This window comes from Phaeobacter sp. G2 (genome assembly GCA_025163595.1).
In the GTDB taxonomy this organism is placed as follows: domain Bacteria; phylum Pseudomonadota; class Alphaproteobacteria; order Rhodobacterales; family Rhodobacteraceae; genus Pseudophaeobacter.
In genome coordinates this window covers 2,924,516-2,980,342 of the sequence record CP104100.1, presented here as the reverse complement: position 1 = coordinate 2,980,342, position 55,827 = coordinate 2,924,516, and the positions used below count along the sequence as shown (strand labels likewise).

The 55,827-nt window shown below is 58.9% G+C and carries 56 protein-coding genes, 1 tRNA gene and 2 pseudogenes (1 of these 59 running past the window's edge); 34 read left to right on the top strand and 25 right to left on the bottom strand.

Features of this window, described 5'->3' with window-relative positions; all coding sequences use genetic code 11:
* Nucleotides 1–467 precede the first annotated feature (467 nt).
* Nucleotides 468–848, bottom strand: a complete 381-nt coding sequence (locus N1037_14110; GenBank protein ID UWS78401.1) for a hypothetical protein — start codon at nt 846–848, stop codon at nt 468–470.
* Nucleotides 849–1,338: 490 nt separating this feature from the next.
* Here N1037_14110 and N1037_14105 point away from each other — a divergent pair, with 490 nt between their 5' ends.
* The 10 genes and pseudogenes from N1037_14105 to N1037_14060 all read left to right on the top strand — a co-directional run bounded on the left by N1037_14105 (nt 1,339) and on the right by N1037_14060 (nt 10,006).
* Complete coding sequence (locus N1037_14105) at nt 1,339–2,499, top strand: ABC transporter substrate-binding protein (GenBank protein ID UWS78400.1); 1,161 nt, start codon at nt 1,339–1,341, stop codon at nt 2,497–2,499.
* Between the two features lie 113 nt (nt 2,500–2,612).
* Nucleotides 2,613–5,282 (top strand): methyl-accepting chemotaxis protein, encoded by a 2,670-nt coding sequence (locus tag N1037_14100; protein UWS78399.1) that lies wholly within the window; start codon nt 2,613–2,615, stop codon nt 5,280–5,282.
* 355 nt (nt 5,283–5,637) lie between these two features.
* A complete protein-coding gene (locus tag N1037_14095; GenBank protein ID UWS78398.1) occupies nt 5,638–5,931 on the top strand; it encodes a DUF1330 domain-containing protein in 294 nt (97 codons plus the stop codon).
* Between the two features lie 11 nt (nt 5,932–5,942).
* Nucleotides 5,943–6,743 (top strand): GNAT family N-acetyltransferase, encoded by an 801-nt coding sequence (locus N1037_14090; protein ID UWS78397.1) that lies wholly within the window; start codon nt 5,943–5,945, stop codon nt 6,741–6,743.
* A 181-nt stretch (nt 6,744–6,924) separates the two neighbouring features.
* A pseudogene (locus N1037_14085) lies at nt 6,925–7,137 on the top strand (DDE-type integrase/transposase/recombinase).
* Nucleotides 7,138–7,341: 204 nt separating this feature from the next.
* Nucleotides 7,342–7,593, top strand: a complete 252-nt coding sequence (locus N1037_14080; GenBank protein UWS78396.1) for a PepSY domain-containing protein — start codon at nt 7,342–7,344, stop codon at nt 7,591–7,593.
* Nucleotides 7,594–7,600: 7 nt separating this feature from the next.
* Nucleotides 7,601–8,194 (top strand): cytochrome b/b6 domain-containing protein, encoded by a 594-nt coding sequence (locus N1037_14075; protein ID UWS78395.1) that lies wholly within the window; start codon nt 7,601–7,603, stop codon nt 8,192–8,194.
* Complete coding sequence (locus tag N1037_14070; GenBank protein ID UWS78394.1) at nt 8,191–8,802, top strand: LuxR C-terminal-related transcriptional regulator; 612 nt, start codon at nt 8,191–8,193, stop codon at nt 8,800–8,802. Before N1037_14075 ends, N1037_14070 begins: the two co-directional genes overlap by 4 nt.
* On the top strand, nt 8,799–9,503 hold the full coding sequence (locus tag N1037_14065) for a VIT family protein (protein ID UWS78393.1): 705 nt from the start codon (nt 8,799–8,801) through the stop codon (nt 9,501–9,503). Before N1037_14070 ends, N1037_14065 begins: the two co-directional genes overlap by 4 nt.
* A 63-nt stretch (nt 9,504–9,566) precedes the next feature.
* A pseudogene (locus N1037_14060) lies at nt 9,567–10,006 on the top strand (IS5 family transposase).
* Between the two features lie 231 nt (nt 10,007–10,237).
* Here the strand turns inward: N1037_14060 and N1037_14055 are convergent.
* The 4 genes from N1037_14055 to N1037_14040 form a co-directional block, all read right to left on the bottom strand.
* Nucleotides 10,238–11,041: a class I SAM-dependent methyltransferase gene (locus N1037_14055; GenBank protein ID UWS78392.1), complete on the bottom strand. Its 804-nt coding sequence runs from the start codon at nt 11,039–11,041 to the stop codon at nt 10,238–10,240.
* A gap of 286 nt (nt 11,042–11,327) precedes the next feature.
* Nucleotides 11,328–12,005: a nitroreductase gene (locus N1037_14050; GenBank protein ID UWS78391.1), complete on the bottom strand. Its 678-nt coding sequence runs from the start codon at nt 12,003–12,005 to the stop codon at nt 11,328–11,330.
* Nucleotides 12,006–12,250: 245 nt separating this feature from the next.
* Nucleotides 12,251–12,397, bottom strand: a complete 147-nt coding sequence (locus N1037_14045; protein UWS78390.1) for a hypothetical protein — start codon at nt 12,395–12,397, stop codon at nt 12,251–12,253.
* Nucleotides 12,397–13,065: a cupin domain-containing protein gene (locus tag N1037_14040; protein ID UWS78389.1), complete on the bottom strand. Its 669-nt coding sequence runs from the start codon at nt 13,063–13,065 to the stop codon at nt 12,397–12,399. Before N1037_14040 ends, N1037_14045 begins: the two co-directional genes overlap by 1 nt.
* 631 nt (nt 13,066–13,696) lie before the next feature.
* Between N1037_14040 and N1037_14035 the strand changes: the two genes are divergently transcribed.
* From N1037_14035 to N1037_14015, 5 genes are all read left to right on the top strand, one after another.
* Entirely contained in the window at nt 13,697–16,507 is a 2,811-nt protein-coding gene (locus N1037_14035) for a glutamine-synthetase adenylyltransferase (GenBank protein UWS78388.1), read from the top strand.
* Complete coding sequence (locus N1037_14030; protein UWS78387.1) at nt 16,479–16,751, top strand: hypothetical protein; 273 nt, start codon at nt 16,479–16,481, stop codon at nt 16,749–16,751. The genes N1037_14035 and N1037_14030 overlap by 29 nt, the downstream gene beginning before the upstream one ends.
* Before the next feature lie 230 nt (nt 16,752–16,981).
* Entirely contained in the window at nt 16,982–17,209 is a 228-nt protein-coding gene (locus N1037_14025) for a hypothetical protein (GenBank protein UWS78386.1), read from the top strand.
* A 246-nt stretch (nt 17,210–17,455) separates the two neighbouring features.
* Nucleotides 17,456–18,670 (top strand): class I SAM-dependent rRNA methyltransferase, encoded by a 1,215-nt coding sequence (locus N1037_14020; GenBank protein UWS78385.1) that lies wholly within the window; start codon nt 17,456–17,458, stop codon nt 18,668–18,670.
* A gap of 9 nt (nt 18,671–18,679) precedes the next feature.
* Complete coding sequence (locus N1037_14015; protein ID UWS78384.1) at nt 18,680–19,225, top strand: PIN domain-containing protein; 546 nt, start codon at nt 18,680–18,682, stop codon at nt 19,223–19,225.
* An 8-nt stretch (nt 19,226–19,233) separates the two neighbouring features.
* Here N1037_14015 and N1037_14010 read toward each other — a convergent pair whose 3' ends face one another.
* Both N1037_14010 and N1037_14005 read right to left on the bottom strand, forming a co-directional pair.
* Entirely contained in the window at nt 19,234–20,223 is a 990-nt protein-coding gene (locus tag N1037_14010) for an LLM class flavin-dependent oxidoreductase (GenBank protein ID UWS78383.1), read from the bottom strand.
* Nucleotides 20,224–20,314: 91 nt separating this feature from the next.
* Entirely contained in the window at nt 20,315–21,001 is a 687-nt protein-coding gene (locus N1037_14005; GenBank protein UWS78382.1) for a M48 family metallopeptidase, read from the bottom strand.
* Between the two features lie 179 nt (nt 21,002–21,180).
* Between N1037_14005 and N1037_14000 the strand changes: the two genes are divergently transcribed.
* Complete coding sequence (locus N1037_14000) at nt 21,181–21,480, top strand: DUF4389 domain-containing protein (protein UWS78381.1); 300 nt, start codon at nt 21,181–21,183, stop codon at nt 21,478–21,480.
* A 162-nt stretch (nt 21,481–21,642) separates the two neighbouring features.
* Here the strand turns inward: N1037_14000 and N1037_13995 are convergent, their stop codons facing one another.
* From N1037_13995 to N1037_13980, 4 genes are all read right to left on the bottom strand, one after another.
* On the bottom strand, nt 21,643–22,827 hold the full coding sequence (locus tag N1037_13995; protein UWS78380.1) for a VWA domain-containing protein: 1,185 nt from the start codon (nt 22,825–22,827) through the stop codon (nt 21,643–21,645).
* A gap of 21 nt (nt 22,828–22,848) precedes the next feature.
* On the bottom strand, nt 22,849–23,016 hold the full coding sequence (locus tag N1037_13990; GenBank protein ID UWS78379.1) for a hypothetical protein: 168 nt from the start codon (nt 23,014–23,016) through the stop codon (nt 22,849–22,851).
* Nucleotides 23,017–23,068: 52 nt separating this feature from the next.
* Nucleotides 23,069–24,409, bottom strand: a complete 1,341-nt coding sequence (locus N1037_13985; GenBank protein ID UWS81368.1) for a DUF2927 domain-containing protein — start codon at nt 24,407–24,409, stop codon at nt 23,069–23,071.
* A 310-nt stretch (nt 24,410–24,719) separates the two neighbouring features.
* Entirely contained in the window at nt 24,720–25,559 is an 840-nt protein-coding gene (locus N1037_13980; protein ID UWS78378.1) for a MoxR family ATPase, read from the bottom strand.
* Nucleotides 25,560–25,745: 186 nt separating this feature from the next.
* Between N1037_13980 and dksA the strand changes: the two genes are divergently transcribed.
* Both dksA and N1037_13970 read left to right on the top strand, forming a co-directional pair.
* Complete coding sequence (gene dksA, locus N1037_13975; protein ID UWS81367.1) at nt 25,746–26,168, top strand: RNA polymerase-binding protein DksA; 423 nt, start codon at nt 25,746–25,748, stop codon at nt 26,166–26,168.
* Nucleotides 26,169–26,240: 72 nt separating this feature from the next.
* Nucleotides 26,241–27,440 (top strand): FAD-dependent monooxygenase, encoded by a 1,200-nt coding sequence (locus N1037_13970; GenBank protein ID UWS78377.1) that lies wholly within the window; start codon nt 26,241–26,243, stop codon nt 27,438–27,440.
* Between the two features lie 212 nt (nt 27,441–27,652).
* On the opposite strand, the gene xth is transcribed toward N1037_13970, so the two are convergent.
* Complete coding sequence (gene xth / locus N1037_13965; protein ID UWS78376.1) at nt 27,653–28,459, bottom strand: exodeoxyribonuclease III; 807 nt, start codon at nt 28,457–28,459, stop codon at nt 27,653–27,655.
* Between the two features lie 366 nt (nt 28,460–28,825).
* On the opposite strand from xth, the gene N1037_13960 reads away from it, so the two are divergent.
* The 3 genes from N1037_13960 to N1037_13950 all read left to right on the top strand — a co-directional run bounded on the left by N1037_13960 (nt 28,826) and on the right by N1037_13950 (nt 31,463).
* Nucleotides 28,826–29,137: a hypothetical protein gene (locus N1037_13960; GenBank protein UWS78375.1), complete on the top strand. Its 312-nt coding sequence runs from the start codon at nt 28,826–28,828 to the stop codon at nt 29,135–29,137.
* A gap of 104 nt (nt 29,138–29,241) precedes the next feature.
* Complete coding sequence (locus tag N1037_13955) at nt 29,242–30,459, top strand: hypothetical protein (protein UWS78374.1); 1,218 nt, start codon at nt 29,242–29,244, stop codon at nt 30,457–30,459.
* On the top strand, nt 30,456–31,463 hold the full coding sequence (locus tag N1037_13950; GenBank protein ID UWS78373.1) for a DMT family transporter: 1,008 nt from the start codon (nt 30,456–30,458) through the stop codon (nt 31,461–31,463). Before N1037_13955 ends, N1037_13950 begins: the two co-directional genes overlap by 4 nt.
* 71 nt (nt 31,464–31,534) lie before the next feature.
* Here the strand turns inward: N1037_13950 and N1037_13945 are convergent, their stop codons facing one another.
* Nucleotides 31,535–31,858 (bottom strand): iron-sulfur cluster assembly accessory protein, encoded by a 324-nt coding sequence (locus N1037_13945; protein ID UWS78372.1) that lies wholly within the window; start codon nt 31,856–31,858, stop codon nt 31,535–31,537.
* Between the two features lie 90 nt (nt 31,859–31,948).
* Here N1037_13945 and N1037_13940 point away from each other — a divergent pair, with 90 nt between their 5' ends.
* The 8 genes from N1037_13940 to N1037_13905 all read left to right on the top strand — a co-directional run bounded on the left by N1037_13940 (nt 31,949) and on the right by N1037_13905 (nt 40,012).
* A complete protein-coding gene (locus N1037_13940) occupies nt 31,949–33,100 on the top strand; it encodes a deoxyguanosinetriphosphate triphosphohydrolase (GenBank protein ID UWS78371.1) in 1,152 nt (383 codons plus the stop codon).
* A gap of 133 nt (nt 33,101–33,233) precedes the next feature.
* Complete coding sequence (locus N1037_13935; protein UWS78370.1) at nt 33,234–33,530, top strand: hypothetical protein; 297 nt, start codon at nt 33,234–33,236, stop codon at nt 33,528–33,530.
* A gap of 164 nt (nt 33,531–33,694) precedes the next feature.
* Nucleotides 33,695–35,440 (top strand): arginine--tRNA ligase, encoded by a 1,746-nt coding sequence (argS, locus tag N1037_13930; GenBank protein ID UWS78369.1) that lies wholly within the window; start codon nt 33,695–33,697, stop codon nt 35,438–35,440.
* Between the two features lie 98 nt (nt 35,441–35,538).
* On the top strand, nt 35,539–37,164 hold the full coding sequence (locus tag N1037_13925; GenBank protein UWS78368.1) for an SPOR domain-containing protein: 1,626 nt from the start codon (nt 35,539–35,541) through the stop codon (nt 37,162–37,164).
* Entirely contained in the window at nt 37,140–38,168 is a 1,029-nt protein-coding gene (nagZ, locus tag N1037_13920; GenBank protein UWS78367.1) for a beta-N-acetylhexosaminidase, read from the top strand. The genes N1037_13925 and nagZ overlap by 25 nt, the downstream gene beginning before the upstream one ends.
* On the top strand, nt 38,161–38,958 hold the full coding sequence (locus N1037_13915) for a segregation/condensation protein A (GenBank protein UWS78366.1): 798 nt from the start codon (nt 38,161–38,163) through the stop codon (nt 38,956–38,958). Before nagZ ends, N1037_13915 begins: the two co-directional genes overlap by 8 nt.
* Entirely contained in the window at nt 38,958–39,635 is a 678-nt protein-coding gene (gene scpB / locus N1037_13910) for an SMC-Scp complex subunit ScpB (GenBank protein UWS78365.1), read from the top strand. Before N1037_13915 ends, scpB begins: the two co-directional genes overlap by 1 nt.
* 155 nt (nt 39,636–39,790) lie before the next feature.
* Entirely contained in the window at nt 39,791–40,012 is a 222-nt protein-coding gene (locus N1037_13905; protein ID UWS78364.1) for a hypothetical protein, read from the top strand.
* On the opposite strand, the gene N1037_13900 is transcribed toward N1037_13905, so the two are convergent.
* The 9 genes from N1037_13900 to N1037_13860 form a co-directional block, all read right to left on the bottom strand.
* Entirely contained in the window at nt 39,978–41,189 is a 1,212-nt protein-coding gene (locus tag N1037_13900) for an MFS transporter (protein ID UWS78363.1), read from the bottom strand. The genes N1037_13905 and N1037_13900 overlap by 35 nt on opposite strands.
* Nucleotides 41,190–41,364: 175 nt before the next feature.
* Nucleotides 41,365–42,444 carry a 2'-deoxycytidine 5'-triphosphate deaminase gene (locus N1037_13895; protein ID UWS78362.1) on the bottom strand — a complete coding sequence of 360 codons (1,080 nt, stop codon included), beginning with the start codon at nt 42,442–42,444 and terminating at the stop codon, nt 41,365–41,367.
* Between the two features lie 132 nt (nt 42,445–42,576).
* Nucleotides 42,577–42,653, bottom strand: a tRNA-Pro gene (locus N1037_13890).
* A gap of 76 nt (nt 42,654–42,729) precedes the next feature.
* Nucleotides 42,730–44,025, bottom strand: a complete 1,296-nt coding sequence (locus tag N1037_13885) for a MerR family transcriptional regulator (protein ID UWS78361.1) — start codon at nt 44,023–44,025, stop codon at nt 42,730–42,732.
* Between the two features lie 132 nt (nt 44,026–44,157).
* Complete coding sequence (ihfA, locus tag N1037_13880; protein UWS78360.1) at nt 44,158–44,460, bottom strand: integration host factor subunit alpha; 303 nt, start codon at nt 44,458–44,460, stop codon at nt 44,158–44,160.
* Between the two features lie 93 nt (nt 44,461–44,553).
* Nucleotides 44,554–45,525 (bottom strand): ketoacyl-ACP synthase III, encoded by a 972-nt coding sequence (locus N1037_13875; GenBank protein ID UWS78359.1) that lies wholly within the window; start codon nt 45,523–45,525, stop codon nt 44,554–44,556.
* A gap of 20 nt (nt 45,526–45,545) precedes the next feature.
* Nucleotides 45,546–46,652: a phosphate acyltransferase PlsX gene (gene plsX, locus N1037_13870; protein ID UWS78358.1), complete on the bottom strand. Its 1,107-nt coding sequence runs from the start codon at nt 46,650–46,652 to the stop codon at nt 45,546–45,548.
* Nucleotides 46,653–46,691: 39 nt separating this feature from the next.
* Nucleotides 46,692–46,898 (bottom strand): 50S ribosomal protein L32, encoded by a 207-nt coding sequence (gene rpmF, locus N1037_13865; GenBank protein ID UWS78357.1) that lies wholly within the window; start codon nt 46,896–46,898, stop codon nt 46,692–46,694.
* A gap of 221 nt (nt 46,899–47,119) precedes the next feature.
* Nucleotides 47,120–47,662, bottom strand: coding sequence for a DUF177 domain-containing protein (locus N1037_13860; GenBank protein ID UWS78356.1), 543 nt, complete (start codon nt 47,660–47,662; stop codon nt 47,120–47,122).
* 98 nt (nt 47,663–47,760) lie between these two features.
* Here N1037_13860 and bamE point away from each other — a divergent pair, with 98 nt between their 5' ends.
* The 3 genes from bamE (at nt 47,761) to N1037_13845 (ending at nt 51,001) form a co-directional block, all read left to right on the top strand.
* Complete coding sequence (gene bamE / locus N1037_13855) at nt 47,761–48,231, top strand: outer membrane protein assembly factor BamE (protein ID UWS78355.1); 471 nt, start codon at nt 47,761–47,763, stop codon at nt 48,229–48,231.
* A gap of 107 nt (nt 48,232–48,338) precedes the next feature.
* Complete coding sequence (locus tag N1037_13850) at nt 48,339–49,136, top strand: GNAT family N-acetyltransferase (protein UWS78354.1); 798 nt, start codon at nt 48,339–48,341, stop codon at nt 49,134–49,136.
* A 62-nt stretch (nt 49,137–49,198) separates the two neighbouring features.
* Nucleotides 49,199–51,001, top strand: coding sequence for an ATP-binding cassette domain-containing protein (locus tag N1037_13845; protein ID UWS81366.1), 1,803 nt, complete (start codon nt 49,199–49,201; stop codon nt 50,999–51,001).
* Between the two features lie 139 nt (nt 51,002–51,140).
* Here the strand turns inward: N1037_13845 and N1037_13840 are convergent, their stop codons facing one another.
* Both N1037_13840 and N1037_13835 read right to left on the bottom strand, forming a co-directional pair.
* Nucleotides 51,141–51,896 carry a 3-hydroxyacyl-CoA dehydrogenase gene (locus tag N1037_13840; GenBank protein ID UWS78353.1) on the bottom strand — a complete coding sequence of 252 codons (756 nt, stop codon included), beginning with the start codon at nt 51,894–51,896 and terminating at the stop codon, nt 51,141–51,143.
* Nucleotides 51,897–51,958: 62 nt separating this feature from the next.
* Nucleotides 51,959–52,906 carry a GNAT family N-acetyltransferase gene (locus N1037_13835; protein UWS78352.1) on the bottom strand — a complete coding sequence of 316 codons (948 nt, stop codon included), beginning with the start codon at nt 52,904–52,906 and terminating at the stop codon, nt 51,959–51,961.
* Between the two features lie 27 nt (nt 52,907–52,933).
* Here N1037_13835 and N1037_13830 point away from each other — a divergent pair, with 27 nt between their 5' ends.
* The gene (locus tag N1037_13830) at nt 52,934–53,089 is read left to right on the top strand and encodes a hypothetical protein (protein ID UWS78351.1); all 156 of its coding nucleotides are present in this window, start codon (nt 52,934–52,936) and stop codon (nt 53,087–53,089) included.
* A gap of 235 nt (nt 53,090–53,324) precedes the next feature.
* Here N1037_13830 and tyrS read toward each other — a convergent pair whose 3' ends face one another.
* A complete protein-coding gene (gene tyrS / locus N1037_13825; GenBank protein ID UWS78350.1) occupies nt 53,325–54,581 on the bottom strand; it encodes a tyrosine--tRNA ligase in 1,257 nt (418 codons plus the stop codon).
* 197 nt (nt 54,582–54,778) lie between these two features.
* On the opposite strand from tyrS, the gene N1037_13820 reads away from it, so the two are divergent.
* Nucleotides 54,779–55,827, top strand: the 5' portion of a protein-coding gene (locus N1037_13820) for an anhydro-N-acetylmuramic acid kinase (protein ID UWS78349.1). Its footprint extends 64 nt past the window's final position; only the first 1,049 of its 1,113 coding nucleotides appear in the window; the start codon lies at nt 54,779–54,781; the stop codon falls past the right edge of the window.

Below are 55,827 nucleotides of genomic sequence, written 5' to 3'. Positions count from 1 at the left end.
GAAAAAGCCATACGCAACACCGTTCTCTTGAGTTCATAGGACCCCTTTTCCCAAATGTTCCAAGGGCTTGCCAAAAATTTCATGGAAAGTTCGAACATTTCGCCGAATTTACCCTCTGGGACGGCTTGCTTGGCAAGCTTTTCCTCCAAAGTGGCGGTTTCAGAGCGTAACTCCGCGATCCTCGTTTCGTAGGCGTGTGCAGTCTCCTCATATTGAGTTCGAGCAGCTCTACCTCTGAAACCTTCACCACAGACACGCCATTCTTCTTATAGATCTGAAAACAGCTTTCATTGGCGCGGCGATAAACGGTCGCGCGACTTAGGCCAAAAAGCTCTTTGCACTCTTTGATTCGCGCATAGATTTTCAGTGAAGGCGACGGTTGAAATGAACCTGCGGTCATGGCGGGGCTCCGTTTATTGGATGAGGTTGAGTGCGGTTTCGGGTGCGGGTCGGGCTTAGTTGGAATTCTAGGCAGCTGTGTCGAAGCGAATGTGCTTGCCGTCAGGGCAGACCAGCGAGAGGATATGAGGAACGCGGCGAGCCTCTGCCTCTTCCTTGGTGAAGCGCCCTGCGCGAAGGCCATCAGAGCAATTTCCGCAGCAGTTGGTGGCATAGAAGCTTTCGTTCTTGCGCGACCAGATTCGATAGACTTCCTGATCGCCAAACAGCGCGTTTTGCAACAACTCAGCGCGGCGAAAGTTTGATGCAGTCACTGCCTGGGAAAACAGTCGCTCAAGCCTTTCACGGCGCTTGCGCTCGTTTCTCTTGGTGCGCAAGTCTGCTGGCGCGTGGGCCCGGACCATCAAGGCCAGCCAAGCCGGTGAGTGCATCACAGCGGGTTTGGTCACCTTCGCGCAGTGCCCGCAGCGGGGATCAACGTATGACCAGCCCGCACCTGGATCCAGAAAAGCACGGGGTCAGCTTTGGCCAAGCCGTGGTCACTGTGGACCTCGAGCTTGGTGATTGCATGGTGAGAGCACCCCAGCGCGGCCCCATCGGCCCAAGCGCCTTAATTAGGCGTTTGAAATTTGGCTGACAGGGAGTCTGCTAAGCGCAGGAAGTGACCTGTGCAAAGTTAAGCTCAAATCGAAAAGCCGACATTCAGACTTCCCTGCAAAAGGTGCATCGGCTCAAAATTCATGCAGCCTTGTTTGCACACTTAGGTCCATTTGCCCCGGATGCCCCCTAAATCACGTGACCACATGGTTGCAGAAGGTTCTAGATCTTCGCAGTTTCTCAAGATCACTAAAATCGTACCTAAAAACACAGACCAAATTTCGCACAAGTTAACATTCCACCAGCAAGTTGGCTCACCATCATCTATGTGGAGTCTGATTGATGTCTTTCAACAAGTCTATCTTGGCTGCTGCGGCTTTAGCAGCGCTACCTATGTTAACGAGTGCAGAAGAAGGCGTGACCAGTACTTCTGTTGCTTTTGCCCAAGTCGCGGCCCTTGAAGGTCCTGCGGCGGCACTGGGCCAGGGCATGCGTCTTGGCATGCAGGCGGCGTTCGAAGAAGCCAATGCTGCTGGCGGTGTTCATGGCCGTACAATTACTCTGGACAGCATGAATGACAACTACGAGCCCGATCGCTCGGTTGCGCTGGTGAAGTCGGTTGTTGCAGACAACAATCACCTGGGCCTGATCGGCGCAGTTGGAACGCCAACAGCCTCAGCGACCCAGCCAATCGCGACCGAAGCGAATATGCCTTTTGTTGGTCCCTTTACTGGCGCTGGCTTTCTGCGGGATGCGAGCCTTGGCAACGTCTTCAATGTGCGCGCGACCTATTTTGCTGAAACCGAGGCTTGGATTGAGTATCTGGTTGACCAACAGGGCATGAAATCCATTGCCTTGCTGTACCAAGACGACGGGTTTGGTCGTGTTGGCCTGGCCGGGGTTACCGCTGCGCTGGAACGCCGTGGCATGACTTTGGTTGCCGAGGGCACCTATACGCGTAACACCACTGCGGTGAAAAAGGCGCTCCTGACCATCAAAAAGGCCAAGCCGGATGCGGTGGTCATGGTTGGCGCCTACAAACCGGTTGCCGAGTTCATCAAATTGTCTCGCCGTCTCAAGTTCAACCCAACCTTTGTAAATATCTCATTTGTTGGCTCCGATGCGCTGGCGCAAGAGCTGGGTGACGCCGGTGAAGATGTGATCATCAGCCAGGTTGTGCCTTTCCCATGGGATACAGACGTACCAGCCGTTGCACAGTACCAAGCGGCCTTGAAAACCGTCGCCCCTGACGCCAACCCTGGTTTTGTTACGCTTGAGGGCTATCTGACCGGTCGCCTCGCATTGGCCGCCCTGGACGCCGCGGGTGCGGATCTGACGCGGCAATCCTATCTGGAGGCTCTTGGCGGACTGCAAACGCTCGATTTTGGCGGCGTGACCATGACCTTTGGCCCGGACGACAACCAGGGCATGGACAGTGTCTTTTTAACCAGAATCACCAAAGATGGCGGTTTTGAGCAAGTCACTTCCGGCGGAGCGTCCTGATCCAGGATCTCTGGCTCGGCGCTGAGGCGTCTTAAAGAAAAATCTGCCCGGTGGACGGGCAGATCCCACGGGGCCCTGCGACACCACTCGGGATCGCGAAAATAGGTACGAACATGACGAAGCAGCCAAAACAAACAGCCAAACGTCGCCGCCATCCCCTGTCCAGCATCAGGGCAAAGATCATCCTGATTCTTCTGTCTATGGCCGCAACGTCAGCAGCATGCGGGTTTGCCGTTTTCTTTGCTTTTGAACGCATTGCCGGAGATATGGACAGTCTCGCCCAGAACAAGCTCCCGCAAATGGAACAAAGCAGCCAGCTCATGGGGGCTGCCAGCACCACAAAAGATGCGATGGTCGCGGTGATGCTTGCAGAAACCCCTGATTCCCTGGATGTGGCGGCAGGCTCGGTGCGCGAGGCGGTTGCACAGTTGAAAACCGCAGTTGGCCAGCTCCCTGAGGCGCTAGGTTCTGAATTTGCGGAAGATGTTGTCGCCGTTGAAACCGCTCTGGCAGCTTCGATTTCGGCCCGTTCGACCGCTTTTAAAAACTCGGCATGGGTTGTGACCCAAACCAGCGAACTCCAAGAGAACAGCAGTATCCTGCAGGGAACTTTGGTGCAGATCGCGGATGATGCTTATTTCAATCTGACACTTGGCGGCGAAGATACCATGTCGTCAATCGAGGCCACCTTGATGGATCTGGTCGAAACAAAATTCGCAACCCTGCAAACACTTCTAGAAGCCCGTGCCGAGGTCAACCTTTTGTCCGGTGTCGCACTGGCCATTGGTCGCGCCCAGGACAGCGGCCTGGTTTCTATCCTGGCGGATTTGGCAAAGGCGTCCGATGCTCGTTTGTCGGATGCTTTGGACAGTCTTGAAACCAACGCAGCCGATATAATCGCGGTTGCCGAGTTGCGCAGTGCGAAGGATGCGCTGCAGCAGGCGATTGCGCAGGGCAACTCTCAAAGCTCTGCAATGCGGCAAGACGTTCTCTCGGCCCGCCAGTCCAGCGATGCGATCCTTGCGTCAGCTGTGGATGACATGGTTTTTGAGCTTACTCTTTCAGCCGATGACGTCAGTACCGGAAACCGAGATGCAATCCAAAGCCTGCTCGACAATGAGGTCGGGTTTTTGAACACGCTGTTGGAAATCAACACTTGGATCAGCAGCTTTCAGGTCGCGGCTTTGGATGTGGTGACATCCCCGGGAGTTGATGAAACGCGCCTGGCTGCAAAAGCTTTGGAACGGGCTGCCGAAGCTCTTGGGGGGTATATGGATTTCAATGATGGAATTCTGTCGGAATCCTTGACGGCGATGACAGCATTGGCAGATCCGGATCAGGGGCTTGCCGCCTTTCGGATTGCTTCTATTTCTGCAGATGCGACGGCCACAGTTGAAGCGAAGTCCACTGCAAAGGCTGTGCTGCAAATTGCAGGACGCGCCTCATTGCTTGGGTCGGAAAGTCAGGGCGAAATCGAGGTCATGGCCGGGGAAATTTCCTCCGAAGTCGGGACTGCAAAAGCAAACCTTGAATATCTCTTGATGTTCTCTGGTGGACTTCTGGTCGCAGCGCTTCTGCTGACACAATGGCTGGTTCAGCGCCCTCTGAATGCCATCAGCCAAACAACGGAACGTTTGGCCGATGGCGATCTCAGCCCGATTGCGGGTTTCGACAAGGCCAGTGATGAGATCTACAGAATTGCTCAAGCTTTGACGATCTTTCGCAACGGCCTGGTTGAAAAACAAGAACTGGCCAAGACTGCCGAAGCAGAAAGGGCGGCCCATCAGGCGCATCAAGCCGCAGCGGTCACTGCTATCGGTGACGGGCTGTCGCATCTGGCAAAGGGCGATTTGACCTACCGGATAAAAGAGGAACTGACAGATGGCTATGCCCAGCTGAGGGCCGATTTCAACAGCACCGCCGAAACACTTTGCAACACAGTTGTCGAAGTGGTCGCTGTATCCACCTCAATTCGCAACGGAGCCTCTGAAATCAGTCAGGCGTCGGATGATCTGTCACGCCGAACAGAAAGCCAGGCCGCGACCCTGGAGGAAACTGCGGCTGCCCTGGACGAGCTGACAGCCAGTGTGCGCTCGGCCGCCGAAGGTGCCCGTTCGGCAGAAGCAACAACACAGGAAGCGAAATCAGAAGCAACAGATAGCGGTGCCATCGTGGAGCGGGCTATGGTTGCCATGCAGGACATCGAGACGAGCTCGACTCAGATTGCTCAGATCATCGGGGTGATTGATGATATTGCATTCCAGACCAATCTATTGGCTCTGAATGCGGGTGTTGAAGCTGCTCGTGCAGGTGACGCCGGCCGTGGCTTCGCTGTGGTAGCCTCCGAGGTCCGCGGCCTTTCTCAACGTACAGCGACAGCGGCCCGGGAAATCACCGGTCTGATTGGCAAAAGCTCTCAACAGGTGAACTCCGGTGTTGAGTTGGTCGGCGGAGCAGGGGAGGCCCTGCAATCCATCGTCGACCGGGTAAGCAATATTTCTCGCCTGGTTTCGGAAATCGCTGACGGCGCCACAGAGCAGGCAACTGGACTGAATGAAACAAATATTGGCATTACTGAACTGGACAAGGTCACACAGCAGAATGCAGCCATGGTAGAAGAATCCACAGCAGCGAGCCATTTGCTAAGAAGTGATGCGGGGAAATTGTCAGAGCTGGTGGCACATTTTAACGTTTCAATCGACTTGGCTGGCGAAGACGAAGGCGCTGCCCAGGACTGGGACGTGGCAAACGATCATGAGGGCGCAGCAGTCCTTTATGGCTGATAGAAGCCATGAGTCATTGGCAGCCTGTAGTGCGTTTGTTTCACGGTGTAATTCTCTTTCATAGGAGGCTGGTTTGAATGTCAGCTTAGAAACCTGCAGTGTTCAAACAGTACGTTTCCTTTGGGCTGACTGCGGTCGCCGTCGACGTAAACGGAAACCGCTTAGGACGATGATCAGCTCTCTACACCGCCGCAGGTCGGCTTTGCGCGCCAGATTGCCTTTGTATACGGTTTGCCAAATGTGCGGTTCCCAAGCCGTTTGAGGGACGCACGGAATCAAGTTAAATTTGACATTGTTCCGGACGGGATGGCATCCTTGCCTCGGTTAGTCCCTTGAGCGAAAAAGGCCTGGTACGATGAGAGCATTCGTAATCGGACAGATGCAGATCAACAGTCGCGACTGGATGGATGAGTATTTTTCGAAGATCCCCGATGTTGTCGCGCTACATCAAGGGCAGTTTCTGGTGCGGGGCGGCGATCCCGAGTGCCTTGAAGGCGACAACGCGCTTCCTGACGCTGCCTTCATAATCGAGTTTCCGGACCGCAGTTTCGCGAAGGACTTCTGGGGATCGAAGGAGTTCCAGGCGCTTGCGGTCTTGCGCCGAACCGGATCGACGCTCAACGCGATTTTGGTCGACAAACTAGCGTAGAGGATTTTGGAATGGTTGCTCCCCTCAATCCATATCATGGCGAACCCAAGATCCAGGCACTTCAAAAAGCCAGAGACAAGCAGGTCGCCGAACTCTTCGACCTGCCTGGCGCAGTGGTTCACGCCCGCACCTTTTCGACCGACGATCCCGCTGCGTTGGGCTGGGATTACCTGCGAAGGATCATGTCCGAAGAAGGCCTAGTGACATTGCGAGGTGCCGACGCGGTGACCATTGAAACTGCTAAATCGGAACTGATCAACTTTGACCCCAAACTGCATTATTGGGACCTTTTCGTGGCGAACGCCCAGACCATTAAGGACATCTGCGGAAAAATCTTTGACGTAGCGCTCCCCGAAGGTGTGACACGTTTGGGTGACGAAGAGTTGACGCCGCAAAAGGCCCGCGAAATCCAAACATTCCTTGCGGATCAAGGTGTCTCCCCGTTCTCGACGGATGCCCTTCTAGGCAAGCTCTTTCCAGCGAGGTTGATTGCCTTGCAAAACGCCGAAGAGAAAATTGTCGCGGCCGGTTTCGCGGCCATGACGCACAACCGACACAGCCCGTTTCATAAATCAGCGTGGGTAGGCCTCATCGCAGTCGACCTTGCTCTGCGCGGTCTGGGACTTGGCAAATACATGGACGCGCTCTGCAACCTCGTTGCCATTGATGAACTAGGTGCGATATCCACAATGGAGTTTGTCGCACAAGACAATGCTCCGTCGCGCGCAATGCTGGAAAGTTGCGGCTTGAGGCAGGCAGAAGGAATGTGGGTTGTGATGTTTTCAACATCCACTGACCGCATCACTAAATAGCGGTCATTCCGACAATGCCATGCGAGCCAATGGCTCTTTCGCTTCCCTGTCATTCGACCAAGGCACAGCATTGTCCACGGTAGTTGACCCAAGATGAATGTCCGGATCGGGGAATTTGGCCACGAGCCTTTGCGCCTGCAGCAGGTTCCTCGCTGCGCCTGGTGCGACTGTCGCGAAAGGGCTGGGTGCAGTCATGGACTGGTACACCCGCAAGGTGCTGGCATGGCGTATCTCGAACACGCTTGAGGCCGACTTTTGCGTTGAGGCGCTGAGCGAGGCCATCCACCGCTTCGGACCGCCCGAGGTTATGAACACCGACCAGGGCAGTCAGTTCACGTCCTTTGCCTGGACGGATCGGTTGCGTCGATCCGGCGAACGCATCTCGATGGACGGCAGTCGACGTTTGGCTGGCTGCTCAGTAATGCCCGTACGCCGATGTAGTCGCTGACCTGACCCGCCGTAAGCAGCCGCTTATACGGGCATCCGTAAACTTAATGCCACTAGATGCAACCGCCTCAAACGCTGAAATGGTTGAGAGCGACAACATAGGTTGCCGCCTTGTCATGCCGGGTGACCGGCAAAAATAAGGAATACTCAAATGCGTAAACTTACTCTGCTCGCCCTGCTTGCCATCGCCTCTCCCGCCCTCGCGGAGAGCATCACCAAAGACAGTCTGCTTGGGACCACCATGCAAGAGGTACAGGCCTCGCTGACGGCAATGGGCTATGAGGTCCGCAAAGCTGAGATGGAAGACGGGCAAATCGAAGTCTACTTCGTGCGCGACGGCAAAATGGGCGAGGTATATGTGAACCCCCAGACCGGCGCGGTTACCACGCTAAAGATGAAGTGATCGCACTATGGCTTTCACTTCCAAACCGAACAGCGGGCGCACAGGCGCCCGCAACATACCCGGCGCCCGTGACATCCAGGTCTGGGACCCGCTGGTCCGGCTCATACACTGGTCCCTTGCCCTGACTATTCTTCTGAACGGTGCAGTGGTCGAGGACGAAAGCCAGGTTCACGAGTGGATCGGTTACATCGCGCTAGGCTTGGTTGCTATTCGCCTGGTCTGGGCTTTGATCGGGCCGAAACACGCCCGCTTTGCAGCCTTTCCACCGAGCCCAGGCCGGGCGGTCCAGCACCTGCGAGATCTCCTTGCAGGTGACCGCAGGGTGCACCTGTCGCACAATCCTCTCGGAGCTCTTATGGTCTATAACCTCTGGATCTCTGTCATCCTTATAGGCATTACTGGCTACATGATGACGACGATCACCTTTTTTGGCATCGACTGGGTCGAAGAAGCCCATGAGGTCGTCTTTGGCTGGCTGTTGTTTTCGGTTGCACTGCATGTTGCCGGTGTGGCCGTCGACAGCTGGCGCTCCGGTGTCAATCTGGTTCGCTCCATGGTAAGCGGACGCAAAACCATCCCGCAAGGACGCGAGGTAGAATGAGCCAATCGTTGAGGCCGACAAGAACCAGGGAAAGGCGTGCAACAGTTCTTGCGGGCCTTATCCTGCTGCAGGCCCTGTGCGCGCTGTTCTTCATCGGAGATGTGATTGAAGATTTTCGAATAGACGGGCAGTTTGACAATCCACATCTCATTCTGGAATCCGTGGCGGCGGCAACCCTTATCGCTGGCGTGATCTTTTTGATGGTTGAGCTGCGCAGCCTGCTGTTGCGCATGTCGGAAATGCAGCTTGGGCTCGATATTGCCCGCGGTCATGTTGCCGAAATCATTGACGCCTTCTTTGCGGAATGGGGGCTAACAGAGGCTGAGCGGGATGTGGCCATCATGATGCTGAAAGGGGTGGACAACGACACCATCGCCCGCATCAGAAAAACCGCCCCCGGGACGGTACGGGCACAGGCAACACGCATCTATTCAAAATCAGCGACAGACGGGCGCGCGCAGTTCATCAGCCTTTTCATGGAAGAGCTGATGTCAGGTGACATTGCGCCTGAGGAAACCCCCGAGGAAAAGTCGGATCAAGAGTCTGCAGTCCTCCCTGAAAAGAAGACGCAAGCGCCAAAGCAATCTTCGACAAAGGAACTCACATGAATGACATAAGCGCCCACTCAGATGACCCCCATTACGTCAACCGAAGCGGCTGGCTGCGGGCTGCGGTCCTTGGTGCCAACGACGGCATCGTTTCCGTGTCATCGCTTGTGGTCGGCGTGGCAGCCGCTAACCCGGACCCGTCAGCGGTAATGATCGCCGGTGTCGCAGGGCTCGTCGCCGGAGCCATGTCAATGGCGGCAGGTGAATATGTTTCTGTTTCCTCGCAATCTGATACAGAACGAGCCGACATTGAACGGGAACGAATAGCACTGGCCGAGATGCCCGAGGAAGAGCTGGCAGAGCTGACCGAAATCTACAAAGAACGCGGGTTGAGTACAAAAACCGCAGAAGCCGTCGCAAGAGAGCTTTCAGAAAAGGATGCGCTGGGGGCCCATATTCGCGACGAGCTGGGGCTGACGGAAGTCCACACTGCGAACCCGCTTCAGGCGGCGCTGACCTCCGGAGCGACCTTCAGTGTCGCTGCTGCCATACCCGTCCTTGCCGCGTTTCTGGCCGCGCCCTCAGCGATTATCTCTACTGTCCTCGTCGTCACGGTCATTGCGCTTGCTGTGCTGGGCATGTTGGGCGCCAGTGCCGGCGCGGCCCCGATGTTGCCCGCCACAACCCGGGTGGTTGTCTGGGGTGTCTTCGCCATGGCGGTGACCGCGTTTGTTGGCTGGTTGTTCGGGGTGAGTCTTTAGGGTCAGGACCCATTGATGTCCACTTAGCGGCATGATTCACGGTTCGAAAACGAGCGGTGAATCATGTCTGATCTTTTCTGGCTTACGGACGCGCAGATGGCGGGCCCTGGGCCCTTCATTGCGAAGTCCCCCGGCAAACCTCGCGTTGATAATCGACGAGTGTTGAGCGGCATTATCTTCATCAACCGCAATGGGTTAAGGTGGCGTGATGCCCCAGATTCCTATGGGTCACACAAGACGTTGTACAACCGTTGGAAACGGTGGAGTGACAAGGGTGTCTTCGCCCGGATGATGGCCGGTCTGGCCGCCGAGCACGGCGAAAAGAAGGCAGAGATGATAGACCCCACTTACCTAAAAGCCCACCGAACAGCGACCAGTAAGGGCGTAAAAAAGGGGGGCGTGGACGCCTGATCGGCCGCACCAAGGGTGGCATGAACACCAAACTGCACGCCATTTGCGACAGCGAAGGCCGGCCCCTGAACCTGTTCGTCACTGCGGGTCAGCGCCGAAAAACCCCTATTATACGGGGGCGAACTGAAAATCCTCGACCTACCCCCCTTTACAAAGGGGCAGCTTGATTGGCCGCGTCATCCCTCCTACCTGGAGGCTCCTGACCGGGCGGCATCCGGGGCAGCGCCCTTGGGGGCTAAGCCATTAGGAAGTGTGCGGACAAAAAACAGCGGCTCCCGTGGCGGGGGCCGCTGTTTATGTGAGTGTTGGATAACCGGGCTAGCTCAGTATCCGAATATTGCCCTGGCGCTGTCTTCGGCAGCTCTGTCGAGACGGCGGCGTGACGGATCAAGACCGGCACGGATTTGGGCGTCACTTGACAATTCTTCATAGTCCAGCGGGGTTCTGGACAACAGGATCGCCCGAGCGCCGGTTGATCCATCAAACCGGTAAATATGGGTTTCGTCCCAAGCCAGATGGCCACCATCCCGCAGACCAATAATGTCCTGCACAAAATTGTGGCACTGGTAGTTTTCCATCAGCAACACGTATTCATTGGCCATATTCACCATGTTGCAGAGGGCGACAAAATGGCTGACGGCCGTATGGATATGCATCAGCACAGCCTGGCTGTAGATCAGGTCCGATTTCGGCCAATGGCGCGAAAAGGGCATGGTGAGATCTTGCAGTTTCAGGCGGTCTGTTAGGTCCGGGTGACGGTTGCGGGCCAGATCAAGTTGCGTGGCACCACGGTCGCTGCCAGAGAACTGGATCTCGGGAAAAAGCGCGGTTGCATTGCCGAGATGATCACCGGCACCGCAGCCCACCTCGTGCACCGAAGCAGGTTGCAGTTGGCCGATGACTTCGTAAATCAAATGCTGGTTGGGATGCAGCGAGCGGCCCTGTTTGGTCACATGGCCTGTTTCAGGATCGAAACTCAGCTCGGCGGACTTGGCAATGGCGTCGTGATCTTTTTCGACGTCGCCAGTCAAACGGCGTTGATATGAATCCGCTGTATAGCTTTCCCAGTCAAAATCGTCGTCATAGAATTTTCTTTTCTTATAGAACAACCTGTTCAAAATATTCATGTCACTACTCCTTGCCGCGGGTATTCCCTTTTTGAGCTAAAAAAGAAAGAAAAAAGTCGCAAATTTGCAGCGGGGCAGGCGTTTGGTGCAGGAGTGCTGCGCAGGGCCGGCTGCTGACAGCGGGGCAGGGAGTAGCTGTAAAAACCGGCCCCTCATAACCGGACCCTGCCGGCTGGTCTTGTCCAAATCAGGCAGTCAAGACTGGCCAGGGGCAATGCTGGGGATCCGGGATGCCCTCCTCGCCAGACACGAGGAGAGATCTGCGGCTTGCGAAGCAGGGCTTGGATCAGTCTTCAAAGCCAAGAAAACGGGTGGTGTTTTCCAGCGCACGGCGCCGCGAAACCACAGAGTTTGCGACAAAATCCTCGTCGGGCCAGCCCAAAGCCACGCAGGTCAGAATGATCTGGTCCTCGGGAATGTTGGCGATTTCACGCACCACCGGGCTTTGCATGATGCCCTGCCCATTGATCACCGCGCCGAGGCCCTTGCTCCAGGCGGCAAGCACCAACCCGTAGGTCATGGCGCCTGTATCAAAATGGGCAATGGTGTTGTCCAAAAGCGAGCGGTCAAAGCAGACAACAATAGAAACCGGTGCATCAAACTGTCGGAACCCCCGCATCACCCAGTCCTGGCGGCGCTCCTTGTCGTGACGCTCGATGCCCATGGCTTCAAACAACTGGACGGCAATTTCGATCTGCCGTGCCCGGTGTTCGCCCTCATAGGCGGCGTAGTCTTCAATATCGCGGCTGGGCGGCGTTCCATCCAGCATCCGTTCTGTATTGCCGCGGCGCACCTGTTCCAGCGGCGCGCCGGTCAGCACATGCAGGTGCCAGGGCTGGGTGTTCATCGACGAGGGTGCCCGGTTGGCCAGGCTAATGATCTCTTGCAGGGTTTCCTGTGACACCGGGTCCTTGGTAAAGCCCCGGATTGAGCGCCGCTCATTGATTGCCTGTTCGAGTTCCATCACATGTCCCTTTGTTCGACCAATCGCGCCCACTTGGCCCGCAGAATGCTGGCTTTGTATTGGGGCGCCTGGTGGCTTTGGCGCTTTTGGCCAAGCACGTTCGACCATGACCTTAGGACGGGTGATCAGGGCTTTGTAGGGGGTTTTGCGGATGTGCCGCAGCGGCACAAATGACCCAACCCAAAAGTCAAAAGAGCAAGGGGGGGCCTCTTGCGATGTTGCGGGTGCTGAGAGGCAAATGCGGCTCAGTTGGATCTGAGCCGGTCAATCAGGCTTTGGGTTGCGGTGTCAAAGAGTGTGATATTGGCGCTGCTTCGGGCTGCCAGCTGTGCCGCCTGAAACATTGCCATCGAGACTGCATCCGTCAGCTGTGTCTTGGTGTCTGTTTCCATCACACCGCTGGGGGGCTGGCAAAGGGCAGGTGGCCGGTTTTCATCCAGACCCTGGCGCCGCTGTTGCCAGTAAAAGCCTGCAGTGGCTGCCCTTGGGGGAGGCGCAGCCAGGCACCAGCTTCAAGCTGATCGCCCCCTTCGCGCAGACATCCATCAAGGACTAGGACTTCAATGCCGCCCGGATCGGTTATCTCAAAAGCGGTATTCGCTGCGATGTGATGATAGGTGACCTTTTCGCGGGCGTCGCGGTGCAATTCAAGGCTGGCAATACCCCCTTGCGCCGGGCCGGGATCCACTGTCATTGTTTTGCAAAACTGGGTCCGGTCCGCCGGGTCAAACTGCCAGAGTTTGACAAAGATCGTGCAGCCCGCTTGGGACCCTGGTGTGTGGCTGCTGGTGGGCGGGTTGCGCACGTAGCTGCCTGCAGGATAGTCGCCATGTTCATCCTGAAAGACGCCTTCCAGAACAATGAACTCTTCGCCGCCGGTATGGGTATGGGCGGAAAAATGGCTGCCGGGCGCATATCTTACAATTGTGGTGGCGCGGGCCACCTCTGCGCCAATCCGGTCCAGCATGCGCCGATCAACACCAGCCATAGGGGAGGCAACCCAGGGTTCATCGGCGGAATGAACCAAGACGCGTTTTGTGAAGTCTGCATTGATTTCCATTAACCTGTCTCCGTCTTCTCGTGTCTGCCGACCCGGAACAGCGGCCCTGTGGCGTTGCGCTCCACAGGGCAATAGCTGGTGCATTAGGCCTTAGGTCTGGCGCAAAGACTTACCTGCAAAATCCAGTGGTCAGAGTTGCGTTTGCCTATCAACAGGTAGGCGAAAGGCGAGAGGGCGTAAAGACAGACTGGTTCAGGTCTTTGTCGGGAAAGCCTGCAACCCGGATGATCGGTCTATCTCCCCAGGAAACGGCATTGATTGGGCGGCGCTGCGTGTGACGCCGGGTTGGTCAATCCAGCGGGGCAGGGCAAGGAGCCAGTTCTAAAACGGTGAAAGGCGGCTGCTATGATCTACCGGCCGGTAACATAAACAAAAAACAAGCTCTTCCCAAAAACACCAGGGATTTTATCCCGCGCAGGAAAAGCCATAACACTCGCACATTGTGGTCATCAAAAAACAAACAAATGGAAGAGCATAGCAGCACGGCTTTCTTAAAGGGTACGGTAAGGTTTGAGGAGGCTGGTATTCCGTACCTTGGCGTTGGATTTTTTGGCGGCCAAATTTGCGCTTTATTGCCAGCTGTAGGTGGTTCGCGGATTGACGCCGCTGTTCAGGCGGAACAGTGTTCGGCATGTCTGAACATCTGCAAATAACCCGCCTTCCCATTGCCTATGATCCCGATCTTGGCGCTGAATCTCGCGCACTGGTGGCGGGGCTCACTCAGGACACCGGGCAGCTCATTGCTGGGGCGGCGGGGTCCAGTCCCTATCTGCGCAGATTGATCGAACAGGAAGCCCCATGGATTGGCGATGCCCTGACCGCTCCCAAGCAGGCATTGGCAGTTGTTTTTGACGATTGCCGTGCTCTGGCGCCCGATCAGCTGAAACCGGGCCTGCGACAGGCCAAACGCCGGGTGGCGCTGCTGACAGCGCTGTGTGACTTATCTGGCGGCTGGTCGTTGGAAGAGGTGACCACGGCGCTGACAAACTTTGGCGCGCTGAGCGCTGATGTCGCGATAAAGGCGGAAATTGCCGCGCTTATCCGGCGCAAGAAACTGCCGGGACTGACGGAGGCGGATGTTGAAACCGCAGGCGGGCTTTCGATTCTCGCGATGGGTAAAATGGGCGCTTATGAGCTGAACTACAGTTCGGATATTGATCTGATCTGCCTGTTTGACGAGACCCGTTTTGACCCGGCCGATTTTTTTGAGGCGCGGCAGGGCATGGCGCGGGCAACCCGTAATATGTGCACCACCTTGAGCGACCGCACCGCCGACGGCTATGTCTTTCGCACCGACCTGCGGCTGCGCCCGGATCCCTCTGTTACTCCTGCCTGTCTCTCAATGGAGGCGGCGGAACGGTATTATGAAAGCCTGGGCCGCACCTGGGAACGGGCCGCCTATATCAAGGCACGGCCCTGCGCCGGGGATCTGGCTGCGGGGGAGGCATTTTTGAAAACCCTGCGTCCCTTTGTTTGGCGCCGCCATTTGGATTTTGCCGCCATTCAGGACGCCCATGACATGCGGCTGCGCATCCGTGAAAACAAGGGCACCGGTGGCCCGATCACCGTGCCGGGCCATGATATGAAACTGGGACGCGGCGGTATTCGTGAGATCGAGTTTTTCACGCAAACCCGGCAGTTGATTGCCGGTGGGCGGGACGAGGGACTGCGGCTGCGGGGCACTGTTGAGGGGCTCGCGGCGCTTGCCGAAAAGGACTGGATCCCACCAGAGGTCGCCACCCGGCTGAGCGCCCATTATCGCAGCCACCGCGAGGTAGAGCACCGCATTCAGATGGTGCATGACGCCCAGACTCACCAGATGCCAAACTCTGCCGAAGGCATCGCCCGTGTGGCCTGTTTGATGGGGGAGGATCCGGCTGAAGTGCAGGCACAGATTCACCACCGCCTGGTTGAGGTGCATGAGCTGACCGAAGACTTCTTTGCCCCGGATGCCGGGGTGGGGCCGCAACCTGTGATTCCCGATGGCTTTGACGAAAACGTCATTGCCCGTTGGCGCAGCTATCCAGCGCTGCGCTCAGAACGGGGAGCACAGATTTTTGACCGGCTCAAGCCCGAGCTGTTGAACCGCCTGGCGCGCACTGCCAAACCCGCTGAATCTCTTTTGGCGCTGGATGGGTTTTTGGCGGGTCTGCCTGCGGGTGTGCAGTTGTTTTCCCTGTTTGAGGCAAATCCGCATCTGCTGGATCTGTTGGTTGATATTGTGGGGACCTCGCACGAGCTGGCCGGATTCCTGTCGCGCAACTCTGGCGTTTTTGATGCGGTGATCGGCGGCAGTTTCTTTGAGGACTGGCCTGGTGGGGCGGTGTTGCGGCAAGAGCTGGAGGCGGTGCTGGCGCTGGAAGCGGATTACGAGACCCAGCTGGACGCAGCGCGCCGCTGGTGCAAGGAATGGCACTTTCGCATTGGGGTCCATCATCTGCGCGGGCTGTTGGACGCCAAAGCTGCCGGAACGCAATACAGCGAATTGGCAGAGGCGGTGATCCAGGCGCTGTTTCCACGGGTGGTTCGCCAGTTTTCCATCAAGCACGGGCCGCCTCCGGGGAGTGGCCCGATTGTCATCGCCATGGGCTCCTTAGGCGCGGGGCAGATCAATGCCCGGTCAGATCTGGATATCATCGTGGTCTATGACCCAAAGGATGTGGAGATGTCTCAGGGGCGCAAGGCATTGGCCACGCGCGCCTATTATGCCCGCTTGACCCAGGCGCTGATCACCGCTCTGTCGGCGCCAATGTCGCAGGGACGCCTGTATGAGGTGGACATGCGGCTGCGCCCCTCGGGCAACAAGGGGCCGGTGGCCACCAGCTGGTCGGCCTTTACCCATTACCAAGAAAACGAGGCCTGGGTCTGGGAGCATCTGGCGCTGACACGGGCGCGCGGCGTTGCCGGTGAGCCGCAGTTGATGCAGGATTTTGAAAGCTTTCGGCGCAGTGTAATCGCGCGGCATCGGTCGCAGGACACCGTGTTGGCCGAGGTGGTCCATATGCGGGATCGCTTGGCAGCCGCAAAATCCCCAACGGGGGTCTGGGACGCCAAAACAGGTGCCGGGCGGATGATGGATATTGAACTGGTCGCGCAGGCTGGGGCGCTCTTGGCTCAGTCTCCCTATCGTGATGTGGCCGGAGGGCTGGAGCAAGCTGTCGCTGGCGGCTGGCTGGATGCCGCAGACGCGTTGGTTCTGCAGCAGGCCTATGCGCTATACTGGTCGGTGCAGACCGCTGCCCGGCTGCTGTCTGGCGATGTTCTTGACCAAAACGCAATCGGTGAGGGCGGCGCACTGTTCCTGAGCCGCAGTGCTGGTTATGATGGCTTGGATCACTTGGAACAGGCCCTGCAAGAGGCCTATAAGACCTGTGCCGCGATAATCTCGCGGAGCTTACAGAAGGAAACGGGGCATGCAGACGCTGGCGGAACTGGATCATAAACGGCTGATCCGCGAGGCTTATCGGATCGACGGCATCACCGTGAGCCAATGCCGTAGCATCTTTCTGGACTGGGCGCTGAGCCTGCCTACCCAGCTGGACAACCGCACTGCGATCACCCAGATCCTGGAACATTATAGCGATGAGCCTTCTGATCACCCGATGACAGGGGTGTTGCAACAGGGGCTAGAGGAAATGGCAAATCCGCGCCGTCGCGGCGGCTGGCGTTCACGCACCCGCGATTGATGGTTAATCCATGCGATTGCAACGGGCGTCTTGGTACAGCGCAGGCCATTTGCAGCTTGAGCCTGGTTTGGAGAGGTTGAGCTTTAGGGCAACCGCGCTGGGCCCAATCTGCAAATAGATTTAGATTTCGTAAAATTGGACTAAATTTGTCTCAATCCTGCCTTTTTTGCGGATCAGGTTGGCTTCGAACCAGCAAGCCGGGGGACCGGCAATTGGTAAGGAGCTGAGCAATGATGACCCTTCGCAGACTTTTCCTCACCGCACTGGGCTGTAGCCTTTCCGCCTGCGCTACGATGGATACCCCCTCTCGGAATGCCCCGTTTGAGCCCTTGCGTGACCACTACGGCCTCATTGCCCACGGTGACCAGACGATAGGGGGGGCGGATTTTAGCCAGCTGAGCTCAATCACCCCACTGATTGCCGTCGATGTCCTTGGCAAGGATGCCTATAACGACTAGGGCCGCAGGTCACTGTGGCGCATTACAGCCTGTGACATGACCATGCCCAAGATTACCGTGCGGCTCACCGGGGGCTGGCCAAAGTGATCGAGCAAGCGATCCTGGCACCTGCACGTCGCTCGGGGGAGCGCTTATCCAGGCGCTGATTAAATTCTAGGGCGGATCAACAGCCGGTGAAAACCTTTTGGGGCCGCATGCCTGTGTAGGCCCCTTTCCCTGTTGCCACGATAGGGCTATGAGAGCCCCATGACAGCCACATCCCCCGCGCCAGAGCGCCCCCGTGTAAAACTCCTGCCCAAAGCAAATGCCCGCGCCCTGCGCCACGGCTTTCCCTGGGTCTATTCCAACGAGCTGGTTACCGATCGGCGCACCCGCAAGCTGGAGCCGGGCAGCCTGGCCGTGTTGCTGGACGAGGCGCAGACGCCCATGGGGACCGTTGCGGTCAACCCAACCAGCAAGATCATCTGCCGGATGCTGGACCGCGATCCGCAGGCGGTGATTGATCAGGCCTGGTTTCAGGCGCGGATTGCCCAGGCCTTTGCCCTGCGCGAGCAACTCTATGATGCGCCGTTCTATCGCTTGGTCCATGCTGAGGCCGATGGCCTGCCCGGTGTGGTGATCGACCGTTTTGGCGAAGCCTGCGTTGTGCAGCCCAATGCCGCCTGGGCCGAGGCCCATCTGGAACCGCTGACGGCGGCGCTGGCCGAGGTCACGGGCTGTACGGTCATTCTGAAAAACGCCTCCGGGCGGACCCGCGGGCTGGAGGGGCTGGACGACGAGAGCCTCACCCTGATGGGCGAGACTCCCACCGCGCCAGTGCCGGTACAGATGAATGGTGCCACCTATATGGCGGATCTGACAGGCGGCCAGAAGACCGGTCTGTTTTATGACCAGCGCGAAAACCACGCCTTTGCGGCCCGGCTGGTGCCGTCGGGCGGCGATGTGCTGGATGTGTTTTCCCATGTCGGTGGCTTTGGTCTGGCGATGCGCGCGGCCGGGGCTGGAACTGTGACCTGTGTTGATGGCTCTGCGGCGGCGCTGGATCTGGCCGGGCAGGGGGCTCAGGCCTCTGGATTTGGTGAGAGTTTCACCGCCCGTCAGGGCGATGCCTTTGATCAATTGGCAGCTCTTGTGGAAGAGGGACGCAGCTTTGACGTGGTGATCTGTGATCCGCCTGCCTTTGCCCCCTCAAAACAGGCGCTTGAGGCTGGCCTGCGCGCCTATGAGCGGATTGCAAAACTAGCGGCCCCCCTGGTGAAACCCGGTGGCTATCTTGGCCTGTGCTCCTGTTCCCACGCCGCCGATCTGGCGCGGTTCCGCAATGCCTCGGCGCGCGGTATTGGCCGGGCCGGGCGTCGCGGACAGCTGATCCACACCGGCTATGCAGGCGCGGACCATCCGCAATTGCCGCAGCTGGCAGAAAGCGGCTATCTGAAATCCGTCTTCTTCCGGCTGGATTGATCCTGAGCGATGAAACTGCTTCTGGATACCTGCGTGCTATATCCCACGGTGATGCGCGAAATGCTGGTCGGTGCCGCGGCCCAGGGGGCGTTCACCCCGTTGTGGTCGGCGCGTATCCTGGAAGAGTGGAGCCGGGCCGCGTTGAAACTGGGGCCAGAGGGCGCGGCGCAGGCCCGCGCTGAAGTGGCGCTGCTCAAAGCCAGTTGGCCGCAGGCCGTGGTCGCCCCGGCCCCGGGGGTAGAGGCGCGGCTCTGGCTGCCGGATGCGGCGGATGTGCATGTGCTCGCCGCCGCCATCACCGGCCATGCGGATGCCATTGTCACGGTCAACAACAAGGACTTCCCCCGCCAGACCCTGGCCGAGGAAGGGCTGGAACGGATTGGTCCCGATCAGCTGCTGTATGATCTCTGGCTCAAAGATCCCGCCCTGATGGAGGCGCTAGGGGCCGAGGTTTTGGCCGAAGCCAACCGTTTGTCCGGCGGTGCCTGGGAAATCCGGCCACTGTTGAAAAAGGCGCGGCTGCCGCGATTGGCCAAAGCCCTCGCAGCGGGCTAGGCACGGTTCTAGAGCGGCTTTAACGCCTCAGCGGCGATCTCAAACGAGCGCAGCCGGGCGGCGTGATCATGGATCTGCCCGGTAATGATGACCTCATCCGGGGCATAGCGCGTCAGGATCTCAGACAATTCACGCGATACCGTCTCCGGGCTGCCGGTGGCGGAAACCGTCAGCGCCTCGTTCACCCCGGCGAGCACAGGCGGCGGCAAGTGGTCCTCAATGTTATCGACCGGGCGCGGCAGTTTGCCGGGTTGGCCCAGTCGCAAACGGGCAAAGGCCTGTTGCATGGTGGTGCGCAGGCGGATGCCTTCGGCGTCGGTATCGGCGCCAAACACATTGACGGCGATCATCGCATGGGGTTTCTCCAGGTAGGTCGAGGGGCGAAAGGCACGGCGGTACACCTCAAGCGCCTGGTCCAGGGCTTGCGGTGCAAAATGCGATGCAAAGGCATAGGGCAGGCCCAGCTGTGCCGCCAGTTGCGCACCATAGAGACTGGAGCCGAGGATCCAGACCGGGACATTGCTGCCTTGTCCGGGAAAGGCGCGGACCTTTGCCTGTGGATCCAGCGGACCAAGAAAACCCATGAGTTCAATCACATCCTGCGGGAAGCTATCCGCAGCCCCCGCTGCCATGCCACGGCGCAGGGCGCGGGCGGTCTGCATGTCGGTGCCGGGTGCGCGCCCCAGCCCTAAGTCAATGCGATCACCATAGAGCGCCGCAAGGGTGCCAAAGGCCTCTGCCACCATATAGGGCGCGTGATTGGGCAACATGATGCCGCCAGCGCCCACACGAATGGATTTGGTCTGGCTGGCGATATGGCCAATCAGCACTGCGGTGGCGGCACTGGCGATGCCGGGCATGTTGTGATGCTCCGCCAGCCAGTAGCGGTGATAGCCCCAGGCCTCGGCCTGACGCGCCAGATCGGTGCTGTTCTGCAACGACTGCGGGATTTCACTGCCCTCGGGCACCGGAGCAAGGTCAAGAAGAGAATAGCGCATCAGGGGTCCAATCAGGCTTCCAGTCACGGGAACTTGTGATTTGGGCATTCTGCGCAGAAATGGCAAGGGGCGGCGGCAAAATGACGTGATGTCAGGCGCGTTGCCAGTCCGCCTCCAGCCGTTCCAGCGCGGCAATGCGCTCTTCTGTCTTGGGATGTGACATCAACCAGGCCGGGGCCATGCCCGCCCGCGCCTGGGTCAGCGCTTCGAGTTTGCGAAACAGGGCCTTTTGTGGCTCCAGGCCGATGCCGGATTTGGTCAGCAAGGCAGCCGCATATTCATCGGCCTCATATTCGTCACTGCGCGACAGGCGCGCTGCCAGCAGATTGGCCAGCATCCCGGCAATCCAGGGGCCGACAAAAGGGATATAGCGCCCCAGGATCATCATCAGCGCGGTACGCAGGGCATTTTGCCCAGAGAAATCAATGACCCGTTTCTTGGCGTGTCCCAGCGCCACATGGCCCAGCTCATGGGCGATAACCGAGGCAAGCTCGGCTTCGGTGACTTCGCCATTTTGGTACTTCTGGTAAAATCCACGGGTGATGAAAATCCGGCCATCCGGGGCGGCAAGGCCATTTACCGGCTCGACCTCGTAGATGAACACCGGAATGCGGTCTATCTCCAGCGCTGCTGCCATACGATCGGTCAAACGACGCAGTTTGGCATCAGCCAACTCGGTCGAGCGGGCGTCCAGCTCGCGGTGGGTGCGCCAGACAGAAATCCGGTACGAGACGAGGCCATAGATCACAGCCAGCAGGATGGGGGTAAAACGCAGCATCCCTCAGATATGGGGGCGAATCCTCTGCAGAGCAAGGGAGCCTTTGCAATCCCGCCACAGACCGGGGCAGGCGATGGGTTTTTGGTAGCTGAGCGGCAGCTGCAGATATTTCTGTGGTTGCGGTATGGGGCTTAGTGGCTAAGGATGGGGGAATTCTGTGACCAAACAGCGAGGGTGTCGTGGCTGAACCAGAAGATATCAATGGCCGTTTGCATGGCGAACAGTTCGAACCAGAAGAGAAGGAAAGCCTTCTTACGCGTTTGATCTATATGATCCTGATCGCCGTGATGATCTCGGTAGCGCAGACTGTGCTGGCAACAGCCACGGTGCTGCAATTCATCATCCTGGCCGTCACAAAGGAGCCCAATCCGCGCCTGGCAGATTTTGGCACCGATCTGGGCATCTGGATCGCCAAGGCGGCGCGCTATCAAATGGTGGCGAGCAGTGTGAAGCCGTGGCCCTGGACGGAACTGGACTAAAGGTTTCACTCAGCGCGGTAAGCCTGCGTCTAGGCAAGGTGCGTGGGGAACAGCCCGGCGCCGGTTTCATCTTAATATAAGTACTCAGGCCACAGGCCTTGCCCAAAGGGCACTCTGTTTGGAACCTAACTACAGCTATGCAGATGGGTGGATTAACAGGCGCTAGCGCGTCAACTCTTTCATGCCGCTTTCCAGCCCATCCAGGGTCATTGGCACCATGCGATCCTCAAAGATTTCACGCACCATGCCAATGGAATGGGTGTAATCCCAATGGGTCTTTGGCACCGGATTGATCCAGAGATGGCTCTTCCACTGCTCCCGCGCGCGCTGCAACCAGACCTGACCGGCCTCTTGGTTCCAATGCTCATTGGCCCCACCGGGATAAGCGATCTCATAGGGGGACATCGAGGCGTCCCCGACAAAGATGCATTTATAGTCTGGGCCATAGGTCCGCAGCACCTCATGAGTGGGCATCTGCGCATCCCAGCGGCGCCGGTTGTCACGCCAGACCCCTTCATAAAGGCAGTTGTGGAAGTAGAAATACTCCAGATGTTTGAACTCTGTACGCGCGGCAGAGAACAGCTCTTCCACCACCTTGATATGGGGGTCCATTGATCCCCCAACATCCAGAAACAGCAGCACCTTCACAGCATTGTGGCGTTCGGGGCGGGTTTTGACATCCAGATAGCCATGCTCTGCGGTGGCACGGATGGTGTTGTCGAGATCCAGCTCCTCATGGGAGCCCTCGCGGACCCAGCGGCGCAGGCGTTTCAGCGCCACTTTGATATTGCGTGTGCCAAGTTCAACATCCCCGTCGAGGTTCTTAAACTCACGTTTGTCCCAGACCTTGACCGCGCGCTGATGGCGGCTTTCTTTCTGGCCAATCCGTACCCCCTCGGGGTTGTAGCCATAGGCACCAAAGGGCGAGGTGCCGGCGGTGCCGACCCATTTACTGCCCCCCTGATGGCGGCCTTTTTGCTCTTCCAGCCGCCGTTTCAGGGTTTCCATCAGCTTGTCAAAGCCACCCATGGCTTCGATCTCGGCTTTTTCTTCCGCGCTCATGTGCTTTTCAGCCATCTTGCGCAGCCAGTCTTCGGGAATGTCTACCGCATCCATCACTGCTGAATTCGGGATGGCTTCCAGGCCTTTGAAGGTGGCCGAAAACGCGCGGTCAAATTTGTCGATGTTGCGCTCATCCTTGACCATGGCTGAGCGGGCGAGAAAGTAGAAGGCTTCGATGTCATAGGTCACAAGACCCTTTTTCATCCCCTCCAGAAAGGTGAGGTATTCGCGCAAAGACACCGGGATAGCGGCCTTGCGCAGATTTTCAAAAAAGGGCTGAAACATGAAGGAGCCTTTCGCGACGGGTTAGGCCAGCATGCGATGGATCACGATGGTGGCGATGACCCCCACAATACCAAAGGCGATGGCATAGACAGCGCCATATTGCAGCAAATCGGCAGTATTGCCGCCACGTTTTCGTGCGTTGTAGACCCCCAGCAGAATGCCCAGCAGGACTGCACCAATTACGATCATGTTCTTTCCGCCTGTTTTTGCGCAGCAGTTTGCGCCGATGTCTGTAGCTGTCTCAGTTGGGCGAGGGACGCAGATCCGCGACTTCGCGGATCTTGGCTTTCACCGCCCAATCCGGGCCAAACCCGTACCGCGCCCATCCAAGGCTGTCCAGTCTGACCGTGTTGGCAGTGGCAAATTGGCCCAATAGATCCAGGGCTTCGGCCTTGATCAGCAGGGATGTCGCCAGCAGGGCCGCGTTTTCAAAGCGGCTGGCGACAGGCAATGCAGGGTTGATCTGTTGCAGGGCGGCTTCGCCGTCGCCGCGGGCAATCAAATAGGCTGCCATACGCGGGCGGATCACTGCTTGGTGCAGGTCGCTGCCTGGGGTCTGTCTCAGGAAATCAAGCGCGGTTTGAAAATGGCGTTGCGCCAGCTCCGGCTCGTTTGCCTGGATCATGCGCCCCAGAACATAGTGGCTATAGGCGCGGCGGTGATCGGACCAACCCAGTTCCTGCGCCAGAACTACGGCCTGGTTTGCGGCTCGTTTGCGGCTGCTGAAACCACTGCCGGGGCCAAGCGCGGTTTCTATCGCGTTGATCCAGCTGCGCGGCGTGGCGGGCAGCGCCCGAGAGGCAATGGAATTGCCTGCGGGGTTCAGCCGCGACAATAGCCCCGGCAAAATGGCGGCGACCTCACTGCGGCTCATGCCGGTGCGCAGCTCTGGCGCATAGGTGGCGCGCAGCACCAGCATGTCAAACCCGGTGAGCACGGTATGCACATTGTCGTCGTTAAAGACGGAATCTGAAAGGCGATAGAGATCATTCAGCGGCCCGATGGCCTGGGCCAGCTCCTCGTGCAGGCAATCGCGGGTTTCCTGTGGGCTGATGTCATTGGGCACAAACACCGCCAGCCGTTCACGGCTGCGCAGGCGTGACCAATCGGTATCGGGGCTGCGTCGTTTGCGGCGCAATTCGGCCAGTGAATCCACATTTGGCACTACAAAACAGGCGGCTTTGGGCAGGGCACGGTGGATCGCGCGGCTGGAGACCGCCTGTACGGTGATCTCCACCGGGCCGCTGTTGACTCGCTGGATATCGATCCCTGCCTCGCGCTTGAAACGCTGTAGCAGTTGGCTGAGATCTCTTTGGAAGCCGGCGCTGGGATTGCCAACCACCCGCAAACGGATGGGGCGCTCAAACCGGGTGAAGACCGGCAAATTGGTTCCGCCTTCGAGCCGGAAATGTAGATCTAGAAAATCGCGGGCAATATCGCGGTTAGAGCGCTGCGGCGCCCGCGGGCGCGGCGCTGAAAAGGCCTTGGCGGCAGGCAGATTGCTGGTGGCCAAAGCTGCGCGACTGGGAGTCTTATGCGCCGCTGGAAGGGTGCAGGCAGCAATAAGGGTGGCTAAGCCCAGCGGCAATAAAAGCCGCACGAGCCGGGCCAGAACAACAGGCCGCACCGCACCGCGAGGTGGCTTGGCAGGGGCAGTGGGAGCAAATTGAAATCTCAGGGGAATCACTCGGGGCTCCAGCAAGGGTCATAAAAGCGGCGCAAAGGGCACCCGGTCATTAGATCCGTGCCAAAGTGATAGGGCAATGGGGCGCAAATTTGAAGAGACAGAGGCAGCTGAAAGAAACCTGGCGGTTTTGTCTCAGCCAGGGCCTGATCCTCAAAACAGTGCAGGGCGGTGATCCCAGGCCGGCGTTTTGAGGATCAAGGCGCCTTTACTTGCGGCCGCGCGCCATGAAGGCCAGGCGTTCAAACAGATGCACATCCTGTTCGTTCTTGAGCAACGCACCATGTAGTTTTGGCAACGCATCGGCGCCGTTGCGGGCTAGGTCTTCCGGGCTCAGATCTTCGGCCAATAGCAGCTTCAACCAGTCCAGCACCTCTGAGGTGGAGGGCTTTTTCTTCAGACCGGCGGTGTCGCGGATCTCGTAGAACTGGGTCAGCGCAGCGGTTAGCAACGATTCCTTGATGTCCGGATGGTGCACCGCAACGATCTTTTTCATGGTCGCGGCGTCAGGGAACTGAATGTAGTGGAAGAAACAGCGGCGCAAAAAGGCGTCGGGCAGCTCTTTTTCGTTGTTGGAGGTGATGATCATGATCGGGCGGTTGGTTGCGCGGATGGTTTCACCGGTCTCATAGACGTGAAACTCCATCTTATCGAGTTCCTGCAGCAGGTCGTTTGGAAACTCGATATCTGCTTTGTCGATCTCATCAATCAACAACACGACCTTTTCGTCCGCTTCAAAGGCTTCCCAGAGCTTGCCTTTTTTGATGTAGTTTTTGACGTCATGCACGCGCTCTTCGCCAAGCTGGCTGTCGCGCAAGCGGCTGACCGCATCGTATTCATACAGGCCCTGCTGGGCGCGGGTGGTGGATTTGACGTTCCACTCGATCATTTTCAGCCCCAGGGACTCGGCCACTTGCCGGGCCAATTCGGTCTTGCCGGTGCCCGGTTCGCCCTTGACCAGAAGCGGGCGCTCCAGTGTGACAGCTGCATTAACTGCTATTTTCAGGTCGTCGGTGGCGACGTAGTCTTTAGTGCCTTGAAACTGCATGATTTATATACATCCCCTGCTTGCTTTCTCGCGATCTGGCGCATTTAGGAGGGTTTTAACCCGGTCTGTTTACTATTGTGTAGTGACAATCGGCTTGTCAGGGGATAAACGCAGCGGCATGGGGAGCCAGGATGTATGGCGAAGACTGAAGAGACCTACAGAATGGGCGAGACCGAAGGAGCCGAAATGAAACAAGAAATGTTTCTGCCGGAAGATTACCGTCCGGCCGAAGATGAGCCTTTCATGAATGATCGGCAGCTTGAGTATTTCCGTCGTAAACTTCTGAACTGGAAGCAGGATCTGCTCGCTGAAAGCCGCGATACAATCGAAGGGCTGCAAGACAATACCCGCAATATTCCAGATGTTGCAGACCGGGCCAGTGAAGAAACGGACCGGGCACTGGAATTGCGGACCAGAGATCGCCAGCGTAAACTGGTTTCCAAAATCGACGCGGCAATTCGCCGGATTGAAGAGGGCGAATACGGCTACTGCGAAGTGACCGGGGAGCCAATTTCTCTGAAACGTCTGGACGCGCGTCCCAACGCAACGATGAGCCTTGAAGCGCAGGAACGTCACGAACGCCGCGAGAAAGTCCATCGCGACGATTGATTTCTGAACGAATGTAGAAAAACCATCACGCCGGGGCCTGTTGCTCCGGCGATTTTCGTTTATGGACATGGCATGAGCGAAACACAGCAGACAGCAACGACACTGAGACATCTCAATGTGACCATTATTGGTGCAGGGATCGGCGGCCTGGCAGCCGCGTTGATCCTGCAGCGCAAAGGTGCGCAGGTCACTGTGCTGGAACAATCCGAGGCGGTCTCGGAAGTGGGGGCCGGCCTGCAGATCACGCCCAATGGTCTGGCGGTTCTGACGGCTCTGAAGCTGAATGATGCCGTGGCGTGGTCTTCGCAACGCGCCAAGGCGGTGGTGCTGCGCGCTCACCGTGACGGCGCTGAGGTGCTGCGGCTGGATCTGGATCAGTATGCCGCCGATCTGCGCTACTATTTTGTCCATCGTGCGGACCTGATCAAAATTCTGGTCGTTGCTGCCCGCGAGGCCGGGGTTCAGGTGCGCCTGCTGCAAAAGGTCGAGCGGGTTGACTGCGGGCCAAAGCCCATCGTGCATCTTGCCAATGGTGCCCAGTGCGGTGGAGACTTGGTGATCGGCGCGGATGGGCTGCATTCGCAGGCCCGCCGCGCGCTGAACGTGGCAAGCCAGCCGTTTTTTACCGGGCAGGTGGCCTGGCGCGCGATTGTGCCCAATCACAGCAAATTGCCTGCTGAGGCTCAGGTGTTTATGGGTCCGGGCTGCCATCTGGTGGCCTATCCCTTGCGCGATGGCGCGATGGTCAACCTGGTGGCGGTACAGGAACGCCGGGCCTGGGCGGAAGAGGGCTGGCATTTGCCGGATGACCCGGAAAACATGCGCGGCGCCTTTGCCGGGTTTGGCGGCGAAGCCCATCAGCTGTTGTCGCAGGTGCAGGACTGCGCGCTTTGGGGATTGTTCCGCCACCCGGTTGCCCCCCATTGGCACCGCGGGGCGGTTGCCCTGCTGGGTGACGCAGCGCATCCAACCCTGCCCTTTATGGCCCAGGGCGGCAATCTGGCCCTGGAAGACGCCTGGGTGCTCGGCGAGGCGTTGGTAGCGCAGTCTGGCGATATTCCGGCTGCCTTGGAAACCTATCAAATACACCGGCAAGACCGGACAACCAAGGTGGTGGGGGCTGCCAGTCGGAATGCCTGGAAGTATCATCTGCGCCCGCCATTCAGCTGGCCTGCGCATCAGATCCTGAAACTGGGAGGCCGTTTTGCGCCCCAGAAAATGGTGTCTCAGTTTGACTGGATCTACCGTCACGACGTGACCAAACAGGGCTGACCTGCAGTTACTGCCCGGGGAAGCACTTGCAAACAGGCTAATGCGCCTCGCCTAGAGCGAGCTATATCATAGAGCAAAGTGGGGCTCCCGCCCGGAGTTGGGCCGACAGGCGGCCCGGCCTCCCGTTGGGCCCGGCGCCGCGCTGGCGCGCGGCGCAAAATGATCCAGTTTGGTTGCTCAATCCCCGCGACCGGAGCGGGGATTGGGAGCGCTCAAAGGTCCAGCTCTACCCAGATCGGCACATGGTCGGAGGGTTTTTCGCGACCGCGGATTTCTTTGTCGATCTGACAATCCTGCAGCAGGTCTGCCGCCTGTGGGCTGAGCAGGAAATGGTCGATACGAATACCGTCGTCCCGGTTCCAGGCACCAGCCTGGTAATCCCAGAAGGAATAATGCCCCGGCCCCTGGTGCCGTGCCCGGAAGGCCTCGGTAAAGCCCAGGTTGACGATCCGCTGGTAGGCAGCGCGGCTTTCGGGGCGGTGCAATGCATCCTCCCGCCAGGCCTCGGGACGTTTGGCATCTTCAGCCTGAGGGATGATGTTGTAATCTCCTGCCATCAGAGCCGGCATTTCACTGTCCAGCAAATCCCGCGCACGGGCGTGCAGCCGCTCCATCCAGTCCAGCTTATAGGCGTATTTGCCCCCGGGCACAGGGCGGCCTTCGGGGGTGAGTTCAACTGGATTGCCATTGGGCAGGTAAAGGCCGCAAATGCGCAGGGCTTGCTTGCCGACAACGGTCGCTTCGATCCAGCGGGCCTGCAGGTCGGACTCATCGCCGGGCAAGCCCCGGCTTACGTCCTCCAGGGGCAGCTTTGACAGGATAGCGACCCCGTTAAAGCCTTTTTGACCGTGTGTTTCCACGGCATAGCCGCGATCTTCAAACAGCTCACGGGGGAAGGCCTCGTCGATGGATTTGATTTCCTGCAGCAGGACAACATCGGGATTGGCCTCATCCAGCCACTGGGGCAGAGCGGCGGCGCGGGCCTTGATGCCGTTGATATTGAAACTGGCGATCTTCATCTGCGTCTCCTGCCACTGCGGTTTGGGTGCTTTGGCTGATCTATCGCCCAATAGAGAGCCTGGAGCAAGAGGGGGAGAAAGGGCGAATCAGACTGTGGCTTTTTGGGAGATCTTAATAGCTGCTTTGCAGGGCTGCGGATTGCAATCCTGGCGGGAGGTGTATGTCTTGCATCTACATGGGTGTGGATAAAATGCCTGCCCGCATGGGGATTGATTTAGTTAACTGAAAAAGAACAGTTAAATCTGAATGAAAGTTAAGGTGAGTATCCTTTGACTGGCAACTTAAAATTGAAATACTCTGTTTTCAGACCGGAAATACCGTGCCAGCGTTTTGGGGTGACTACTCACAATTTAACGGAGGTTCCAATGACTGCTTTGCACAAAACTCACACGGCGACGTTCTCCTCGGCTTTGGCTGAGGTTGAGGCGGATACAAAAGGCGGCAGCCTGTTCTGCGGCGACGGGGCAGAGCTTTTCTCCTCTGGCTCGGCACCAAAAATACACAGCTGCTGGAGTGGCGAGAGCACCGCTCTGTTCTCCTCCGGTTCTGCACCTCAGGCGCGTGGGGATCTGGCCTCTGGGACGCTGGTGGAGCTGTTCTCTTCCGGGTCTGCGCCCACTGCAGAGGCAACTGTGGTGCGTGGTGATCTGTCAGGGTTGTTCTCTTCGGGCAGCTAACGGCAAAAACACGGCGCGCCTGAAGTGCGGGCGCGCCAGTCCCAGGACCGGCCCACATATGCGGCTGGATCTAGCCGAGGCAAAGACAGAAGGAAGAAACGACGATGGCGCAGATCCTGAGGTTTCCAAAAAGCAATTGGCCGCTGCGTCGCGCCGACTCCCTGTCTCACTTGATCGCGGCGGTATCCTGTCATCGCCACGCCCAGGAAGATGTCTATTGGTTGAAAGAAAACGCTGAACTGCTGAATGTGCTGGAGTGTACTGCGCAGGCCGCTGGTACGGGGGGCGCGGCAGGGCGACGCGACCTGGCTGGGATTGACCCAGCGGCGCTTGAGACGCTACGCGCCTTTTATGCTGGCGCGGACCGCCATCTTTGCTTTTTCCGCCAGTATTATAGGTTTGTTTTATCCATTTGTATGGATTTGGAAGATCTTGGCCTTGTTGACACGGAGCTTGGTGAGCCAGGCGATTTAGGCACGGGCTACATAGACACAGGCAATATACATGCAGGCCCGCTCAGTTCCACAGGACGGGGCGAAGCCCTGGCGGAGTGGGTGATGCAGCAGGATCTGCCAAGCCATGAAGTGTCCGACCTGCAACGCGCAGAGGCCCGCCGACTGGTGGCACGTCGTGGGCTGGTATTGGATTTTCCCGGACTGGACCAAAGGCTGCACGCCTTTGCCGACAATAGCGCCCAGTTTGCGGTACCCAACCGCAAGGCCGCTTATGAGCTTACACATATTGTGTTCTATCTGAGTGACTATGGGCGCAGGGCGCCAGAGCTTTCACCGGCCGCTGTTCAAAGTCTGACCCATGTCGGGCTGCTTGCCTTTCTGGATCAAGACGCTGACCTTCTGTCCGAGGTCTGTGTATCGCTGCGCTATTGTGGTGAAACGCCCTCGGCGATCTGGGAGGACTGGTTGACGCGGCACCATCAGGGATTTGCCTTGCTTGAGGCGGATAAAGCCGCTGCTCCGCCGCTGAGCCGGGACGATTATCACATGTATGTGGTCAGCAGCTGGCATCAGGCGCTCTGCGCGGGATCCTGTTTTGACGAAAGGATTCCCAAAGGCGCGCTGCGATTCCAACGCCCTGCCCAGCAGGGGGTGCTGCATCAGCTGTCGCAAGCGGTGTTTCAGGTCGGCGCACAAGCGGGAGACTGGCAGGCCTTGCGCGCGCAGATATCGGCCCGCTTGAGTGAAAGCACCTATGAGGTGCTCTGTGCCGCCGAGCGCAGCTCTGCTGGTTTTGAGACCTTCTTTGAGGCCTTTGCCCGCAGGGGCATCGCAGGTGGTCCAGTTGCGCGGGTTAAAAACGCATGAGGGGTATTTCAACGCCAGTTCTGGGTGCGATTATGATCGTGGGGTACACCGGCTTTATCTCTTCTGCGGATGGGATCATCAAACTTTTGTCAGGCGGCTATGAAGCGGCGCAGATCTATGTGCTCTCCGGGGGCGTGGTCGCTGCGCTGTCGGTCCTGGTCAACTGGCTGTGCCTGGTTCGAGACGACAAGCGCGCTGTGCCGTTCCTGCCACGTGATCACCTGCTGGGATGCAGGACGGGGGCAGGGGGGCAAACCCCATCCTTTGTAAGCCGTGCAAAACACCTGCTCGCAACATCCCTGCCGTGGCGAACGGCCTGCCCGCGTGCGATGGGCTTGCGAAGTCTGGGCGCCCTGCTGGGGGCCATTTGTTTTTTCTATGCGTTCCGCCTGCTGCCTTTTGCGCAGGTTTTCCTGTTTATTGGCCTGATGCCCTTGATGGCAGGGGTTATGTCCGGGCTGATCCTGAAAGAGCGGATCAGTGCTGCGGCCTGGATTGCCCTGGGGATGGGCTTTGTTGGGGTGCTGTTTTTGTTTCCCAGCGGTGTTTCCTCAATCAAAGGGGGACATGTTCTGGCTTTGTCGGGGGCGGCTTGGGGGACGTTTTCGATGGTACTGGCGCGCTATATCAGCCGCTATGATAACAACCTGTTGCCACAGGTTTTTTATCCCAATCTAGTGCTTTGCCTTGCGTTGGTGCCGCTGCTGCCCTTTGTCTGGCAGCCGATGCCCCTTGCAGATATGGGATGGGCCTTGGGCTATGCCGTGCTGCTGTTTGTCGCCCGCTGGTTGGCAGTGGCGGCCCTGCGCCTGCTGCCTGCCTATGTGGTCACACCTTTGATGAATTTGCAATTTGTCTGGATGCTGACAATCGGGGCTTGGGTGTTTGGCGAAATGCCGAACCAGGGCACCTGGATTGGCGGCCTTATCGTGATTGGCTCTGGCCTGTTCCTGCTGCGGGGGCAGGTGGTGCAGCCCGGTGTCAGGCAGCGGGTGGCTGCCTAACAAAGTCCCCTTGCCACGCTGCGCAACCGCGCAGCAGCAGCGCGCCTGGTGAGGCGATCACGCGGTGGCTGTTACATCGAAAATGAGGTGCCGCAGCCGCAGCTGGACGAGGCATTTGGGTTCTCGATGGTGAACCGCGCGCCAATCAGCTCTTCGGTGAAATCAATTACGGCGTTTTCCAAAAAGGGCAGCGATACGGTATCAACCACGACTTTTTCGCCCTGACCTTCAAGCACCAGATCATCTTTGCTGGGGGTATCAAGGCCGATCTCATACTGAAAACCAGAGCAGCCGCCGCCTTCGACAGCAATCCGCAGCGCCTGGCCTTGGGTTGCGGCGCCAATTTCGGTCAGGCGGGCAAAGGCCCGTTCGGTCACTTTTGGTGGCAGGTTCATGTGGTGTCTCCCGGTGCTGTATTGCAGCGCATTCCATTATATAGAAAGGTGCGACCCAGACGACAAGATTTAACGGGAGAAAGATTAGTCATGCATGCCTCTTTTGCCACCAAGCCGGATCAAAGCCGGGGCAGACTGATCTCTGAGGAGGAAAGCAGTTTTCGCTCTCCCTATCAGCGCGACAGGGATCGCATCATCCATGCCAGCGCCTTTCGGCGCCTGAAACACAAAACCCAGGTCTTTGTTGAGCACGAAGGGGATAACTATCGCACCCGGTTGACCCATTCGATCGAGGTCGGCCAGGTGGGGCGCACAATTGCTGCGGCCCTGGGGCTGAACCAGGAACTGACCGAGGCCGTGGCGCTGGCCCATGATCTGGGCCACACGCCCTTTGGCCATACCGGCGAAGATGCGCTGCATGCGCTGATGCAGCCCTATGGTGGCTTTGATCACAACGCCCAGGCGATCCGCATTGTCACCTGTCTGGAGCGTCACTATGCCGAATTTGATGGGCTGAACCTGACCTGGGAAACGCTTGAAGCCATTGCAAAGCACAATGGGCCGGTGGTGGGCGAGCTGCCCTGGGCCTTGGCCGAATGCAACGCTGCGATGGATCTGGAGCTGCATACCCATGCCAGCGCCGAGGCCCAGGTGGCGGCCCTGGCGGATGATATTGCCTATAACAATCACGACCTGCACGATGGGCTGCGCGCTGGGCTGTTTTCAGATGCGGATATTGCCCATCTGCCAATCATTGCTGCCGCCTATCATCAGGTCGATCAGAAATACCCCGGGCTTGACGGCCTGCGCCGCCGTCACGAGGCCCTGCGCCGGGTTTTTGGCGTCATGGTTGGGGATGTGATTGATACAACCCGCAAAAACCTGCGTGAGAGCGGCGTTCAAAGCGTCGAAGAGGTGCGTGCCCTGGGGCACCCGGTGGTGGCCTTTTCGCCTGATCTGTGGCGGGATTTGAAAGAGATCCGCGCCTTTTTGTTCCGCCACATGTACCGCGCCCCCTCGGTGATGGAGGTGCGCACTCAAATGGCAGAAATTGTTGCGGCGCTGTTTCCTTACTTTCTGGCCAATCCGCTACAGATGCCGGAGCGATGGCATGAGGAGATCACCGCCGCTGCGGATCAGACGGCGCTGGCGCGGATTACCTCGGACTATATCGCAGGTATGACGGACCGGTTTGCGCTGCAACTGCACGAGCAGCTGACCCGCGAGGGCAAGCTGGCCTAGTAGCCGCAAAAGGGGCACTGGGGAGACAAGGCACAAGGCGCTGGCTTTAACAGTGGAAAAATCTGGCCCTATGATCTGGCGCTGACAGGCCGTTTTTTATGGCGAGATCACAGAGCAAAGGTCGGCGCGCGCGATGAAACACTGGACTGTTACCTTTCAGGACGCTTCTGAAATGGCCCGTATCCGGGGGGATAAACCCCGCCGTCTTGCCCATATTGCCTTTGTGCGCAGTCGCCCAGAGCTGAACATTGGCGGGCCGCTGGCCCTGCAACCGATGCAGGACTTTCCCGGTGCCATCTGGACTGTGCAGGCGGATACCCGGGCGGATGTGGAACGCTTGATCCTGTCGGATCCCTATTATGTCGCCTCTTTGCGGCGCTACAAAATCAGCGCCTGGGGCGATGCCCCTGTGGGTCAAGTGGCGTTTTGAGGGCGGGGCCGCTTTGATCGCAGGGCGCAGGGCGCAGGGCTTTGGACAAAGATGCGCCTATTGTGCCCTGTTGCAGCGGCTGTGGGCTGGTCTTGCGCCACAGAATGGTTGACCATTGAGCTAGGCATGATAAGCCGCAAAGTCGAACCAATGGGACGCCAGAGATGAACCTTTTTTCCGATATCCGCGCGCTTGTCATCGACAGCCTCACTGCCATGACCGTTGAGGGCGCATTGCCCGAGGGGCTCAACTTTGCAAATGTCGCGGTTGAGCCACCGCGCGATGCGGCCCATGGAGATATGGCCACCAATGCCGCCATGGTGTTGGCCAAACCGGCTAAGATGAAGCCCCGCGATATTGCCGATGCGCTGGCCGCCAAACTGGCAGAGGACACACGGATCAGCTCGGCAGAGGTGGCAGGCCCTGGGTTTTTGAACCTGCGGCTGGCGCCGGTTGTTTGGCAGGGCGTGCTGGGGGCGGTTCTGGGGGCCGGGACGGACTATGGCCGTGCCAATCTGGGGCAGGGGAAAAAGGTCAACGTCGAATATGTTTCGGCCAACCCTACCGGGCCTTTGCATGTGGGCCATACCCGTGGCGCGGTCTTTGGCGACGCGCTGGCCTCCCTGCTGGGCTATGCTGGCTATGACGTCACCCGGGAATACTATATCAACGATGGCGGTGGTCAGGTCGATGTGCTGGCGCGTTCGGTCTATCTGCGCTACCAGGAGGCCCACGGTCAGGAGGTCGCCTTTGCCGATGGCACCTATCCTGGCGACTATCTGGTACCGGTTGGTCAGGCCCTGAAGGACAAGGTTGGCGATGCCTATGTGGACCAGCCCGAGGACGTCTGGCTGGCGGATGTGCGGGAATTCTCCACCGATGCGATGATGGCGCTGATCCGCGAAGATCTGGCAATGCTGGGCATCAAGATGGATGTGTTCTATTCGGAAAAATCCCTCTACGGCACCGGTAAGATCGAGGCCGCCCTGGCAGAGCTGGAAAGCAAGGGCCTGATCTATCAGGGTGTGCTGGAGCCACCAAAAGGCAAAAAGCCAGACGATTGGGAGCCACGCGAGCAGACCCTGTTCAAATCCACCGACCATGGGGATGATGTGGACCGGGCGGTGAAAAAATCGGACGGGGCCTGGACCTATTTTGCCCCGGATATTGCCTATCACTACGACAAGATCAGCCGTGGCTTTGATGAGCTGATCGACGTGTTGGGCGCCGATCACGGGGGCTATGTCAAGCGGATGAAGGCGGCTGTCTCGGCCTTGTCGGACGGCAAAGTGCCACTGGATATTAAGCTGTGCCAGCTGGTGAAGCTGTTCAAGGATGGCCAGGAATTCAAGATGTCGAAACGGGCAGGCACCTTTGTCACCCTGCGCGATGTGGTTGATGCGGTTGGCCCGGATGTCACCCGCTTTATGCTGCTCACCCGTAAAAACGACCAGGGCTTTGATTTTGATCTGGATAAGGCGCTGGAGCAATCCAAGGATAATCCGATCTTCTACGTGCAATACGCCAATGCGCGGATCTGTTCGACCCTGCGCAAGGCAGAGGAAGCCGGGATCGCCACCAGTGATCCGGTCCTTGCCGCTGCAGATCTGGCCGAGGTGTCACACCCGGCGCAGCTGGCAGTGATCAAAAAGCTGGCAGAATGGCCACGTCAGATTGAAATTGCCGCCCGCACAAACGAGCCACACCGGGTCGCCTTTTATCTCTATGATCTCGCCTCTGAGCTGCATGGTCTGTACCACCTTGGCAAAACTGAGTTTGGTTTACGTTTTGTTAACGAGAGCAGCGAAACGGCAACACATGCCAATTTGGCGCTGGCGCGCAGCGTTTCCATTGTTATTTCCGCCGGTCTTGGTATTCTAGGGGTGAAACCGGCGCAGGAGATGCGGTAAAAAACCGCGCACAACCGCCGGACTGAGGCAGTTCAAGAGACCCAAAGCAGTCAGGTGAGATGTATCTCGCCTGACTCTCAAGGGCAGTAAGGCGGATTATGGCGTATTTTGCGCAGGCGGGCTCTCATCAGCCCCATTCCCATAATGACTCCCGGAATGAGGGAGCTTCTGATCACTTTGGACAGGGGGGCGCCAGTCAAAACGCCTCTGGCCCCACCGTCGCTGGCCCCAAGGTTACAGTGAACCCACATGTGACAGCGCGTGCCTTTGCGCCCGGGCAGCCACAGGCTGCGCCGCAAGCCGCGCCGCGCAAGGTGAGCCCGTTTCCGGCGGAAGGGCCGGATCTCTACGCCAATTATCAGCCACGTGCCTCAGAGGATGAGACCGCCGCTGCGCCAATTGCCTTTGCTGCGCCAGCCGCAACGGCGCCGCTGCAGCAGGCCAAGCTGCAGGACTATGTGAGCGAAGATTATGGCGTTCCCGGGATTGGCACACAGGACTATACTGCGCAGACCTTTGGTGGCGACACCTACGCCAACGATCCTCAGCCGGTGCAGTCCTCTGGCGCAACGGTGTATGGCGGGCAGGAAAATATCGCTCAAGACCATGCACCTGAGGGCACCTACGGCGCGGCCTATGGCGGCGCTGCAGCGCAGAGCTATGGCTATGAGCCGCAAGAGGGTGCTGCAGACTATCGCTATGATGACGACAGCAGCTATGCGACGCCCGGCACGTCCCCCAGCGCGACCACAGGCCTGGCACGGGTCACTGGCCTGGTGGGCGCAACTGCCTCTTTGGCGCTGGTGGTCGGGCTGGGTCTTTGGGGTTATCAGCTGGTCATGCGGGACGTCAGCGGCGTTCCCGTTGTCCGCGCTGTCGAAGGACCAATGCGGGCGCAACCGGAAAATCCAGGCGGCAGTCAGGCGGATCATCAGGGGCTTTCGGTGAATTCCGTTGCGGCCAATGGAACTGCCGAAGCACCAGCCGAACGCTTGACCCTGGCGCCGCAGCCAATTCAACTGGCTCAGGATGATCAGCCCATGTCGCGCCTCACAGCTCCGCAGGCAGATGTGTCGCCGCAGGTGATCAACCCGACGGGCCAGCCGGACCAGACGGGCCAAACTGCCACGGCACAGATCTCTGAGGCCTCGGTGGCCGCCTATCGCAATGGCGACATCGACGCTTTGGTGGCTGAACTCACCGAGGGGGTCACCCCCCTTGATCCGACGCAGGATCAATCGGCTTCGCAGCCCACAGTAGCGCCGGTAATCGTACAGCCTGAGCCGATGCAACCTGTTGAAATCGCAGCGATTGGTGCGACAACCGCGCCCTCTTCTGCGCTGCTCAATGCGCCCGGAGTCAAGATCTCTTTGCGTCCGAACCTAAGGCCAGCACGCTTTAGTCCGGCTGTTGCACAGACCTCTCCCGGCAGTGGCCGGGCGACGCTCGAAGTTGATCCGAATAGTCTTCCGGCTGGAACTCGACTGGCACAATTGGGCGCCTATGAAAGCGCCGAAGTGGCCCGTGCGGAATGGGATCGCATTTACAGCCGTTTTGAGGACTATCTGGAGGGGAAAACCCGTGTCATCCAGCGGGCCGAAAGTGGTGGGCGGACCTTCTATCGCTTGCGGGCCATGGGCTTTGACGGGCTGTCGGATGCGCGCCGGTTCTGCTCGACTTTGGTTGCCGGCAAGGCGGATTGCATTCCGGTGACAACACGGTGACGGCCTGTGGCGCCACAATTTTAGATGCCGAAGGTCTGGTTCTGAGTGCCGAAGAGAAAGCGTTCTTTCGGCAGGCGAACCCTTTTGGCTTTATCCTCTTTGCTCGCAATATTGACAGCGCTGACCAAACGCGCGCGCTCTGTGCTGAGCTGCGCGAAGCCGTTGGCCGTAACTGTTTGATCACCATTGACCAGGAGGGAGGCCGGGTCCAGCGCCTGCGCAGCCCGCTGGCGCGCGACTGGATGTCGCCGCTGGACCATGTGACACAGGCTGGCGCACAGGCTGAGCGCGCCATGTACCTGCGCTATCGCCTGATCGCGCAGGAGCTGCTGGATCTTGGGATCGACAGCAATTGCGCGCCGGTTGGTGATCTGGTGACATCAGACACCCATGATTTTTTGAAAAACCGCTGCTATGGTGACAGCCTTGAACAGGTGATTTCGCTGGCCCGCGTAACGGCGCAGGCGCATCTGGATGGCGGCGTGCTGCCGGTGTTGAAACACATTCCGGGCCATGGGCGCGCAACTGTGGATAGCCATAAGGACCTGCCGTTTGTCTCGGCGCCACTGGATACGCTGCGGGCGCAGGATTTTGCGGTGTTTGAACAACTGAACGACCTGCCCATCGGCATGACGGCGCATCTGGTCTACGGCGCACTGGATGCGCTGCCAGCGACCATTTCCAAGAGTGTCATGGCAATGATCCGCAATGAGATCGGCTTTGATGGGCTGATGATGACCGATGATATTTCGATGAAGGCCTTGTCCGGCACCCCTGCACAAAACGCGGCAGCGGCCCGGGAAGCGGGCTGTGATCTGGTGCTCTATTGTAATGCCACGCTGAGCGATCGTCGTGCCATGGCCGAGGCCGCAGGGGCAATGGATGCGGCAGGTCTGGCCCGGGCTGAAGCGGCCTTGGCGCAGCGACAGTCCCCCAGCCCGCTTGACACCGCCGCAGCGGAGGTCGAACTTACCGCCTTGATGGGCGGAAAGGTCTATGTCTGAGCAAAACCTGTTTCACGAAGTCACCGCGCAGTCCGTCGAAGAGCGGCTGGCAGCGGAGGCGCTGATTGTTGATGTCGACGGCTTTGAAGGGCCGCTCGATTTATTGCTGACACTCTCGCGGACGCAAAAGGTTGATTTGCGCCGGATCTCGGTGCTGGAACTGGCACGGCAGTATCTGACCTTTGTGGAACACGCCAAGGAGCTGCGCATTGAGCTGGCGGCGGATTACCTGGTGATGGCGGCCTGGCTGGCCTATCTTAAATCGCGCCTGTTGCTGCCCCCTGATCCCACCGAAGATGGTCCATCCGGGGCGGAGCTTGCGGCGCATCTGGCCTTTCAGTTGGAACGGTTGCAGGCGATGCGTGATGCCGCCGCCCGGCTGATGGGGCGCGACCAGATGGGGCGTGACTTTTTTGTACGTGGCCAGGATGAAAACATCCAGCGGATCAGGACGGTGACCTATTCCGCCAATCTGTTGGACCTGATGCAGGGCTATGCCCGGATCCGCACCAAGGATGATTTCCGCCCCTTTGTGATGGACCGCGACAGCGTTTTCACCATGGAAGAGGCACTGGAGCGCATGCGGGCTTTGATCGGCTTTACAGGCAGTTGGACAGATATGCTCAGCTATCTGCCGGATGGCTGGCATAAGGATCCGGTAAAGCGGCGTTCGGCCACGGCCGCCACTTTTGCGGCCTCTTTGCAGCTGGTCAAGGAAGGGCGGCTTGAAATCCGCCAGAACGAGAATTTTGCGCCCATTCAACTGCGCAGCCTAGACGAGGAAAGCTGATGCAGCCCCCCCATAGCGCCCCCCCCGCCAGTGATCCGCAAAGCGACAGCGACAGCCTGTTTGATGCCCCGCCCATTGCCGAACAAGAACGCATGGTCGAAGCGGTGCTCTTTGCCAGTGCCACGCCGGTAACCCTGCGTGATCTGGAAGGGCGGATGCCCCATGGCTGCAACCCGGCGGCCGCACTGGAGCATCTGCGCAAACGCTACGAGGGGCGCGGAGTTCGGGTGGTGCAGGTCGGCGAGGCCTGGGCTATGCGCACCGCGCCTGACCTTGGCTTTCTGATGCAAAAAGAGATCGTCGAAACCCGCAAGCTGAGCCGCGCCGCAATCGAGACCCTGGCAATTATTGCCTATCACCAGCCGGTGACACGAGCCGAGATTGAGGAAATCCGTGGTGTTTCGGTGTCGCGCGGTACAGTGGATCAGCTGCTGGAGATGGAATGGATTCGCATTGGGCGGCGGCGGATGACGCCGGGGCGACCAGTGACCTTTGTGGTTACGCCGGTGTTTCTGGACCATTTTGGGCTGGAAAGCGCCCGCGACCTGCCGGGGCTGAAAGAGCTGCGCGCCGCTGGCCTGTTGGAGAACAGACCGCCTCCGGGCAGCCTGCCAATGGGGCAGGGCGGTGAGGACGACGAAGAGGTCGGCGATCAACCCGAACTGTTTGGCGATTAGGCCGACCCCAGCTTTGGGTGCGCGGCGGCCTTAACGGGGGGCATCTATCTGTCAAGGAATTGCCCAATTCTGCTGCTAGAAGCTGCGGTTGTGATGTTATTGGCAATGGAGCGCTGCCCTGGGCAATTGATGCTTCTGGCTTTGGGAGAAACGTGATGAACCTTGATATGATAATAAAAATGGTGATGCGGCGTTTGCTGGGCAAGGCCGTAAATGCGGGGGTCGATGCCGGGCTTGGTGCTTTGTCTGGGCGAAAATCACGCGGCTCTGATCGCAGCAAACCGGGGGCAGAAACCCCGGCTGAGGCGGAAGCCCGCGCCGAACGGGAGCGTATCCGTGCTATCAGACAGGCGCGTCGGGCGAAACGGGATCAATAGGACCAAGCTCAGGGCCTTTGCGTAGGCTTATTGCGGCTTCGACGGCCTCGATAAGGCAGAGGAGTGCCGAAAGCGCCAGGCATCCCTTGAGCCCCCACAGAGGAAAGAGCAGAGCGCCCGCAAAAGGGGCGGCAAAGACGCAGAGATAAGTGATGGTGCTATAAAGCCCCATAATGGCGCCGCGTTGTTCAGGATCCAAACTGGTAAGCCTCGCCACCAGAAGGTTGAGGCCGAGGTGCTGAAAAATGCCCCAGACCAGTGCAAAAACCAGCAGCAATGGGTAGGTTCCGGCAACGCTGAGCATCACCAGATAGGTGAGGGCGATCAGCACAAAGACAGGCGGGGTGGCACGGGGTAACCCCAGCCGGTCCAGCAGCGGATCAAACATCACAGCCAAGCCAAAGCCAATACCGTAAAACAGTGGCAACAACCCCGCCTGGGCGGTGCTTAGCTCCAGTGTGAGGGTGACATGAGCGCCGGTGAAAAAATAGGTGGTGTAAAAGCTGAGCATCAGCAGGCAGGAGGCCAGCAACCCGCGCCGAATGCCCGGCACCCGCAGTGCCGTCAGCGGGGAGCTGGCTTGCCCAGCCGAGTTGGACGTAATCTGACCCAGCCCTGCTGAGCTGAGCCAGAGAACCGCCGCCAGCAGCGCCAGGGCCAGATAGACCACCCGCCAGCCCGCCAGATCCGCCAGCCATGCGCTGAGGCTGACACCCAGCACCATAGACAGGGTCCATCCCGTCAACACCAGGCCAACAACGCGGGCTTCGCGCCCCTTTGGGGCAATCATCGCCGCCAGGGTGTAGATCGAGGGCAGGGCGGCGCCTCCTGCCAGACCACAGAAAACCTGCGCTGCTATCAAGCCCCAAAGCCCCGGCGCTGCCGCACTGGTGCCCAGCCCAAGAACCAGCACCAGCAGGGCAATGCGCAAAAGCCGCCCCGCTCCGATTCGGTCGCCCATCGGGGCCAGGGTGAGGGCCGCCGCCGCAACGCCAAGCCCATAGGCGCTGGCAGCCTGCATGACCCGGGCCGGATCAGTGCCCAGATCATTACCCACAGCCAGAACCAGCGGCGACAAAAGCAGCGAGTTTGAGCCGACAATGCCAATTGCGCTCATCAAGATCAGGATCGAGGCCCAAAGCGGTTGCTGCAGCGGCGGAGAGGATAGCGGTGGCATATGGTGCACCTTTTGCGCGGGGTATTACGCTGCTCCTAGCCTCAGCGCCTCTGGAAGGAAAGCCCAGGCTGCAAGCTGCGTCGCGTCATAGCCCGCTACGAGCTGCAAGAGGCCAGGCCTTCCTGGGGCGACAGGAGCAAGATTGGAAGCCGCCGCCACAACAAGGCCAAATCTATCAGCGCGGGGATTTGAAATGCTTGGACAGCTTCAGGCCCTGACCCTGGTAATTGGATGCAATGCCAGCCCCATACAGCTGCTCGGGCAGCGCGCTCATGCGCTCATAGACCAGGCGGCCGACCACCTGTCCGTGTTCCAGAACAAAGGGCGCCTCGTGGCAGCGTACCTCCAGCACCCCGCGCGAGCCGGTGCCGCCGGCGGCATCATGGCCAAAGCCGGGGTCAAAGAAGCCAGCGTAATGCACCCGGAATTCGCCCACCATGGCAAGATAGGGTGCCATCTCGGCCGCATAGGCCGGGGGGATCTGCACGGCTTCGCGGCTGACCAGAATATAGAAGGCGCCCGGATCCAGAATAATGCGGCCAGAGGTGCTGTGCACCTCCTCCCAATAGTCCTGCGGATCGTATTCACCGATCCGATCCAGATCAATCACCCCGGTGTGCGGTTTGGCACGGTAGCCCACCAGATCTGATCCGGGCAGACGCAGATCGACAGAGAAGCCCAGCCCGTCTTCGATCACGGCTGTACCGTCCACCAGGGGGCTTTGCTGGTGCAGATCGGCCAGTTCAGCATCGCTGAGAACGGCTTGTCCCCGGCGAAAACGGATCTGGTTCAGCCGCATCCCCGGACGCACCAGCACCGAAAAGGAGCGCGGGCAAATCTCGGCATAGAGCGGACCGCTGTAGCCGGGTTTGATCCGGTCAAATTCCACGCCGCCATCGGTGATGGTCCTGGTCAAAAGATCAAGGCGCCCGGTAGAGCTTTTGGCATTGGCCACTGCTGATACATCCTGGGGCAGCGCCAGCCCCTCCATCAGCGGCACCAGATAGACGCAGCCCTTTTCCAGCACCGCGCCATCAGTCAAATCAATGCGATGCATTTCAAATTCGCTGATCCTGTCCGCGACACTGCAGTCCTGCCCCGCCAAAAAAGAGGCGCGGACACGGTAGGCAACGGTTCCAAGCCGCAGGTCAAGGCTGGCGGGTTGGACCTGCCCCTCGACCAGAGGCTGGGCCAGAGTGATCTCGCCACGTTGAAACATTTTTTCAATAGCTTGGCTGGGTAGAACGCCGGTCATGATCCATTATCCTCTGGCTACGCAATGCCGATATAGCAGACCGATAGCAGCTCTTTCGGGTTTTGGCAAAAGTTGCAAATAGCTGTGCCAAAAAGCAAAAAACCGTTTGAGTGAAAACACTCAAACGGTTTTTGGTCGGGCTAGCAGGACTCGAACCTGCGACCTTCCGTCCCCCAGACGGACGCGCTACCAGGCTGCGCCATAGCCCGCTGATGACGGGTTCTACTGTATTTCCCGGCAGGGGCAAGGGGGTATTTCCGGTTTTTTTCCGTGGCGGAGAATATTTTATCCCGCAGCGAGGATTGCGCGCAGCTCTGCAGCGCAGTTCGCAACATCCGCTGTAACATGGGCAGGCAGGCGAGAGGTCTGCGCAAGCAGAGAGAGCACGGGTCCCGCCTGGACGGAATGCGCCGCAATAGGCTCTGGCTGCTGCGCGGTATCTCCAGCTTGGGTTGGCTCGTTCTGCTCAAGAGGCGGCAATGGGGGCTGAGCGGGGTCTTCGAGCGGCTGGGCCTGGGAATGATCGGCTGCCACAGCGGCGGGGTGATTCTCTGGCTCCTGGGGCTCAGGCGCCTGTGCTGTGCTCTCTAGCGGCGCAGGCTCGGCCGGGGCAGCCGCGTTTGGCGCTGTATCTGCCGGGACAGTATCTGTCGGCACCGGGTCCGCCGCCGCCGTGTCGACGGGTGTCATATCGGCAGAAGGCATGTCATCCACCTGAGGCATGTCTACCGCTGGGGTATCTGGCTGTGGCGGTGTGGACGGCGTCTGGATCTGGGCGGCGGGGGCAAGCTCCGCAGGACCGTCGAGCTCCATATGCATCTGTTCGGGTTCTGAACCCACCAGCTCGGCGGTGGGCGGCACCAAATCAACCTCAGGAGACGGATCTGGGTCAACGGGATCTGTTTGCGGCAGCAGTTCTCCCCCGAACTCGGATGGGCTGTCGGCAGCGGGGGCCGCAGCTTCAGCTCCGGCAGCCAAGTCAGAAGCCTGCTCTGCCGCGTGGGATGATTCGCTCTCAAGGGGGGCATAGGTCTCATCCGCGAGGGGGGGCGTTCCGGTGCCGGGGTCAACGGTGCGTGCCAGGGGGGGCTCGACAGCGGTTGGGCTGGCCGATGCCACAGATTTTTTGTCGCTCAATCCCGGCGGTTTCTGGTACTTCCGAGCGGTATCTTCGTCCGTCTCTTCCTTAACAGGGGACGAGGATATGGCGTGTTGCGGGTCTGGTGCCGAAGCCCCCGTTCGCGCAGCCCCCTTGGGGAGGGGCGGGGAATCCGCCAAAACATTATCTGATGGCGGCCCATCTGACTCCAGGTCATGGGACAGCTGGCTCACATGGGCGATGCCAAGATCCCGCAGAATCGCCTGCACCTCTTTGATCGACAGCCCGTCTTTGTGCAGAAGCTTCCTGATCCCGCCCAGCAGAAGCATATCCGCGGGTCGGTAATAGCGCCGACCACCCGCCCGTTTTACCGGTTTGATCTGGGTAAATTTGCTTTCCCAAAAGCGCAGAACATGAGCCTGCACGCCGAGCCAGTCCGCGACTTCGCTGATGGTGCGAAAGGCGTCTGCTGATTTTGACATCTTTTTAGTTCCAATGATCATGCTCTGGGAAGAGCTTTGGTGGCTGGCCCAACCGAGGTGCCTTGGTCAGGCAGAGCCAGTCAGAGGGCAGGAAATGTGCAGACAAAGACGACCACAGGCAGGGAGGCCGCGTTATTTGCGGTTTCCGTCTGCGACCCGGTCTTTCATCAAATGGGAGGGGCGGAAGGTCAGAACGCGCCGGGGCTGGATCGGAACTTCTTCTCCGGTTTTGGGGTTCCGGCCAACACGAGCAGATTTGTCGCGGACACTAAAGGTGCCAAAAGACGAGATTTTTACTTGCTCACCCATCACGAGGGCATCAGACATGTGCTGTAACATGCTCTCTACCAGCTGGGCGCTTTCGTTTCGAGACAGGCCGACTTCACGAAAGACAGCTTCGCTCAGATCCATGCGTGTAAGAGTTTTTTCGCTCATGCTAAATCCCCGTTGTTTCTCAAATCATAGGGGCAGGGGAATTTCCCTGTCAATATCAATGAATTGCAAGAGCCCTGTTTCCTAGCATCGTAGCTACCAGCGCAACACTACCGCACCCCAGGCCAGACCGCCGCCAATAGCTTCGGTGACAATCAGGTCGCCGGGCTTGATTTGGCCGCGTGCCTTGCCCACCGACAGCGCCAGCGGGATCGAGGCGGCAGAGGTGTTGCCGTGATCCTGAACCGTCACAACCACGTTGTCCATCGACAGGCCCATCTTTTTGGCAGTGCCTTGAATGATGCGGATATTGGCCTGGTGCGGCACGATCCAATCGACGTCAGCGGTGGTGAGTTCGGCACGTTCCAGCGCGGTATTGGCGGTTTTTGCCAGTTTTTCCACAGCATGGCGGAACACCTGGTTGCCCTGCATGCGCAGATGGCCGGTATTCTGGGTGGCAACGCCGCCATCTACATAAAGCAGATCTTTGTAGCGACCGTCAGAATTGAGGTCGGTGGCAAGAATGCCGCGATCGTCTTTGCTGCCGTTCTGGGTCTGGGCTTCGAGCACAAGTGCGCCCGCCCCGTCGCCAAACAAAACGCAGGTCGATCTGTCGGTCCAATCCATGATGCGGCTAAAGGTTTCCGAGCCGATCACCAGCACGCGCTCGGCCTGGCCGGACAGAATCAGCGCATTGGCGTTGGTCAGGGCATAGACAAAACCGGCGCAAACCGCCTGGACGTCAAAGGCAAAGCCATTGGTCATGCCCAGATTGGCCTGCACCATTGTTGCGGCAGAGGGGAAGGTCAGATCAGCGGTGGAGGTGGCCAGAACAATGGCGTCGATATCTTTGGCGTCCAGCCCGGCGTCTTTTAGCGCCGCCAGGGCGGCTGCAGTTGCCATTTCAGAGGTGGTTTCCCCCTCGGCGGCAAAATGGCGCCGCTCAATCCCCGAGCGCGACCGGATCCATTCGTCGCTGGTTTCCAATGAGGCTTCGAATTCCGCGTTTTCCACCACCCGCTTGGGGAGATAATGTCCTGTGCCAACCACTACTGCACGTCGCGTCATTCTATGCCTGCCTTTTGGAGTTATTTGGTGGGATGCTCAGCATCCTGGGGATCTGCGTCATTTTGGGTAAGCTCGACGACAGATGCAACCCGTGCTGCGAGCTTTTCAGCAAAGCCTTGTTCGGCCAGCAAGAAGGCGAGTTTAACCGCCGCCGAGATGCCGGTCGCATCGGCACCACCGTGGGATTTGACCACCGTGCCATTCAAACCCAGGAACACGCCACCGTTGACCCGTCGCGGGTCAATGCGTTTTGCAAGGCGCGACAGCGATGTATAGGCCAAAATCGCTGCAATGCGAGAAAGGACCGAGTATTCAAAGGCTTCCCGCAGGGTGGTGCGCAACATGCTGGCCGTGCCTTCGCCGGTCTTGATGGCAACATTCCCAGTGAACCCATCGGTCACGATCAGGTCAACCGCATCTCCGGGGATGTCGCTGCCTTCCACAAAACCAACAAATTCATAATCTGCTTTTTCCGCCTGTGCCGCGATCAGCGTATGGGCCTCTTTCAGCTCGGCGTGGCCTTTGTGGGCCTCGGTGCCAACATTGAGCAGGCCGACACGAGGACGGCGGATATTCATGGAGTTGCGCACGTAAGAGGTGCCCATGAGGGCGTATTGCAACAGATCCTGGGCATCGGCGCGCACATCGGCGCCAACGTCCAGCATCACGTTAAATCCCTGCGGATTGCGTGAGGGCCAGAGAATCGCAATGGCCGGACGGTTCACGCCGGGCATTTTGCGCAGGCGCAGCATCGACAGGGCCATCAAGGCACCGGTGTTGCCGCAGGACACGGCGCCGGCGGCCTCGCCCTTATTGACCGCATCCAGAGTGGACCACATCGAGGTGCCCTTGCCATTGCGCATGACCTGGCTGGGCTTGTCGTCCATGGTGACAACCTTCTGGGAGTCGCGTATTTCCACGCGCCCGTCCAGAATGCGGCGCTTGGCCACCAGCTGGGCCAGTTCTTCGGCAGGGCCATGCAGCAAGAAACCCAGCTGCGGGTTCTTCTTTGCAGACATGGCAAGACCGGCCACTACAACAGCAGGGCCGGCGTCTCCGCCCATGGCGTCAACCGAGATCACAATGCGGTCGGATTTTGTCACTGATTGATCGGGTTTACCCGTCATGCAAAAATCCGCCCCGCAAAATGTGTGATCGTCGCGATCTTATGCCGCGTCTTCGTCGATTTCGACGTCGTCGTTCATGGCAACAATTTCTTTGCTGTCATAGTTGCCGCAGGAGGGGCAAACGTGGTGTGGGCGCTTCAACTCACCGCAGCTCGAGCATTCGTTCGGGTTTGCAGCAACCAGAGCGTCGTGCGCGCGGCGGTTGTTACGGCGCGACTTGGATACTTTATTCTGTTGGACGGCCATGTCTCAACCTTCGTAATTGGGGCCTTGGGATTTTGCCCGCGGCGCGTTTCACATTCGTTCGTTAGATCGGTAGGCGAGCGTTTAGGCCGCAGCCTCTCCGATGTCCAACCAAAAATTCCGATGAGCGCGCGAAAATACTGAGAATCTCCGTCTGCGCAAGCAGTTTTTTAAGCTAGGCGGCCCGATGATGCCACCCGGAAAACCGACATTAAGATAGTTTTTTAGCTCTCATTGTCCGAGTTCATCTGTTTCTTGAGCGCGGCAAGCCCGGCAAAGGGTTTGACATCGTCCTCGCGCATCGGGGCAACCCCGGGCTGGCTGTAGACAGCCTCGCCCAGTTCCGCGCCCTCTTTGCGGGGATAGGCCGGGATCAACAAGGATAGCGCCTCGATCATCACAACTGCAGGGTCGATGGTATCCTGCAGCGGTTCTATCCGCTCATCCGCATCCATTTCCACCTCAGGATCATCGGGTTCCGATAGTTCCGAGACAAAAATCCGCTCAACTTTTTCATCGATTCGGGTGGTCATCGGTTCCAGCGTCACCACGCAGTCCTGCAAAACCGTGGCGCCCAAATGAGCAGTAAGCTGCCAGTCGCGACGGCCCTTGGTACTGACGGTTCCGGTGAAGCGGAGCTTGCGCAAACCCTTGATATCCAGCTCATGGGCCAGTGTTTCTAGCGTCTTTGCATCTGGGTGCAGATCAAACGCGGTTGCCCTGTTCTGTGGCAGATCGGACACCTTTAGAGTGGTGCTGTCAGTCATGTTGGCTACTTTCGTTTCTTGAACCGGGCGTCTGCATTAGGTAATCGGGTTCAAAGGCGTGTTCAAGCCAGAGGCAATGCAGTGTTGTGGGGATCATCATGAATGCACGGAAAGACCAGCTGAGATCAGCGGTGAAATATGCGGCCGGGGTGTTTGCTGCGGCGGCCTTGGCCGGATGTAGCGCGATCTATCAGAAACACGGCTATACCCCCACCGAAGAACAACTGGCCGAGGTCGTTGTTGGGGTTGATACAAAAGACTCCGTCGCCGAAACGGTTGGTATCCCCACGGCTTCGGGGGTTTTGAACGATGGTGGCTACTACTATGTGTCGACCCTGATGCGCACACGTGGGGCTGGCGCCACAAAGCCTGTGTCGCGATCCCTGGTCGCCATCAACTTTGACTCGCGTGATGTTGTCTCGGGCATCGAGCGGTACAGCCTGGAGGACGGCAAGGTGATCCCGCTGGAACGCCGTGTCACCAGCTCCAGCGTTGAGGATAAGACATTTATCCGACAGCTGCTTGGCAGCTTGGGCAACTTCAACCCAGGTTCCTTGCTGGAGGAATAACCTTCGGAATTTCGCTGGGGCGCGCGATGCGCCCCGGTCAGGTTTGTCTGAATTGTGAGGAATGGGGCGCGTGGTGCTGCCATTTCCGTGGGCAAGGAGGGCTGGGAATGGCAGGCAGAGACGACAGAGGGGCGCTGGCAGCGCTGCCCGTTTCAGGTGTGCTGCTGGAAAAGGGGAGCTACCGGGCGCGACTGGCGCTGGGGGCTGACGATGTGAGTGCGGCGCAGCGCCTGCGGGCGCGCTGCTTTGCAACAGGGACTGTGGATCAGGACCAATTTGATGCAGACTGTTTGCATGTGCTGATCGAGTACCGTTCATCGGGGGCGCTGGCGGGCTGTTTCCGGCTTATGCTGCTCGAAAGCGGCCAGGAGCTGTCGCAGAGCTATTCTTCACAGTTTTACGATCTTTCACGGCTTGTCGGTTTCTCAGGGCGTATGTTGGAACTGGGGCGCTTTTGTCTTGATCCTGGTGTTCTGGATGCTGATGTTCTGCGTCTGGCCTGGGGGGCTGTCACCAGCATGGTGGATCGGCAGGGGGTTGCGCTGCTGTTTGGCTGTTCCTCCTTTGCCGGAACATCCCCCGAAGCCTATATCGAGGCCTTTGCCTTGTTGCAGCATCGCCACCTGGCACCGCCGCTCCGGCGTCCGGGGCTTAAGGTGGCTGAGGCCCGCTCCTTTACTGACCTGTTGCAGGGCCGCTCAGCGCAGCAGAAGCCGGATCTGAAACAGGCTCAGGCCCAGTTGCCGCCATTGTTGCGCAGCTATCTGGCGATGGGTGGCTGGGTCAGCGATCATGTGGTGGTCGACGCCGCGCTCAACACCTGCCATGTTTTTACCGGGCTCGAGGTCACAGCCATTCCGGCAGCGCGTAAACGTTTGTTGCGGGGCGTTGCAGAGCCGTTGTGAGCGTTGACCTTGCCGCCCGCGCGGTTTAGCTGGCTCACATGGCACGTATTCCTCTTTTGCAGATGACCGGGATCTCCCTCACCTTTGGCGGCGATCCCATCTTTTCAGATCTCGATCTGGTGGTGCAACCTGGTGACCGGGTCGCCCTTGTTGGGCGCAACGGATCCGGAAAATCCACCCTTATGAAGGTGATGGCAGGGCTTGTTGAAGCCGATACCGGGACACTTGTAGTGCCTTCTGGGCGCTCGGTCGGCTATATGGAGCAGGACCCGCAGATGACCGGCTTTACCACCCTGGGAGATTTTGCCGCCAGCGCGCTGGACCCGGGCGAGCTCTATAAGGTTGAGCGTGCCGGTGAGGGGCTGAAATTTGATCCCGACCGCCCTGTGGCCACCGCCTCCGGCGGCGAGCGCCGCCGCGCCGCCCTGGCCAAGCTGATGGCGGAAGCCCCGGATCTGATGCTGCTGGACGAGCCAACCAACCATATGGATATCGAGGCCATCACCTGGCTGGAAGCCGAGCTGAAATCCACCCGCGCCGCCTATGTGCTGATCTCACACGACCGGGCCTTTTTGCGGGCGCTGACACGGGCGACGCTTTGGGTCGATCGCGGTCAGGTGCGGCGGCAGGAAAAGGGCTTTGAGGGCTTTGAGGCTTGGCGCGACAAAATCTGGGAAGAAGAAGACCAGCAGCGCCACAAGCTGAATCGCCTGATCAAAAGCGAAAGCCGCTGGGCGGTTGAAGGCATTTCAGCGCGGCGCAAGCGCAATATGGGCCGGGTGCGGGCGCTGCATGAGCTGAAAGACCAGCGCGCAGGCCAGATCAAACGCCAGGGCGCAGCGGAGCTGGCGCTGGACGCTGGCCCCAAATCCGGTCGCAAGGTGATCGAAGTGGAAGCCCTCAGCAAAAGCTTTGGTGACAAGCAGATCGTTTCTGATTTTTCCCTGAAGGTTCAACGCAGTGACCGGGTGGCCTTTGTTGGTCCCAATGGTGCGGGCAAGACCACATTGTTAAAGCTGATGTTGGGGCAGGTGGAGCCTGACGCTGGCTCGGTCAAACTAGGGACCAATCTGGAAATCGCGCTGTTTGACCAAACCCGTGACCAGCTGGATCCCAATGCCTCGCTTTGGGAAAACCTGACCTCGGATCCTTTGCTTGGGATTTCCGGCAAGGCGGATCAGGTCATGGTGCGCGGGGTGCCCAAACATGTGGTGGGCTACCTCAAGGAGTTTTTGTTCGATGAAGCCCAGGCCCGCGCGCCGGTGCGGTCGCTTTCGGGCGGCGAAAAGGCACGGTTGCTGCTGGCCCGTCTGATGGCGCGGCAAAGCAACCTACTGGTGTTGGATGAACCGACCAATGATCTGGATGTGGAAACGCTGGACCTGTTGCAGGAACTGCTGGATTCCTACGAGGGCACCGTGCTTTTGGTCAGCCACGACCGGGACTTTCTGGACCGCGTGGCCACCACCACCATCGCCATGGAGGGCGATGGCAAGGTGACAGCATATGCGGGCGGCTGGAGCGACTATATCAGCCAGCGTGGTGGTCTGCCTGGCGGCGACAAAGGCGAAAAATCGCAGAAGATCAAAGCGCAAAAAGCCCAAGCTAAGGATGTGGCGACAGAGTCCAGCGCCAAAGAGAAGCTGTCCTTCAAGGAAAAGCACCGGCTGGAGGCCTTGCCCGCAGAAATAGAACGGCTGGAGCAAGAGATCGCCAAGCTGCAAGAGCTGATGGCCGATCCGGCGTTGTTCACCCGTGAACCCGTCAAGTTCAAAAAGGCCACCGAGGCCTTGGTCGAGCGACAGGAAAAGCTGGCAGATTCTGAGGAAGAGTGGATGATGTTGGAAGAGAAATCAGAAGGCTGACGTTGTTCGTGAAGTGAATAATTTCTTGGTTAACAAAATACTAACGCGCAATCCTAACTTTAAGTTCATCCCCTAGTCCGAGGGAGGTGGGCGCGGCAGTTTTGCCGTGCCCCTTATTTTAGCTGGGTGCTGCTGCCAGTCAGCGCATCCGCAGGGCGCCGTCGATGCGAATGACTTCGCCGTTGAGATAGCCCATTTCGGTGATGAACCCGGCCAGGCGGCCGTATTCTGCCGGATCGCCCAGACGCACTGGGTTTGGCACATCTGCTGCCAGTTGCTGTTGCACCTCTTCTGGCAGCCCCGCCAGCATTGGCGTCATAAAGATGCCTGGCGCAATGGTCATCACGCGAATACCGGTAGAGGCTAGATCGCGTGCCATCGGCAGGCACATGCCAACAACGCCGCCTTTGGAGGCGGCATAGGCGGCCTGGCCTTTTTGGCCATCATAGGCCGCAATGGAGGCGGTGTTGATGATCACACCGCGGGCACCATCGGATTCGGGGGTGTTTTTGGCAATTTCGACAGCGGCGAGCCGGGCCACATTAAAGGTGCCAACCAGGTTAATGTCGATGGTGCGCTTGTATGCATCCAGGGGGTGGGCGCCGTCGCGGCCGATGGTTTTGATCCCGTAGGCAATACCGGCACAGTTCACACAGGCGGAAATACGCCCCATTTTCTCAACCGCAAAGGCAATGGCTGCGCTGACCGAGTCCTCATCGGTGACATCGGTTTGAACAAAATGCCCGCCGATCTCTGCGGCGACCTTGGGGCCCCGCTCTGCGTCGCGATCCAGAATGGTGACTTGAGCGCCGTTTTCGGCAAAATGGCGTGCTGTGGCCTCTCCGAGGCCGGAGGCGCCGCCGGTAATGATGGCGCAGGTCTGTGCGAGTTTCATAAAACAGGGTCCTTCAGGTATCTGAACATCTGTTCAATAACTATCACATGCAGCCGTTCTGTCTAGCGCGACGTGGCGCTCATCAGTCTGCTGTCCCAGCGGGCCAGGGGCGAGAGCAATCGCCCCATCGGCAGCCACAGCGCCCAGGTGCCGCCCAGTTGCGACAGGCGGGCTCCGGTGCCCAGTTTGAACCTGGCAAGACCGGGTGCTTCTTCGGTATTGATCAGGCCAAGGTCCAGTTGCTGGCAGCCTTGGGCGGCGAGCCAGCTCATTGCCTCCCACATCAGCAGATTGTGGGCGGAGAGAGATTTTCCGGCCGGGGTGGTATGGGCAATGTGATAGGTCGCGCCGCGCCCATGGCGCAGGATAAGGATGGCGGCAACTACTTCGCTGCCACTGAAGGCTTGAAACAGCTTTGCCTTGCCTTTGTTTTCTTGCGCATAGGCGAGCGTCAGCGCGATGGGCCAGCTGCGATAGCCACGCTGCTGCTGTTGCACCTGATCTGCGGCAAACAGCCAATGGCGTGCATCCAGCGGCATGTTCTGGCGGCTGACCTTCAGCCCGTTCGACTGGGCGCGGGTCAGGCGATTGCGCCATTTCTGGTGCAGGGCGGCTTTGCGTTGCGCGGCGGTGTTTCCCAGGTCAAGCTGGGCAACACAGGCCGGGCTGACAAGCGGCAGGGCGCCAATCTGTGCAAGTGCGGGGCAGGGGTGTTCGGGAGACAGGATCACCGGAGTTTTGCCAAGACCATTGGCCCGTAGGGCCGCGGGCAATTGGCTGGGCTGGGGAAGCATCGCGCGATTGATCATGGCGAGCCGCAGTCCCGAGGCAAAGCGGCGCGTGGTGACGAGGCTGTTGTGTAGCTCTGGCAGAACAACGGGGGCCTGTCCCAGGGCTTTCAGGGCCCGTGCAAATTCTGCAGACTGCGCCAAAGCCGTGAGGCCGGCGCTGCCGCAATCTTGCGGCGGTAGGGAGACAGAGGGAGAGGCAGATACATGGAAGTCCAGCATAGGACCATTTACCAATCAGAAACCTAAATGATGGTTAATGAGGGGATGAAAAAGCAAACCCCTGTTCTGGGCCAGATCGCGCCAAATCCAAAGTTGACCCTGTCGGCAGCCTTTGCTGTGGCAAGTGTTTTGTCGATCCCGGTCTTTTTGCTGTTGAGCCTGGTGGAGTGGTGGTTCTTTTAGGGGGCTGAGTTGACTGGGCGGTTGTACCGGGCCAGTTTCAACGGGCGGGTATAAATCAGGGTTTGTTCGTGAGGCTCTGCCTCACACTCCGAGGTATTTCTGGAAAGATGAAAAGAGGTCAGCTGGGAGTGGGCTGCGTCATGGCGTCTTTGGGGTGGGCTGGGCGCGGGCCTAAGGGGGCGGGCCGGTGGTAAAGGGGCCGCTGAGCCCCTTTGAGTGTTTATGAACCCGCTGATCAGTCTGCCAGTTGCACCAGGGCGTGGCGCTTTTTACCGGCGCTGAGCTTGATGGGGCTGGACAGCGCCGCGGCGTCGATCATCAGGCCGGCGTCGCTGAGCGGTTTGTCGTCCAGTTTGGCGCCATTTTCACTGATCAGTCGTTTGGCGTCTTTGCCCGATTTTGCCAAGCCGGATTTGACAATCAGCTGAACGATGGAGATGCCATCGCCAAGCTCTGCCCCGGTCAGGGTCAAGGTTGGCAGATCATCGCCAATGCCGCCCTTTTCAAAGACGTCTCGGGCGGTGGCCTCGGCGGTGGCCGCGGCCTCGGCGCCGTGCAGCAGTTTGGTCACCTCATTGGCAAGGATGACTTTGGCGGCGTTCACCTCAGACCCTGCCAGGGCGCCGAGGCGTTCACATTCATCCACCGGCAATTCGGTATAGAGTTTCAGGAAGCGGCCCACGTCGGCATCGGTGGTGTTGCGCCAGAACTGCCAGAACTCGTAGGGAGAGCGCATTTCTGCGTTGAGCCAGACAGCGCCGTCCTGGCTTTTGCCCATCTTTTTGCCGTCTGAGGTAGTCAGCAGCGGCGTGGTCAGCCCGTAGATGGAATTGTCCAGTACCCGGCGGGTCAGGTCGATCCCGTTGACGATATTGCCCCATTGATCCGAGCCGCCCATCTGCAGGATGCAGCCGTAGCGGCGGTTCAGCTCGAGGAAGTCATAGGCCTGCAGGATCATGTAGTTGAATTCGAGGAAGGACAGCGACTGTTCGCGGTCCAGCCGCGATTTGACCGATTCAAAGGCCAACATGCGGTTGACCGAGAAATGGCGACCAATGTCGCGCAGGAATTCAAGGTAGTTGAGCCCGTCCAGCCATTCGGCATTGTTCAGCATCAGCGCCTTGTTGGGTGCGTCACTGTCGTAGTCGATATAGGCCGAGAACACCTTTTTGATGCCGGCGATATTGTCGTCGATCTGGGCGTCATTCAGCAGCGGGCGCTCATCGGCGCGAAAAGAAGGGTCGCCCACCTTGGTGGTGCCACCGCCCATCAGAGTGATCGGCTGATGGCCGGTTTTCTGGAACCAGCGCAGCATCATGATCTGGATCAGCGAGCCCACATGCAAGGATTTTGCTGTAGCGTCAAAACCGATATAGGCAGGCTTAACACCCTGCATCAGGGCCTCATCAAGGCCTTGATAATCGGTGCAATCAGCAAGGAACCCGCGTTCCATCATGACAGCGACAAAGTCCGATTTTGGGTGATAGGTCATAACATGCCTCGGTGTTTGGTTTGCGACGTGCTGTATAAGGCGCAAATTGCCCACATGGAACCTGTTTTCCCGACAAAATTTCAGCTGCGCGCTAAGGCAGTTCCCTGTGCCAGAGCAGACTGCTATGCAGGGGCAAAGGCTCCGGGCGATTGCCGCGGGTATCGGGGCGCCTTTGGCACAATGAGACGAGACGGTAGATGAGAAAAGCAATCGCCAAAACCGGCGTGGTCCGGGCCCTGGGCGCGATGAGTGGCACCTCGCTGGATGGGGTGGATGTTGCGGTGGTTGAGACGGATGGCCTAACAATTGCGGGCTTTGGCCCCAGTGGCTACCAGGCTTACTCGGATGTCGAGAGAGGGGTGCTGCGCGCAGGCCTTGGGCATTGGCACGGCGCCGAGGTTGAGGCAGCCGCCGAGGTGGTGGAAGCCAAGCATATTGCGGCGCTTGGCGGGTTTGAAGATATCGATCTGGTTGGGTTTCATGGCCAGACATTGGCCCATGCCCCGCGCCAGCAAGGCACCCTGCAGGTGGGCAACGGCGCGGCACTGGCCGAGGCGTTGGATCTGCCGGTTGTGTGGGACTTTCGCAGCGATGATGTTTCCATGGGCGGCGAAGGCGCGCCGCTGGCGCCGTTTTTCCACTTTGCCTGTGCCAAATATATCAAGGCCACCGGACCGATATGTTTCCTGAACCTCGGCGGGGTTGGCAATCTCACCTATGTGGATCCGCGTTTGGACAGTCCGGAAGCGCCCGGTGCGCTTTTGGCCTTTGATACCGGACCGGCTAATGCGCCGATCAATGACCTGTTGCAGGCACGGCTGGGGCTGGCGTTTGACAAGGACGGGGGCGTCGCCAGCAGCGGAGAGGTTGAGACCGGCGCGCTGGAGCTGTTCCTGGCTGAACCCTATTTTGCCCGCATGCCGCCCAAGTCACTGGACCGGAATGACTTTGCGGAGATGATTGATCTGGTGACAGAGCTGAGTGACGCAGACGCCACCGCCACTCTGACGGCCATGTGCGCGGCCTCGGTGGCGCAGGGGATGGAACACTGCCCGGAGCCGCCTGCGGTGGTTCTGGTGACTGGCGGCGGGCGGCACAATCCGGTGCTGATGCAGATGTTGGCGGTCTCATTGGACTGCCCTGTCAAACCGGTTGAGGCGGTCGGGCTGGATGGTGACATGCTGGAGGCCCAGGCCTTTGGCTTTCTGGCGGTGCGGGTGGCCCGTGGCCTGGCGACCTCCTGTCC

Excerpts from the sequence above, each read along its gene's own strand:
- N1037_13850 (UWS78354.1), top strand. The coding sequence starts at position 48,339 with ATGGCAGGCAGAGACGACAGAGGGGCGCTGGCAGCGCTGCCCGTTTCA.
- N1037_14070 (UWS78394.1), top strand. The coding sequence starts at position 8,191 with ATGAGCCAATCGTTGAGGCCGACAAGAACCAGGGAAAGGCGTGCAACA.
- N1037_14040 (UWS78389.1), bottom strand. The coding sequence starts at position 13,065 with ATGGAAATCAATGCAGACTTCACAAAACGCGTCTTGGTTCATTCCGCC.
- N1037_14020 (UWS78385.1), top strand. The coding sequence starts at position 17,456 with ATGACAGCCACATCCCCCGCGCCAGAGCGCCCCCGTGTAAAACTCCTG.
- N1037_13940 (UWS78371.1), top strand. The coding sequence starts at position 31,949 with ATGCATGCCTCTTTTGCCACCAAGCCGGATCAAAGCCGGGGCAGACTG.
- xth (UWS78376.1), bottom strand. The coding sequence starts at position 28,459 with ATGAAGATCGCCAGTTTCAATATCAACGGCATCAAGGCCCGCGCCGCC.
- N1037_14090 (UWS78397.1), top strand. The coding sequence starts at position 5,943 with ATGGTTGCTCCCCTCAATCCATATCATGGCGAACCCAAGATCCAGGCA.
- tyrS (UWS78350.1), bottom strand. The coding sequence starts at position 54,581 with ATGACCTATCACCCAAAATCGGACTTTGTCGCTGTCATGATGGAACGC.
- N1037_13860 (UWS78356.1), bottom strand. The coding sequence starts at position 47,662 with ATGACTGACAGCACCACTCTAAAGGTGTCCGATCTGCCACAGAACAGG.
- N1037_14025 (UWS78386.1), top strand. The coding sequence starts at position 16,982 with ATGATGACCCTTCGCAGACTTTTCCTCACCGCACTGGGCTGTAGCCTT.
- N1037_13950 (UWS78373.1), top strand. The coding sequence starts at position 30,456 with ATGAGGGGTATTTCAACGCCAGTTCTGGGTGCGATTATGATCGTGGGG.
- ihfA (UWS78360.1), bottom strand. The coding sequence starts at position 44,460 with ATGAGCGAAAAAACTCTTACACGCATGGATCTGAGCGAAGCTGTCTTT.
- N1037_13900 (UWS78363.1), bottom strand. The coding sequence starts at position 41,189 with ATGCCACCGCTATCCTCTCCGCCGCTGCAGCAACCGCTTTGGGCCTCG.
- bamE (UWS78355.1), top strand. The coding sequence starts at position 47,761 with ATGAATGCACGGAAAGACCAGCTGAGATCAGCGGTGAAATATGCGGCC.
- N1037_14055 (UWS78392.1), bottom strand. The coding sequence starts at position 11,041 with ATGAATATTTTGAACAGGTTGTTCTATAAGAAAAGAAAATTCTATGAC.
- N1037_14105 (UWS78400.1), top strand. The coding sequence starts at position 1,339 with ATGTCTTTCAACAAGTCTATCTTGGCTGCTGCGGCTTTAGCAGCGCTA.
- N1037_14030 (UWS78387.1), top strand. The coding sequence starts at position 16,479 with ATGCAGACGCTGGCGGAACTGGATCATAAACGGCTGATCCGCGAGGCT.
- N1037_14065 (UWS78393.1), top strand. The coding sequence starts at position 8,799 with ATGAATGACATAAGCGCCCACTCAGATGACCCCCATTACGTCAACCGA.
- N1037_14045 (UWS78390.1), bottom strand. The coding sequence starts at position 12,397 with ATGGAAACAGACACCAAGACACAGCTGACGGATGCAGTCTCGATGGCA.
- N1037_14100 (UWS78399.1), top strand. The coding sequence starts at position 2,613 with ATGACGAAGCAGCCAAAACAAACAGCCAAACGTCGCCGCCATCCCCTG.
- N1037_13980 (UWS78378.1), bottom strand. The coding sequence starts at position 25,559 with ATGCAGTTTCAAGGCACTAAAGACTACGTCGCCACCGACGACCTGAAA.
- N1037_14050 (UWS78391.1), bottom strand. The coding sequence starts at position 12,005 with ATGGAACTCGAACAGGCAATCAATGAGCGGCGCTCAATCCGGGGCTTT.
- N1037_13955 (UWS78374.1), top strand. The coding sequence starts at position 29,242 with ATGGCGCAGATCCTGAGGTTTCCAAAAAGCAATTGGCCGCTGCGTCGC.
- N1037_14005 (UWS78382.1), bottom strand. The coding sequence starts at position 21,001 with ATGCTGCGTTTTACCCCCATCCTGCTGGCTGTGATCTATGGCCTCGTC.
- N1037_13875 (UWS78359.1), bottom strand. The coding sequence starts at position 45,525 with ATGACGCGACGTGCAGTAGTGGTTGGCACAGGACATTATCTCCCCAAG.
- N1037_13845 (UWS81366.1), top strand. The coding sequence starts at position 49,199 with ATGACCGGGATCTCCCTCACCTTTGGCGGCGATCCCATCTTTTCAGAT.
- argS (UWS78369.1), top strand. The coding sequence starts at position 33,695 with ATGAACCTTTTTTCCGATATCCGCGCGCTTGTCATCGACAGCCTCACT.
- N1037_13905 (UWS78364.1), top strand. The coding sequence starts at position 39,791 with ATGAACCTTGATATGATAATAAAAATGGTGATGCGGCGTTTGCTGGGC.
- N1037_14095 (UWS78398.1), top strand. The coding sequence starts at position 5,638 with ATGAGAGCATTCGTAATCGGACAGATGCAGATCAACAGTCGCGACTGG.
- N1037_13925 (UWS78368.1), top strand. The coding sequence starts at position 35,539 with ATGGCGTATTTTGCGCAGGCGGGCTCTCATCAGCCCCATTCCCATAAT.
- N1037_14080 (UWS78396.1), top strand. The coding sequence starts at position 7,342 with ATGCGTAAACTTACTCTGCTCGCCCTGCTTGCCATCGCCTCTCCCGCC.
- scpB (UWS78365.1), top strand. The coding sequence starts at position 38,958 with ATGCAGCCCCCCCATAGCGCCCCCCCCGCCAGTGATCCGCAAAGCGAC.
- rpmF (UWS78357.1), bottom strand. The coding sequence starts at position 46,898 with ATGGCCGTCCAACAGAATAAAGTATCCAAGTCGCGCCGTAACAACCGC.
- N1037_13935 (UWS78370.1), top strand. The coding sequence starts at position 33,234 with ATGAAACACTGGACTGTTACCTTTCAGGACGCTTCTGAAATGGCCCGT.
- N1037_13960 (UWS78375.1), top strand. The coding sequence starts at position 28,826 with ATGACTGCTTTGCACAAAACTCACACGGCGACGTTCTCCTCGGCTTTG.
- N1037_14075 (UWS78395.1), top strand. The coding sequence starts at position 7,601 with ATGGCTTTCACTTCCAAACCGAACAGCGGGCGCACAGGCGCCCGCAAC.
- N1037_13895 (UWS78362.1), bottom strand. The coding sequence starts at position 42,444 with ATGACCGGCGTTCTACCCAGCCAAGCTATTGAAAAAATGTTTCAACGT.
- N1037_14015 (UWS78384.1), top strand. The coding sequence starts at position 18,680 with ATGAAACTGCTTCTGGATACCTGCGTGCTATATCCCACGGTGATGCGC.
- N1037_13835 (UWS78352.1), bottom strand. The coding sequence starts at position 52,906 with ATGCTGGACTTCCATGTATCTGCCTCTCCCTCTGTCTCCCTACCGCCG.
- N1037_13840 (UWS78353.1), bottom strand. The coding sequence starts at position 51,896 with ATGAAACTCGCACAGACCTGCGCCATCATTACCGGCGGCGCCTCCGGC.
- N1037_14010 (UWS78383.1), bottom strand. The coding sequence starts at position 20,223 with ATGCGCTATTCTCTTCTTGACCTTGCTCCGGTGCCCGAGGGCAGTGAA.
- plsX (UWS78358.1), bottom strand. The coding sequence starts at position 46,652 with ATGACGGGTAAACCCGATCAATCAGTGACAAAATCCGACCGCATTGTG.
- N1037_13915 (UWS78366.1), top strand. The coding sequence starts at position 38,161 with ATGTCTGAGCAAAACCTGTTTCACGAAGTCACCGCGCAGTCCGTCGAA.
- N1037_13995 (UWS78380.1), bottom strand. The coding sequence starts at position 22,827 with ATGTTTCAGCCCTTTTTTGAAAATCTGCGCAAGGCCGCTATCCCGGTG.
- N1037_13945 (UWS78372.1), bottom strand. The coding sequence starts at position 31,858 with ATGAACCTGCCACCAAAAGTGACCGAACGGGCCTTTGCCCGCCTGACC.
- N1037_13970 (UWS78377.1), top strand. The coding sequence starts at position 26,241 with ATGAGCGAAACACAGCAGACAGCAACGACACTGAGACATCTCAATGTG.
- N1037_14035 (UWS78388.1), top strand. The coding sequence starts at position 13,697 with ATGTCTGAACATCTGCAAATAACCCGCCTTCCCATTGCCTATGATCCC.
- N1037_13990 (UWS78379.1), bottom strand. The coding sequence starts at position 23,016 with ATGATCGTAATTGGTGCAGTCCTGCTGGGCATTCTGCTGGGGGTCTAC.
- dksA (UWS81367.1), top strand. The coding sequence starts at position 25,746 with ATGAAACAAGAAATGTTTCTGCCGGAAGATTACCGTCCGGCCGAAGAT.
- N1037_13885 (UWS78361.1), bottom strand. The coding sequence starts at position 44,025 with ATGTCAAAATCAGCAGACGCCTTTCGCACCATCAGCGAAGTCGCGGAC.
- N1037_13830 (UWS78351.1), top strand. The coding sequence starts at position 52,934 with ATGATGGTTAATGAGGGGATGAAAAAGCAAACCCCTGTTCTGGGCCAG.